We start from the raw sequence: 57,671 nt of genomic DNA on the forward strand, positions 1-57,671 counted from the left end.
GTGGACGGCTCGGTGATGTGCAGGGTGCGCGGCAGCACGCCGTTGCGCATCGCCATGACCATCTTGACGAGTCCGGCGACACCGGCGGCGGCCTGGGTGTGGCCGATGTTGGACTTCACCGAGCCGAGCAGCAGCGGCTGCTGCGGGTCACGGTCGGAGCCATAGGTGGCCAGCAGGGCCTGGGCCTCGATCGGGTCACCGAGCGGAGTTCCGGTGCCATGCGCCTCGACGGCGTCGACATCACTCGTGTTCAGGCCCGCGTTGACCAGCGCCTGCCGGATGACCCGCTGCTGGGAGGGGCCGTTGGGGGCGGTCAGACCGTTGGAGGCACCGTCCTGGTTGACAGCGGAACCCCGCACCACGGCGAGCACCCGGTGGCCGGCCCGACGGGCGTCCGAGAGGCGCTCCACCACGAGCACGGCCGCGCCCTCGGACCAGCCGGTGCCGTCCGCGGAGTCGGAGAACGCCTTGCAGCGGCCGTCCTGGGCGAGACCACCCATCCGGGAGAACCCGGCGAAGTTGGCGGGGGTGGTCATCACGGTGACACCACCCACCAGAGCCATGGTGCACTCCCCCGACCGCAGCGCCTGCGCGGCGAGATGTAGCGAGACCAGCGAGGAGGAACAGGCCGTGTCGACGGACAGGGCGGGGCCCTCCAGCCCGAGTGCGTAGGAGAGGCGGCCGGAGACCACGCTGACGGCCAGACCGGCGGTGGCGTGGCCCGCGACGTCGTCACGGGACCCCATGACCAGGCTGGAGTAGTCCTGGCCGTTGACACCCATGAAGACACCGGTGCGGCTGCCGCGCAGGGCGGTCGGGTCGACCCCGGCGCGCTCGATGGCCTCCCAGGTGACTTCGAGCAGGATGCGCTGCTGCGGGTCCATGGCAAGGGCCTCGCGCGGCGAGATCCCGAAGAAGTCCGCGTCGAAGCCGGCGATGTCGCTCAGGAACCCGCCCTGCGCGGACACGCCGCCGGCCTCACCGGCGACGAGCCTCGACGACTCCCACTCGCGGTCGGCGGGGAAGCCGGTGATGGCGTCGGAACCGGACGCCAGGAGGTCCCACAGGTCCTCGGGCGATCCGACGCCGCCCGGGAAGCGGCAGCCCATCCCTACGATGACCACGGGATCGTCGTGCAGATCGGCAGCGCTCTGCGGGGCAGCGAAGACCTCGATGGCATCGGCGCCAAGGAGTTCGTCCAGGAGATGGTCGGCGAGCTGCTCGGGCGTCGGGTAGTCGAAGACGAGCGTGGCGGGCAGGGTGAGACCGGTCGCCTTGCCGAGCCGGTTGCGCAGCTCGATCGCGGTGAGCGAGTCGAAGCCGAGACCGCGGAACTCGCGGCGGGAGTCGACGGCGTCTGCGGAACCGTGCCCGAGGACCGCGGCGGCCTCCGCACGCACCAGGTCCACGACGAACGGCCGACGCTGCTCCTCGGGCAGGACGGCCAGCCGCTCGGCCAGTCCGGCGCGGGCGACCGCGGCGGTGGCCGCCCGGGCGCGGCGTCCACCGGTGCGGACCAGTCCGCGCAGGATCGCGGGGACGCCGTCAGCGGCGGGCAACGGGCCACCGCCGCCCAGACCGAGCGGCACCACCAGCGGCTCGTCGGCGAGCATGGCGGCGTCGTACAGGGCCAGGCCCCGCTCGACGGACAGCAGCGGCATCCCACCGGCGTCACTGATGCGGCGTGCGTCCTGACCGCTCAACTTGCCGGTCATACCGACGCCTTGTTCCCAGGCTCCCCAGGCGAGCGAGGTGGCGGCCAGGCCGAGGGACTGACGATGCGCGGCCAGGCCGTCCAGGAAGGTGTTGCCCGCCGCGTAGTTGGCCTGACCGGGGCTGCCCATGACACCGGCCGTCGAGGAGTACAGGACGAAGGCGGCCAGGTCGAGATCGCGGGTGAGGTCGTGCAGATGCCAGGCGGCATCGACCTTCGGCCGCATGACCGTGTCGAGGCGCTCCGGGGTGAGCGAGGCGAGGATGCCGTCGTCCAGAACACCCGCCGTGTGCACCACCGCGGTCAGCGGGTGCTCCGCCGGAACGGAGGCGAGCAGCCCGGCCAGAGCCTCACGGTCGGCGACATCACACGCGGCGACCCTGGCCTCGGCACCCAGTTCGGCCAGCGCCTGGACGAGGTCGGCGGCACCCGGGGCGTCGGGCCCACGACGGCTGGTCAGCAGCAGGTGCTTGATGCCGTGCTCGGCGACCAAGTGGCGGGCCAGCGCGGAGGCGAGGCCGCCGGTACCACCGGTGACCAGGACGGTCCCCTCGGGGTCCAGGGCGCGGGCGGAAGAGTCACCGGACTCCAGCCGGGCGAGCCGGCCGACCCGGACCGTGCCCTCACGGACGACAGCCTGCGGCTCCTCCGCGTCGAACAGCCCCGCAAGCAGCGGCAGTCGGGCGAGCGAGTCGGCGGTGTCATCGACATCCGCGAGCAGCAGCCGGCCCGGGTTCTCGGACTGGGCGGAACGCACCAGACCCCACACAGGAGCGGCGGTCAGATCGACCGGACCACGCTCACCGTCGGCAACCGCGTTCCGGGTGACCATCACAAGCCGAGAGGAGGCGAAGGCCGGCTCGGCCAGCCACCCCTGCACCAGGGCCAGCGCCTCACGCGTCAGCTCGCGAGCGGCTTCGGGTCCCCCGTCTGCGTCACCGCGCACCGTCACGGCGACCATGTCGGGCACGGCCCCGGACCGGGCGGCCAGCTCCGCGAGCGTCGCGGCCGGAGCATGCACTTCCGCCACCGCCTCGGAGTCACCGGCCAGTGCGGCGGTCAGGCCGAACGGGTCCTCGCCCAGTACGGCCCAGGTGGCGGGCGCAGCCGGCGCCCCCACCGTACGAGGCGTCCAGTCGACGCGGAACAGCGAGTTGGTCTCCTCACGGCGTGACGCCGTGCCGGCTCCCGAGTCCGCGGCACGCAGTGTCAGCGACTCCACGGAGAGGACCGGCTGACCTGCGGGGTCGACCGCCGCGATCTCCACCGTGTCCTCGCCGTGGGAGGCGATCCGCACCCGCAGGATGCTCGCCCCGTCCGCGTGCAGGGACACGCCCTCCCAGGCGAACGGCAGCAGTCCGCTGTCGTCGGAGAGGAAGGCGGTGCCGTGCAGTGCGGCGTGCAGCAGCGCCGGGTGCAGACCGAAGGCACCGGCGTCCTCGACGGAGTCGGGCAGTTCGACCTCGGCGTAGACCGTGTCGTCCTGACGCCAGGCGGCACTCAGTCCTCGGAAGACCGGGCCGTACTCAAGACCGTCCGCGGCAAAGCGGTCGAACAGCTCCTCGATGTCGACGGCCTCGGCGTCGCGCGGCGGCCACACCGTGGTGTCGAAGCCGAGGACGTGCTCGCCGGAGGCGATGCGGCCGGTGGCGTGCTGGGTCCACTCGGCGTCGAAGTCCTCACCGGGCCGGGTGAAGAAACGCAGCTCACGGGAGCCGTCCTGGTCGGCGGCGCCGACGGAGATCTGCATCTGCACGGCGCCCGTGGCGGGCAGCACGAGCGGGGTGGCGATGGTCAGTTCCTGGACCCGGTCGCAGCCCGCCTGGTCGGCGGCGCGCACCGCCAGCTCCAGGAAACCGGTGCCGGGGAACACGACCATGCCGCCGACACTGTGGTCGGCGAGCCAGGGGTGGGTGGCGAGCGACAGGGTGCCGGTGAGCAGGAGTTCGTCCGAGCCGGCCACCGACATCGCGGCGCCCAGCAGCGGGTGGTCGGCGGAGGCGAGGCCGAGACCGGTGGCGTCGACGGCGGTCGCGGTCGCTTTGGGCCAGTAACGCTCGTGCTGGAAGGCGTAGGTGGGCAGTTCGGCGGTGCGGGCGCCGGTGCCGTCGTGGAACGCGGCCCAGTCGACCGTGACACCCGCCGTGTGCAGCCGGGCCAGCGCGGTGACGGCGCTGTGCTCCTCGGGGCGGTCCTTGCGCAGGAACGGGACGGTGAGAGCGGTGGCGGACTGCTGGGCCAGGGCGGCGAGCACACCGTCGGGGCCGAGTTCGAGCAGGACGTCGGCGCCGGCCTCGGCGAGCGCGCGGACGCCGTCGGCGAACCGGACGGCCTCGCGGACGTGACGCACCCAGTACTCCGGGCTGGTCAACTGCCCGTCGGCGGCAAGGGTGCCGGTCAGATTGGAGACGACCGGAATCTGTGGCTCGTCGTAGGAGAGCGTCTCGGCGACCGCCCGGAAGTCCTCCAGCATCGGGTCCATCAAGGGCGAGTGGAAGGCATGACTCACCCGCAGACGACTGGTACGACGCCCCTTCGCCGCCAACTGCTCGGCGACCGCGAGGGTGGCCTGCTCCTCACCCGAAACGACCACAGAGGTCGGGCCGTTGACCGCGGCCACGGCCACGCCCTCGGTCAGCAGCGGCAGCACCTCGTCCTCGGCCGCCTCCACCGCGACCATCGCACCACCACTCGGCAACGCCTGCATCAGCCCCGCACGCGCGGCCACCAGACGACAGGCGTCCTCCAGCGAGAACACCCCCGCCACATGCGCCGCCGCGATCTCACCGACCGAGTGACCGGCGACGAAGTCCGGCGTCACGCCCCAGGACTCCACCAGACGGTAGAGGGCCACCTCTATGGCGAAGAGGGCGGGCTGGGTGAAGCCCGTCTCGTTCAGCGGGGCTTCCTCGTCACCCCAGATGATGTCGCCGAGGCTCGCGTCGAGTTCCTCGTCGAGCAGATCCAGGACCTGATCCAGGGCTTCGGCGAACACCGGGAAACGGGCGTGCAGTTCACGACCCATGCCGATGCGCTGAGCGCCCTGACCGGAGAACAGGAAGGCACTGCGGGTGCGGCCGACGGGCCGGCCCTCATGGGCGTCCGGGGCGGGGTCCCCCGCCAGCCAGGAGGTGAGCGCCTCACGGCCGGTGGTGCCGTCCGCGCCGGTGACGACGGCGAGCCTGTGCTCCAGGGACGCGCGGGTGGTGGCCAGCGAGTACGCGGTGTCCAGTGCGCCGGGGGCGCCGGGGGCGTCCAGATGGGCGAGGAGGGCGGCGGCCTGCTCGCGCAGGGCGGCGGCGGAGCGCGCCGAGAGCACCCAGGGCAGCACACCGGCGGTGCGGGGCGCGGCCGGCGCCTCGTCCGACGGGTCGGCCGGCGCCTCTTCCGACTGATGGGCGGGGGCCTCGGGCGCCTGCTCGACGATGACATGGGCGTTGGTGCCGCTGACGCCGAAGGAGGAGACGCCGGAGCGGCGGGGGCGGTCGGGCGCGGTGGGCCAGGGGCGGTTCTCGGTGAGCAGCTCGACCTTGCCCGCCGTCCAGTCGACATGGGTGGAGGGCCGGTCGACGTGCAGGGTCTTCGGCAGCACCTCGTTGCGCATCGCCATGATCATCTTCATGATCCCGGCGACACCGGAGGCGGCCTGGGTGTGGCCCATGTTCGACTTGATCGAGCCGAGCAGCAGGGGCTGTTCGCGGTCCTGGCCGTAGGTGGCGAGGATGCTCTGGGCCTCGATGGGGTCGCCGAGCGGGGTGCCGGTGCCGTGCGCCTCGACCACGTCGACATCGGCGGGGTTCAGGCCCGCGTTGGTGAGGGCCTGCCGGATGACGCGCTGCTGGGAGGGGCCGTTGGGGGCGGTGAAGCCGTTGGAGGCGCCGTCCTGGTTGACGGCGGAGCCGCGGATGACGGCGAGCACGGGGTGGCCGTTGCGCTGGGCGTCGGAGAGGCGCTCCAGGGCGAGCACGGCCGCGCCCTCGGACCAGCCGGTGCCGTCCGCGGAGTCGGAGAACGCCTTGCAGCGGCCGTCGCCGGCGAGACCGCCCTGCCGGCTGAACTCGACCAGGGAGCCCGGCGTCGACATCACATTGACGCCGCCGGCCAGCGCCAGGGTGCACTCGCCGTTGCGCAGCGACTGCACGGCGAGGTGCAGTGCCACCAGCGAGGAGGAGCAGGCGGTGTCGACGGTGATCGCCGGCCCCTCCAGGCCGAAGGTGTACGACAGCCGGCCGGAGACGGCACTGGCGGCGATGCCGGTGCCGACGTCTCCGGTGGCGTCGTCCAGGGACCGCACCAGCAGATAGGCGTAGTCCTGCCCGTTGGTGCCGATGAACGTGCCGGTGCGGGTGCCGCGCAGCCGGGTGGCGTCGATGCGGGCGCGCTCGATCGCCTCCCAGGCCGTCTCCAGGAGCAGCCGCTGCTGCGGGTCCATGGTGACGGCCTCGCGCGGCGAGATCCCGAAGAAGCCGGGGTCGAAGTCGGCGATGGAGTCCAGGAATCCGCCCCGCTGGCTGACGGAGGTGTCCCGGTCGTCGATGCCGCTGGTGCGCAGCGCCTCCAGGTCCCAGCCTCGGTCGTCCGGGAACTCGGAGATCACATCGGTGCCACCGGCGACCATCTCCCACAGGGCCTGCGGGGAGTCGACGCCGCCGGGGAAGCGGCAGCCCATGCCGACCACGGCGATCGGCTCCCGGGCCGCGGCCACGATCGTCCGGTTGCGGCGTCGCAGCCGCTCGGTCTCCTTGACCGCGGCGCGCAGTGCCGCAACTACGTTCTCAGCGGGGGCGTTCATCGTCTGCTCCATCACTTCGCGCTACAGGTCGGACTGGCCGTTGAGCGCGGCCCGCACCAGGTCTGCCACTGTCATCGAGTCGACGGACTCGCCGTCTTCGTCGTCGCCGGCCCCACCACCGCGTCCGGCGAGCTGGAGCAGCGGCTCCAGGACACCGATCTCACGCAGTCGGTCGAGCGGGACGGAGGCCAGTACGGCCCTGATCTCGGTCTCCTCGTCGGACACGGCCGGCCCGGCCTCGTCGGGGGTGAGCTGGGCGAGGACGAACTCGCCCAGCGCCAGCGGCGTCGGGTGGTCGAAGACCAGCGTCGCGGGCAGGCTCAGACCGGTCTCGGCGCCGAGCTGGTTGCGCAGTTCGACCGCGCCCAGCGAGTCCACCCCGAGGTCCCGGAAGGACCGTTCGGCTCCGACGGCGTCGATGTCCGGGTAGCCGAGGACCTGCGCGGCACGGGTGCGCACCAGGTCCACGACGGTGTCCAGGCGGCGGGCCGGCGCCATGCCCGCCAGCCGGTCGGCGAGGGTGCCCTCCGGGGACGCCGGCGCCGCGGCGGCGACGGTCTCCCGGTAGCCGGGGAACTCCCGCAGCAGGGCGCTCGGCCGGGCGCCGCCGAAGGCGGAGGCGAACCGGTCGAGGTCGACCTCGGCGACCACCGCGGTCGGCTCCTTGCCGGTGACCAGCCGCAGCAGCGACTCCACGGCGAGGTCCGGGTCCATGGCGGCGACGCCGGCCCGGCGGGCCGCGTCGTCCGCGCCGTGGCCCTCGGCCATGCCGCCGCCGCCCCAGGCGCCCCAGGACACGGAGGTCGCGGGCAGGTTCTGCACCCGGCGGGCCTCGGCGAGGGCGTCCAGGACCGCGTTGGCCGCCGCGTAGTTGGCCTGGCCGGGGTTGCCGACCGCGGAGGAGGCGGACGAGAACAGGACGAACGCGGCCAGGTCGAGGTCGCGGGTCAGCTCGTCGAGGAGCAGCGCCGAGGTCACCTTCGCGCGGAACACCTTCTGGTACCGCTCCGGGGTGAGCCGGTCGATGACGCCGTCGTCGAGCACGCCCGCCGCGTGCAGCACCGCGGTCAGCGGCCGGTCGGCCGGGATCGCGTCCAGCACCGCGGCCAGCTGGCCCCGGTCGGAGGCGTCGCAGGCGGCGAGGGTGACGCCGGTGCCGAGCGCCTGGAGTTCGTCGCGCAGGGCGGTGGCGCCGGGCGCCTCGGCTCCGCGGCGGCTCAGCAGCACCAGGTGCTGGACGCCGTCCTTGGCCAGTCGGCGGGCCACATGGGCGCCGATGGCTCCGGTGCCGCCGGTGATCAGCACGGTGCCGGTCGGGTCCCAGGCGCCGCTCTGTCCGCGGTCCGGGGCCGGCACCAGGCGGCGGGCGAGGACGGCGGAGCCGCGCACGGCGACCTGGTCCTCCCCGTCGAGTCCGGCGAGGACGGCGGCCAGTCCGGCGGCGGCCCGTTCGTCGGCGCGCTCCGGCAGGTCCACCAGGCCGCCCCAGCGGTTCGGGTACTCCAGCGCGGCCACCCGGCCCAGGCCCCACACGGCGGCCTGGAGCGGCCGGCGCGGACGGTCGGAGCGGTTGGCGGACACGGCGCTGCGGGTGACGCACCACAGCGGGGCCTCGATCCCGGCGTCGCCGAGCGCCTGGAGCAGCGTGCCGGTGAGGGCGACGCCCTCCGGCACATCGCCGTGCACGGTCTCGCGCAGGGCCAGCAGGGAGACGACGCCGCCGAAGCGGGTGCCCTCCCCTGCGGCCTCCCGCAGGGTGGCGGCCATGGCCTCCCGGCCGTCGGCGCCGACCTCGGCGCGCACCACCCGGGTGCCCAGGGCGTCCAGCGCGGTCGTCACCCACGGGTCCTCGCCGAGGCCCTCGGGGACGACGGCCAGCCAGGTGCCGGTGAGCGGCTTGCGGTGGGCCATCGCCGCGCCGGTCAGCCGCTTCCAGACGATGCGGTGGCGCCAGCTGTCGAGCTGGGTCTCCTCGGAGGTGCGGCGGCGCCAGTCGAGCAGCGCCGGCAGCACCTTGGACAGGGCGTCGCCCTCGACGTCGAGTACGGACTCGAGCGAGCCGAAGTCCTCCTGTGCGACGGCGTCCCAGAAGGCGCTGTCGGTGCCGTCGGCCTCCCCGGCGGTCGCGCCGCCCTGCGGGGCGGTGGGCAGGGTGTCCGGCCAGAACCGGCCGCGCTGGAAGGCGTAGGTCGGCAGGTCCAGCCAGGAGCCGGGGGCGGCGTCGAAGAAGGCGTCCCAGCGGGGTCCGGCGGCGTGCACGTGCAGTCGGCCGAGGGCGGCGACCAGGGTCTCCACCTCGTCGCGGTTGCGGCGCTGCGCGGGGATGCTCACGGTGTCCGGGGCGCTCTGCTCGGCGAGCGCGGACAGCACCGCGTCGGGGCCGAGTTCGAGGAAGACCCGGACGCCACGGGCGGCCAGTGCGGTGACGCCGTCGGCGAACCGGACGGTGCCGCGCACATGGCGCACCCAGTAGTCGGCGTCGCACAGTTCGTCGGCGCCCGCCACGTCGCCGGTCACGTTGGACACGACGGTGATGCGGGGTGCCTCGTAGCGCAGGCTCTCGGCGACCTTGCGGAACTCGGCGAGCATCGGGTCCATCAGCACCGAGTGGAAGGCGTGGCTGACCTTGAGGCGGGAGGTGCGGCGGCCCCGCTCGGCGAGGACGGCGGCCACGGCGAGCACCGCGTCCTCCGCACCGGCGAGCACCACGGAGGTGGGGCCGTTGACCGCGGCGATCGACACCGACTCGGTGAGTTCGGCGGCGACCTCCTGCTCGGTGGCCTCGACCGCGACCATGGCGCCGCCGCGCGGCAGTTCCTGCATCAGGCGGGCCCGTGCGGCGACCAGCCGGCAGGCGTCGTCCAGGGAGAGGACGCCCGCGACATGGGCGGCGGCGATCTCGCCGACGGAGTGTCCTGCGACGAAGTCCGGCGTCACTCCCCAGGACTCCACCAGGCGGTACAGGGCGACCTCGAAGGCGAACAGCGCGGGCTGGGTGTGCCCGGTCTCGTTCAGGGTCTCCTGGTCGCCGTGCCAGACGACGTCCCGCAGCGAGGCGCCGAGGTGGCCGTCGAGCCGGGCGAGGACCGCGTCGAACGCCTCGGCGAACGCCGGGAACCGCTCGTACAGGTCCCGGCCCATGCCGAGCTGCTGGGAGCCCTGTCCGGAGAAGAGCACGGCGTGCTTGCCGGTGCGCTCCACCTGGTGCTCGACGATGTGCGCGGCGGTGGTGCCCTCCGCGACGGCGGTGAGTCCGGCGATCAGCGCGTCCCGGTCGGCGGCGGTCACCGCGGCCCGGTGTTCGAAGACGGCGCGGGTGGTGGCCAAGGTGCGGGCCAGGTCGGTGACCGTCTCCTCGGGGTGTCCCGCCACATGGGCCAGGAGCTTGCGGGCCTGGGCGCGCAGCGCGTTCTGCGAGCGGCCGGACAGCAGGACCGGGACGGGCGAACCGTCCTCGGCGGGCCGGGCGCTCGCCACGAGCTGCTTGACGGGCTCCGGCTGCTCCAGGATCAGGTGGGCGTTGGTGCCGCTGGCCCCGAAGGAGGAGACGGCGGCCCGGCGCACCCGCTCCGACTCGGGCCAGGGGGTCAGCTCGGTGAGCAGGCGGGCGTTGCCCGCGGTCCAGTCGACGTGCGAGGAGGGGTTCTCGGTGTACAGCGAGCGCGGCAGCAGACCGTGCTGCATGGCGAGCACCATCTTGATGACGCCGCCGACACCGGACGCGGCCTGCGTGTGGCCGATGTTGGCCTTCAGCGAGCCGACGAGCACGGGCCGCTCGCGATCCTGGCCGTAGGTGGCGAGCAGGGCCTGTGCCTCGATCGGGTCGCCGAGCTTGGTGCCGGTGCCGTGCGCCTCGACGGCGTCGACGTCGGCGGCCTCCAGGCGGGCGTTGGCGAGGGCCTGGCGGATGACGCGCTGCTGGGCGGGGCCGCTGGGCGCGGTCAGGCCGTTGGAGGCGCCGTCCTGGTTGATGGCGGAGCCGCGCAGCACGGCGAGCACCCGGTGGCCGTTGCGGCGGGCGTCGGACAGGCGCTCGACGACGAGCATGCCGACACCCTCCGACCAGCCGGTGCCGCCCGCGTCCTCGGAGAAGGCGCGGCAGCGGCCGTCGGGCGACAGCGCGCCCTGGGCGCTGAACTCCACGAAGCCGACCGGGGTGGCCATCACGGTGACACCGCCGGCCAGGGCGATCGAGCACTCCCCGGAGCGCAGGGCCTGGGCGGCCAGGTGCAGGGCGACCAGGGAGGAGGAGCAGGCGGTGTCGACGGACACCGTGGGGCCCTGGATGCCGAAGGTGTAGGCGAGGCGGCCGGACAGCAGGCTGGCGGACTGGGCGGTCTGCCACTGGCCGTACTCGGCCGGCGGCCGGTAGTCGCCGGAGCCGCCGCCGACGAAGACGCCGGTGGTGCCGCTGCCGCGCAGGGTGCCGGGGTCGATGCCGGCCCGCTCCAGGGCCTCCCAGGACGCCTCGAGCAGGATCCGCTGCTGCGGGTCCATCACCATGGCCTCGCGCGGCGAGACACCGAACAGACCGGGGTCGAAGTCGGTGGCGTCGTAGAGGAATCCGCCCTGGTCGGTGGCGCTGCGGCCCGGACCGTCGCCGGCCAGGGCGTCGAGGTCCCAGCCGCGGTCGGCCGGGAAGTCGCCGACGGCGTCCACCTCGTCGAGGACGAGCTGCCACAGGTCCTCGGGCGAGTTGACGCCTCCGGGGAAGCGGCAGGCCATGCCGACGATGACGATCGGGTCGTCGCCGGTGGCGGCGGGCGCGGCCACCGGGGCGGCGGTGTCCGTGGCGCCGCCGAGCAGTTCGGTGCGCAGGTGTGCGGCGAGCGCCGCGGGGTTGGGGTGGTCGAAGACCAGGGTCGCGGGCAGCGTGATGCCGGTGGCGGCGGTGAGCTGGTTGCGCAGGTCCACGGCGGTCAGCGAGTCGAAGCCGAGGTCCCGGAAGGGCAGGTCGGGTTCGACGAGCGTGGTGTCCGCGTGGCCGAGGACCAGGGCGGCCTTCTCGCTGACCAGGGCGAGCAGGATGTCGTCCCGGTCGGCGGCGGGCTGCTCCAGGAGCCACCGGCCGTAGCCGTCGGAGGCGGTGGCCCCCTCGGCACGGTCGCGGGCCGCGCCGGCGAGGGCGGTCCTGGCCTCGGGCAGGCCGTCGAACAGCGCGGTGGTCCTGGCCTCGTGGTGCGCCGGGGCGAAGGTGTCCCAGCGGACGTCGGCGACGGTGACCGCGGCGGAGCCGTCGGCGACGGCACCGGCGAGGGCGGTCAGGGCGGCGTCGGCGTCCATCACCGGCAGGCCGTTCATCCGCAGATGGGCGGTGGTCGACGGGTCGGTGAGCTCGGCCCAGGCGTTCCAGGAGACGGCCAGCGCGGGCGTCCCCTCGGCGCGCAGGGCGCGGGCGAGGGCGTCCACATAGGCGCCGCTCGCGGCCTCGTCGGTCCGGCCGCGCACGCCCCAGACCCCGGCGACGGAGCCGAAGAGGACGAACGCGTCCAGGGAGCGGCCGGTGACGGCCTCGGCGAGGGTGTCCACCGGGGCGAGGGCGGCGGCCGGGCCGTCCGCCGGGGTGTCGTCGGCGTACACGACCGCGGTGAGGCCGGTCAGTCCGTCCAGGAGGGCGCGGGTCGCGTCCCGGTCTCCGCCGTCGTACGGGGCGACGGTGACCTCGGCGCCGAGCCGGCCGAGTTCGGCCCTCAGCTCCTCGGTGTCGGTGGCGTCGTCGGCCGGGGAGGTGGTCAGCACCAGGCGGGCGGCGCCCTCGCGGGCGAGCCAGCGGGCGGCGCGGGCGCCCATGGTGCGGGTGCCGCCGACGACGAGGACGGTGCCGTGCGGGCGCCATCCGGAGTCGCCGGGGGCGACGGCGGTGCGCACCAGGCGGCGGCCGAAGAGACCGGCGGCGCGGACGGCGATCTGGTCCTCGGTGCCGGGCTCGGTCAGGTGGGCGGCGAGCAGGGCCGCGGTGGCGGCGTCGGCGTCGGGCGCGAGGTCGGCGAGGCCGCCGAAGCGCTCAGGGTGCTCGAGTGCGGCGACCCGGCCCATGCCCCAGAGGGCGGCCTGGCCGACGGCGGCGGGTGCCTCCCCGGCGACGGAGACGGCGCCGCGGGTGACGCACCACAGCGGGGCGTCGACGCCGACGGCCTCGAGGGCCTCCAGGACGGCGGCCGGTGCGGCGTCGGGGACCGGCAGGGTGCCGGTGCCCGCGGCGAGCAGCGAGACCACGACGGTCCAGCCGGCCGGGTCGAGGTCCGCGAGTTCCCTGGCGAGGGAACCGGAGGTCTCGTCCACGACGAGCGGGTCGGCGCCCAGGGCGGCGACCAGGGTCTCCGCCCAGTCCGTGCCGGCGTGTTCGGCGGGCACCAGGGCCAGGACGCGGCCGACCCCCGCGGGGTGCGCCGGGGTGCCGAGCGCGGTCCAGCTCTCGTGGTAGCGCCAGTCGCGGGCGGTGGAGCGGGCGTCGGTGCGGCGGCGCCAGGCGGACAGCGCGGGCACCATCGTGGTGACGGTGTCGCCGTCCAGGCCCAGGGAGGCCGTGAGGCTCTCCAGGTCCTCCCGCTCGACGGCGGCCCAGAAGGCGGCGTCGACGGGGTCCTGGACGCCGGTGGTGCCGGGCGCGGCGGGCTCGGGCCAGTAGCGCTCGCGCTGGAAGGCGTACGTCGGCAGTTCGACGCGGTGCCCGCCGGTGCCGGCGAACCAGGCGGTCCAGTCGGGTCCGGCGCCCTGGGTGTGCAGGGTGGCCAGGCCCTCCAGGAGGGTGGTCTCCTCGGAGCGGTCGCGGCGCTGGAGCGCGACGACGGTGGCGGGTGCCTCGTCGGCGGACGCGTCCAGAGTCTGCTGGGCGGCGGCGGTGAGCTGTCCGTCCGGACCGATCTCGACGAAGGTGGTGACACCGTCCTCGCGCAGCGCCCGGACCCCGTCGGCGAACCGTACGGTCTCCCGGACGTGCCGCACCCAGTAGCCGGGGGTGAGGAGTTCGGCTCCGGCGGGGGCGCCGGTCACCGTGGAGACCAGCGGGATGCCGGGCTCGTGGTAGGTGAGGGACTCGGCGACCCGGGCGAAGTCGGCGAGCATCGGGTCCATGAGCGGCGAGTGGAAGGCATGGCTCACCCGCAGCCGGGTGGTCTTGCGGTCCTGCGCCTCGAAGTGCGCGGCGATCGCGGCGACTTCGTCCTCGTCACCGGCGACGACCACCGCCGAAGGCCCGTTGACCGCCGCGATCGACACCCGTTCCGTCAGATGCGGGGCGACCTCTTCCTCGGTGGCGCGCACCGCGAGCATCGCACCGCCCCGCGGCAGCTCCTGCATCAGGGAGGCGCGGGCGGCGACCAGCGCACACGCGTCCTCCAGCGAGAACACCCCGGCGACATGCGCGGCCGCGATCTCACCGATGGAGTGACCGGCGACCTGGTCGGGGGTCAGGCCCCACGACTCGAGGAGGCGGTGGAGGGCGACCTCGACGGCGAACAGCGCGGGCTGGGTCCAGCCGGTCTCGTTCAGACGCTCGGCGTCGGGCGTGCCCGGGTCGGCGAACAGGACGTCCCGCAGCGAGAAGTCCAGCGCGGTGTCGAACTGTGCGAGGACCGTGTCCAGGGCGTCGGCGAACGCCGGGTACCGCTCGTAGAGTTCGCGGCCCATCAGGGCGCGCTGGGCGCCCTGGCCGGAGAACAGGAAGGCGGTACGGCCCCGGGTGCGGGACGCGACGGCGCGGGCCGCCTCCCGCACCCCGTCCGGGCCGGCGAGGAGCACGGCGCGGTGCGGGAAGAGGGTGCGGTCGGTGGCCAGGGAGCGGCCGACGTCCAGCGGGGAGAGCTCCGGGTGGGCGGCGGCGTACGCGGTGAGCCGGTCGACCTGGTCCTGAAGGGCCTCACGGCTGCGGCCGGAGACGATCCACGGGACGGTGGTGACCTCGGCGGCGGGGGCGGGCTCGTCGGTGGGCGCGACCACGGGCTCGTCGCTGGGAGCCTGCTCCACGATGACATGCGCATTGGTGCCGCTGACGCCGAAGGCGGAGACACCGGCGCGCCTCGGCCGTCCGGTCTCGGGCCAGTCGCGCTCCTCGGTGAGCAGCGACACCGCGCCGCTGCTCCAGTCGACATGGCTGGTGGGGCTGGTGACGTGCAGGGTGCGCGGCAGGGTGCCGTGCTGCATCGCCAGCAGCATCTTGATGACGCCCGCGACGCCCGCGGCGGCCTGGGTGTGGCCGATGTTGGACTTGACGGTGCCGAGCAGCAGCGGCTGGTCGGTGTCCCGGCCCGGGCCGTAGGTGTTCAGCAGGGCCTGCGCCTCGATCGGGTCGCCGAGGGTGGTGCCGGTGCCGTGCGCCTCGACCGCGTCGATCTCGGACGGCGCGAGACGGGCGTCCGCGAGGGCCTGGCGGATGACGCGCTGCTGGGACGGGCCGTTGGGGGCGGTCAGACCGTTGGAGGCGCCGTCCTGGTTGACGGCGGTGCCGCGGATGATGCCGCGCACCTCGTGGCCGTTGCGGATCGCGTCGGAGAGCCGCTCCAGGACCAGGATGCCGACGCCCTCGGACCAGGCGGTGCCGTCGGCGTCGTCGGAGAACGGCTTGCAGTGGCCGTCGGGGGCCAGGCCGCCCTGGGTGCTGAACTCGACGAAGGAGTCGGGGGTCGACATCACCGAGACGCCGCCCGCGACGACGAGGTCGCACTCGCCGGCGCTCAGCGCGCGGCCCGCCCAGTGCAGGGCGACCAGCGAGGAGGAGCAGGCGGTGTCGATGGTGACCGCGGGGCCCTCCAGGCCGAGGGCGTAGGAGAGGCGGCCGGACATCACGCTGGCGGTGTTGCCGGTGGCGACATAGCCGGAGACGTCCGAGGTCGAGCGGCGCAGCAGGTTGGGGTAGTCCTGGCCGTTGGTGCCGACGAACACACCGGTGGTGGAGCCGCGCAGCGCGGCCGGGTCGATGCCGGCCCGCTCCAGGGCCTCCCAGGTGGTCTCGAGCAGCAGTCGCTGCTGCGGGTCCATGGCGAGCGCCTCGCGGGGCGAGATGCCGAAGAAGCGGGCGTCGAAGTCGGCGACCTGGGCGAGGAATCCGCCGTGCAGGGTGTCGGAGGCGCCGGCGCCGAGGGCCGCGATGTCCCAGTTGCGGTCGTCGGGGAAGCCGGTGATGCCGTCGCGGCCCTCGGTCAGCAGCCCCCACAGCTCCTCGGGCGTGGTGACACCGCCGGGGAAGCGGCAGGCGAGGCCGACGACCGCGATCGGGTCCTCGTCGACGGCCCGGGTGGCGACCGCCTGGGCGGTGGACTCCGGGAGCGAGCCGAGGAGTTCGGCGAGCAGGAAGTCCGCCATCTCGCGCGGGGTGGGGTGGTCGTAGACGAGGGAGGCGGGCAGGCTCAGGCCGGTGAGGGCGTTGAGCGCATTGCGCAGCTCCAGGACGGTGAGCGAGTCGAAGCCGAGGTCGCGGAAGGCCAGGTCGTCGTCGACGGTGCGGGCGTCGGAGTGGCCGAGGACGGCCGCCACCTGGGTGCGCAGCAGATCGAGGACATGTGCGGGGCGCTCCTCGGCGGGCAGGCCGGCGAGCTGCTCGCGCAGACCTGAGCCGGTACCGGCGGCCGCCGCCGGGGCGTTGGCGCCCGCCGTCTCCGGGAGGTCGGCGACGAGCGGCAGCGGGCGGGCCGACGCGAAGGCGCGCAGGAAGCGTTCCCAGTCGATGTCGGCGACGGCGACGGAGGTGTCGCCGTTGTCGACGGCGCGCAGCAGCGCGGCGACACCGGAGGCGGGGTCGAGCGGTTCGAATCCGCCGCGGCGGACCCGGGCGGCGATCTCGGCGGCGTCGGCGACCATGCCGGAGCCGGCCCAGGGGCCCCAGGCCACGGACAGGGCGGGCAGGCCCTGGGCGCGGCGCTGCTCGGCAAGGGCGTCGAGCTGGGAGTTGGCGGCGGCGTAGTTGCCCTGTCCGGCGGCGCCGATGAGGCCGGCGGTCGAGGAGAACAGGACGAACGCGGCGAGGTCGTGGCCGGCGGTGAGGTCGTGCAGATGGCGGGCGGCGACCGTCTTGGCGTGCAGGACAGTGGCGAAGCTCTCCGGGGTCAGCTCGTCCACCACATGGTCGTCGACGACGCCCGCGGTGTGGAAGACGGCGGTGAGCGGCGCGTCCTCGGGCACCGTGGCGAGGAGTGCGGCGAGCGCGTCGCGGTCGGCGGCGTCGCAGGCGGCGACGGTGACGCGGGCGCCCGACTCCTCCAGTTCGGCGCGGAGTTCGTCGGCGCCGGGGGCGTCGGGGCCGCGGCGGCTGGTGAGCAGCAGATGGGCGGCGCCGTCGCGGGCGAGGCGGCGGGCGAGGTGTCCGCCGATGCCACCGGTGCCACCGGTGATCAGCACGGTGCCGGCCGCCGGGTCGAAGGCGGAGCCGACGGTGTCGGCGGCGGGGCTGTGGGCGAGCCGGCGCAGGAAGACGCCGCTGGCGCGGACGGCGACGGCGTCCTCGCCGTCTCCGGCGGCCAGGATCCCGCGCAGTCGTCGGGCGGCCTGGGTGTCGAGGTCCTCCGGGAGGTCGACGCTGCCGCCGACGCGGGCGGGCAGTTCGAGGGCGGCGGCCCGGAACAGGCCCCATACGGCGGCCTGTTCGGGTGCCGTGACCTGCTCGGAGCGGCCGACCGCGACGGCTCCGCGGGTGATGTTCCACAGCGGGGCGTCGATGCGGGCGTCGCCGAGCGCCTGGAGGGCGGTGGCGGTGAGGGTGAGCGCGGCCGGGGCGCCGGGGTGTCCGGCGTCGCCGGGCGCGAGCGCCAGCAGCGACAGCACGCCCTGGAAGGTGTCGCCGTCGGCGGCCTCGGTGAGCCGGGCGGCGAGGGCGGCGCGATCGGTGCCGGTGACCTCCACGCGGACGGTGGCGGTGGCGAGGGCGGCCTCGACATCGGCGGCCCAGGCGGCGGTGGCCTCGTCGCGGTGCTCGGCCGGGACCAGGACGAGCCAGCGTCCGGTGGGTGCGGCACCGGGGGCGCCGCCGCGCGGCTTCCAGGTGACGCGGTAGCGCCAGGAGTCGAGCGCGGACTGTTCGCCGCGGCGCTGCCGCCAGGCGGTGAGCGCCGGGACCATCGCGGTGACGGTCGCGTCGTCCAGGCCCAGGGAAGCGGTGAGGGAGGCGACGTCGGCGTGTTCCACCGCGGCCCAGAACTCGGCGTCCAGTGCGGAGCCGGGGGCGGGGGCGGTGATGCCGGCCGCGGTGGTGTCGGGCCAGTAGCGCTCGCGCTGGAAGGCGTAGGTGGGCAGGGCCACCCGGCGGGCGCCGCTGCCCTGGAACCAGGCGGTCCAGTCGACGTCGAAGCCATGGGCGTGGGCCGCGGCGACGGCGGTGACCAGGGCCTGCTCCTCCGGGCGGTCGCCGCGCAGGGTGGGCAGCAGCGCGGTGCGGGAGGCGTCGGTGAGGCTCTCGCGGGCCATGCCGCTGAGCACACCGTCGGGGCCGAGCTCCAGGAAGGTCTGGACGCCGCCCTGGGTGGACAGCCAGCCGATGCCGTCGGCGAAGCGCACGGCGGAGCGGACGTGGGAGACCCAGTAGTCGGCGGTGCACACCTGCTCGGGGGCGGCCAGGGTGCCGGTCACATGGGAGACGAACGGGATCGACGGCGCGTGGTACGTGAGGGTACGGGCCACGGCGGCGAAGTCGTCCAGCATCGGGTCCATGAGCGGCGAGTGGAAGGCATGGCTCACCCGCAGACGCTTGGTGCGGCGCCCCTGTTCGGCGAAGTGCGCGGCGAGGGCGAGCACGGGCTCCTCCTCGCCGGCGACGACGACGGACCGGGGCCCGTTGACGGCGGCCACGGAGACCTGGTCGGTGAGGCCCTCCAGGTGCGGCAGCACCTCGTCCTCGGCGGCCTCCAGGGCGACCATCGCGCCGCCCTCGGGCAGGGCCTGCATCAGCCGGCCGCGGGCGGCCACCAGGGTGCACGCGTCGTCGAGGTCGAGGACGCCGGCGACATGCGCGGCGGCGATCTCACCGACGGAGTGCCCGGCCAGGTAGTCGGGGGTGACGCCCCACGACTCCAGCAGCCGGAACAGCGCCACTTCGAGGGCGAACAGCGCGGGCTGTGCGTAGCCGGTGCGGTCGAGCAGGGCGGCGTCCTCGGAGCCCTCGGCGGCGAACAGCACGTCACGCAGGGGGCGTTCGGTGGTGCCGTCGATCCGGGCGAGGACCGCGTCCAGGGCGTCGGCGAACACCGGGTGGCGCTCGTAGAGTTCGCGGCCCATGCCGAGGCGCTGGCTGCCCTGTCCGGTGAACAGGAAGGCGGTGCGTCCGCGGCCGGTGCGGCCCTGGACGAGTCCGGCGCCGGGCAGTGCGTCGCGCAGTGCGGTCAGACCGCGCACCAGTGTCTCGTGGTCGTCGGCGACGACCGCGGCGCGGTGCTCGAGGGCGGCGCGCGAGGTGGCGAGGGAGAACGCCAGATCGGTCGGGTGGATGCCGGGGCGCTCGGCCAGCAGCTCCAGCAGGGCTCCGGCCTGGGCGCGCAGGGCCGCCTCACCGCGTCCGGAGACGAGCACGGGCACCAGGGCGTCCCGCGGTGCGGGGGTGTCCTCGGCGGCCGGGGCGTCGGCGGCGGGGGCCTGCTCCAGGACGGTGTGGACATTGGTGCCGCTGAGGCCGAAGGACGACACCGCGGCGCGGCGCGGACGGCCGGTCTCGGGCCATTCGGTGCGCTCGGTGAGCAGCTGGATGGTGCCGGAGGACCAGTCGACATGGGTGGACGGCTGGTCGATGTGGAGCGACTTGGGGGCGACGCCCTCCCGGAGGGCGTGGACCAGCTTGATGATGCTGGCGACGCCGGAGGCCATCTGGGTGTGGCCGATGTTGGACTTCACCGAGCCGAGCAGCACGGGCCGCTCGGGGTCGCGGTCCTTGCCGTAGGTGGCGAACAGGGCCTGCGCCTCGATCGGGTCGCCGAGGGCGGTGCCGGTGCCGTGGCCCTCCAGGACGTCGATGTCGTTCGCCTCGACGCCCGCGTTGGCGAGGGCCTGGCGGATGACGCGCTGCTGGGAGGGGCCGTTGGGGGCGGTCAGTCCGTTGGAGGCGCCGTCCTGGTTCACGGCGGAGCCGCGGATGACGGCGAGGACCTCGTGGCCGTTGCGGCGGGCGTCGGAGAGTCGCTCCAGCAGGATCAGGCCGACGCCCTCGGCGAGGGTCATGCCGTCGGCGCCCTCGGCGTACGCCTTGCAGCGGCCGTCCTCGGCGAGGGCCCGCTGCCGGCTGAAGCCGATGAACGACATGGGGGTGGACATGATGCTGGCACCGCCGGCGAGGGCGAGGGTGCTCTCTCCGTTGCGCAGCGACTGGCAGGCCAGGTGGATCGCCACCAGCGAGGACGAGCACGCGGTGTCGAGAGTGACGGCCGGGCCCTCGAGGCCGAAGAGGTAGGAGACTCGGCCGGACAGCACGCTGGGCAGCGAGCCGGTGATCATATGGCCCTCGGAGCCCTCGCTGCCGGGCACGGCGGCGCCGTAGTCCTGGTAGCTGGCGCCGATGAAGGTGCCGGTGAGGCTGCCGCGCTGGGCGACCGGGTCGAGGCCGGCGTTCTCGAAGACCTCCCAGGCCGTCTCGAGGAGCAGGCGCTGCTGCGGGTCCATCGAGAGGGCCTCGCGGGGCGAGATGCCGAAGAAGCCGGGGTCGAAGTCGGCGACGTCGCGCAGGAAGCCGCCCTGGACCGAGTAGGTGCGGCCGGAGGCGTCCGGGTCGGGGTCGTAGAGGACCTCGGCGTCCCAGCCGCGGTCGGCCGGGAAGACGGAGACCGCGTCGACCTCCTCCAGCGAGACCCGCCACAGCTGCTCGGCGGAGGTGATGCCGCCGGGGTAGCGGCAGCTCATGCCGACGATGGCGATCGGGTCGTCGTCGACGGGCGCTCCGGCGGTGACGGCGACGGCGCCCGCGGAGTGGACGTCGGCCAGTTCGGAGTGGAGGAAGCCGGCCAGGGCGGCCGGGTTCGGGTAGTCGAAGACCATCGTGGACGGCAGCGTCAGCCCGGTGACGGACGCGAGCCGGTTGCGCAGCCCGACGGCGGTCAGCGAGTCGAAGCCGACGTCGCGGAAGGCCCGCTGGTCGGTGAGGTCGTCGGCGGAGGACAGGCCGAGCACGGAGGCGGCCTCGGTGCGGACGGTCTCCAGCAGCTTGCGGTGCTGTTCGGCGGCGGGCAGGGCCAGCAGCGCGGCGGCGAACTCGCCCCGGGCGGGGTCCCCGGCGCTCTGCGCGGCAGCGGCGGTGAGCTGCTGCACCTCGGGGACCTCGTCGAACAGCGGGGTGGGCCGGGCCGAGGTGTAGACGGGGTGGTACGTCTCCCAGTCGACGTCGGCGACCGCGATGACCTGCTCGTCGTCGTCGAGGGCCCGCTTGAGGCCGCTCAGCGCGAGCTGCGGGTCCATGAACTCCAGGCCGCTGCGGCGGATCATCTGCGGGTCGACGCGGCCGAGCTGGAGGTCGTCGGCCCAGATGCCCCAGGACAGCGACAGGGCGGTCAGGCCGCGGGCGCGCCGGTGCTCGGCGAGGGCGGCCAGATAGGCGTTGCCCGCGACATACGCGGCGTGCGCGCCGCTGCCCCACATGCCGGCGGTGGAGGAGTACAGGACGAAGTCGTCCAGTTCCTCGTCGTCGAGGAGTTCGTCGAGGATCTGCGCGCCGGTGACCTTGGCGGCGAGAACGCGGTCGAAGTCGTCGAGGGTGGTGGCGTCGAGGGTGTGCAGTTCGATGGTGGCCGCGGTGTGCACGACCGTGCGGACGGTGCGGCCCTCGGCCTTCAGGCTTTCGAGGAGGGCGGCGACGGCGTCGCGGTCGGTGATGTCGCAGGCGGCGAGGGTCGTCTCGGTGCCGCGTTCCTCCAGCTCGGCGCGGAGTTCGGCGGCGCCGGGCGCCTCGGGGCCGCGCCGGCTGACCAGGACCAGGTGCTCGGCGCCCTGCTCGGCGAGCCAGCGCGCCAGGTGCGGGGCGAGGGTGCCGGAGCCGCCGGTGACCAGGGTGGTGCCGCGCGGCTTCCAGTCGCGGGCGGAGCCGTCGGGGGCGGCGTCGGCGCGGACGATACGGCGGGTGAAGACGCCGGAGGAGCGCAGGGCGATCTGGTCGTCGTCGCCGAGCGCGCCGGCGAGGACGGCGGCGAGCCGCTGGCCGGCGCGGGCGTCCAGCGTCTCGGGCAGGTCGACGACACCGCCCCAGCGTCCCGGGCACTCCAGCGCGGCGGTCCAGCCGATGCCGGCCACCTGGGCCTGGACGGGCGCGGTGACCTTGTCGGAGCGGCCGGTGGAGACGGCGCCGCGGGTCAGCGCCCACAGCGGGGTCTCGATGCCGGCGTCGCCGAGCGCCTGGACGAGGGCGACGGTGAGGGCGACCCCGAGGACGAGTCCGGTGCCGGGGACGGCACCGGTCCGCTCGGCGCCCGCGAGGACGGAGACGATGCCGGTGAGGCCGTCGGTGTCGGTGAGGCGCTCGCGCAGCACGGCGCGGTCGGTGCAGCTCTCGTCGAGGACGAGCCGGCGCACCTGGGCGCCGCCCGTCTCCAGCGCCTCGGCGACGTCGGTGTCGTCGACGCCGTCGGCGGACACCAGCAGCCAGGTGCCGTCCAGGGTGCGCTGCGGGAGCTTGGTGACGGGCTTCCAGGTGGGGCGGTAGCGCCAGGAGTCGACGGTGGAGCGCTCCTTGCGGGCCCGGCGCCAGGAGGACAGCGCGGGCAGCACGGCGGCGACGGAGTCCTCGTCGGTGCCGAGGGCCGCGGTGAGGGCGGAGACGTCCCCGTCCTCGACGGCGGTCCAGAACGCGGCGTCCTCGGGGTCGGCCGCGGTGACGGCCTCCGGGGCGGCGGCCATGGCCCACAGGTTCTCGTGCTGGAAGGCGTAGGTGGGCAGGTCGACCCGGGACGCACCGGTCCCCTCGAACACGGCGGCCCAGTCGACCTGGACACCGCGCACGAACACCTCGGCGGCGGACAGCAGGAAGCGGTCCAAGCCACCGTTGTCGCGGCGCAGGGTGCCGGAGGCGACACCCACCACTCCGGCGTCGTCGATCATGTCCTGGACGGACATGGCGAGCACCGGGTGGGAGCTGACCTCGATGAAGGCACGGTGGTCGGCGGCGATCAGGTCGCGGATGGCGTCCGCGAACAGCACCCGTCCGCGCAGGCTGCGGTACCAGTACGCGGCGTCCATGACGGTGGTGTCGAGCCAGTCGCCGGTGACGGTCGAGAAGAACGGGATCTCGGACGTCCGCGGCGCGACCTCGGCCAGCAGCGCGAGGATCTCGTCGTGCAGGTCCTCGACATGGGGGGAGTGCGAGGCGTAGTCCACGGCGATCCGGCGGGCCCGGATCTCCTCGGCGGTGAGCTGCGCGTGCAGTTCGTCCAGGGCCTCCGGCTCGCCCGCGACGACGGAGGAGCGGGGGCCGTTCTCGGCGGCGACGGACACCCGTCCCTCGAACGCCTCCAGACGGGCCTCCACATCGGCGACCGGCAGCGCCACCGACATCATCCCGCCACGCCCGGCCAGCGTCCGGCCGATGGCCTGGCTGCGCAGCGTCACGACCCGGGCACCGTCACGCAGCGACAGGGCGCCGGAGACCACGGCGGCGGCGATCTCGCCCTGCGAGTGGCCGACCACCGCGTCGGGTTCGACACCCTGGGCCCGCCACACGGCGGCCAGGGAGACCATCACGGCGAACGAGGCGGGCTGGACGACGTCGACGCGCTCCAGCGTCGGGGCGCCCTCGGCGCCCCGCAGGACGTCGATGAGGTTCCAGTCGGTGAACTCGGCGAGGGCGGCGGCGCATTCGGCGATGCGCTCGGCGAACACCGGTGATTCGTCGAGGAGTCGGGCACCCATGCCCATCCACTGGGAGCCCTGGCCGGGGAAGACGAAGACGGTGCGGCCCGCGACGTCCGCGACACCGCGGGCGACGACGCCCGAGGGTCCGTCGGCGGCGACGGCGCGCAGCGCCTCCAGCGGGTCGGTGCCGGCGGGCGGCACGACCACGGCGCGGTGCTCGAAGAGCGCGCGGGAGGTGGCGAGGGACAGACCGATGTCGATCGGGCGGGCCGCCGGGGCGGCGGTCACGAGGTGGGTGAGGAGGCGGTCGGCCTGCTCGCGCAGCGCGGCGGCGCCACGGGCGGACAGCAGCCACGGCACCACACCGGCGGCGACCGGCACGGGCGCCGGGGCGGGCTGCTCGTCCTCGGCGGCGGGCGCCTCGGTCTCCTGCTCCAGGATGATGTGGGCGTTGGTACCGCTGATGCCGAACGAGGACACCGCGGCCCGGCGCGGACGGCCCGTCTGCGGCCAGTCGGTGTTCTCGCCGAGCAGCCGTACGGTGCCCGGGCTCCAGTCGACGTGGCTGGAGGGCTCGTCGGCGTGCAGGGTCTGGGGCATCACCCCGTGGCGCAGCGCCATGACCATCTTGATGATGCTCGCGACACCGGCGGCGGACTGGGAGTGCCCGATGTTCGACTTCACCGAGCCGAGCAGCAGCGCGGTCTCGGGGGTACGGGTGCGGCCGTAGGTGGCGAAGAGGGCCTGTGCCTCGATGGGGTCGCCGAGCGGGGTGCCGGTGCCGTGGGCCTCCAGGAGGTCGATCTCGCCGGGGGCGACCCGGGCGTTGGCCAGGGCCTGGCGGATGACTCGCTGCTGGGAGGGGCCGTTGGGGGCGCTGAGGCCGTTGGAGGCGCCGTCCTGGTTGATGGCGGAGCCGCGGATCACGGCGAGCACCGGGTGGCCGTTGCGGCGGGCGTCGGAGAGCCGCTCGACGAGGACGATGCCGACACCTTCGGCGAGGGTCATGCCGTCGGCGCTCTCGGAGAACGCCTTGCACCGGCCGTCCTGGGCGAGGGCGCGCTGCCGGCTGAACGCCACGAACGCGTTGGGGGTGGTCATGACGGTGGCGCCGCCCGCGACCGCGAGGTTGCTCTCGCCGTTGCGCAGCGCCTGGCAGGCCAGGTGCAGCGCGACCAGCGAGGAGGAGCAGGCGGTGTCGACGGTGACCGCCGGGCCCTCCAGGCCGAAGACATAGGCGAGGCGGCCGGAGAGCACGCTGGGGCTGGTGCCGGTGACCAGGTGGCCCTCGGCGCCGTCGCCGGCGCCCATGCCGTACTCCTGGTAGCTGGAGCCGATGAAGGTGCCGGTCAGGCTGCCCCGGAGGGTGTCGGGGGTGAGTCCGGCGCGTTCGAATGCCTCCCAGGTGGTCTCCAGGAGGAGCCGCTGCTGCGGGTCCATGACCAGCGCCTCGCGGGGCGAGATGCCGAAGAACATGGGGTCGAACTCGTCGGCCTCGTGCAGGAAGCCGCCCTGCGTGGAGTAGGTGGTGCCGGGGTGGTCGGGGTCCGGGTCGTAGAGCCCGGCGGTGTTCCAGCCGCGGTTGACCGGGAAGTCGGTGATCGCGTCGGTGCCGGAGAGCACCAGGTCCCACAGCTGCTCGGGGGAGCTGACCCCGCCGGGGTAGCGGCAGCTCATGCCGATGATGGCGATGGGTTCGTCGTCGGTGCCGCCGGTGGCGACGGGGCCCGCGACCTCCAGGACGGAGCCGACCATCTCGGCCCGCAGGTACTGGGCCAGCTCCAGCGGGGTCGGGTAGTCGAACACCATGGTGCTCGGCAGCGAGAGGCCGGTGGCGGCGCCGAGGTGCTTGCGCAGTTCGACGGCGGTCAGCGAGTCGAAGCCGATCTCGCGGAAGGCACGGTCCTCCGGCACGGCGCCGGCGGAGGAGTGACCGAGCACGGTCGCGGCCTCGGTGCGCACCAGGTCGGTGAGCAGGCGCAGTTGCTCCGGCTCCGACAGCGAGCGGACCCGCTGGACGACCTCGGAGGCGTCGCCGGTGTCGGCGGGGGCGTTCTCGGCGGCCAGGGCGCGGACCTCGGGCAGGTCGCTGATGAGGGCGCTGGGCCGGGCGGAGGTGAACAGCGGGGCGTAGCGGGTCCAGTCGACGTCCGCGACGGTGACATTGACGTCCTGGCGGACCACGGCGCGGCGCATCTCGGCGAGGGCGGGCGCGGGGTCGAGCAGGCCGAGGCCCTGGCGTCGCAGGGTGCCGGAGACGGCGTCGTCGGCGGCCATGCCGGTGCCGCCCCAGGGGCCCCAGGCGATGGAGGTCGCGGCGAGGCCGCGGGCGCGGCGGGCCAGGGCGAGGGCGTCGAGGTAGGCGTTGGCGGCGCCGTAGGCGCTCTGGTCGCCGCTGCCCCAGACGCCGGCGATGGAGCCGAACAGGATGAAGAAGTCCAGTTCGCGGTCGCCGAGGAGGTCGTCGAGGTGGGCGGCGCCGGCCAGCTTGGCGGCGGTGAGGCCGGCGAACTCGGCGGGCGTCAGCGCGTCCAGCGGGCCGTAGTGGCCGACGCCCGCGGTGTGCACCACACCGGTGAGGGGCTGGTCGGCGGGCAGTCCGTCGAGGACGGCGGCGAGGGCGTCCCGGTCGGCGACGTCGCAGGCCACCAGGGAGACGCTCGCACCCAACTGCTCGAGTTCGGCACGGAGTTCGTCGGCGCCGGGGGCGTCGGGGCCGCGGCGGCTGGTGAGGACCAGGTGGGCGGCGCCGGAGCGGGCCAGCCAGCGGGCGGTCTCGGCGCCGAGGCCGCCGGTGCCGCCGGTGATCAGGACGCTTCCGGAGGCGGTGAACTGGTCGGCGGAGGGCAGCTCGTCGACGATGTGGCGGACCAGGCGGCGGCCGTGCACACCGGTGGCGCGCAGGGCGACCTGGTCCTCGCCGTCGGGGGCGTCCTTGACCGCGAGGACCTCGGCGAGGCGCTGTCCGGCGCCACGGTCGAAGTCGGCCGGGAGGTCGACGAGGCCGCCCCACAGGCGGGGGTGTTCCAGGGCGACACCGCGGCCCATGCCCCAGGCGGTGGCCTGGGCGGGGTGGGTGACCGGGTCGGCGGGGCCGGTGGAGACGGCGCCACGGGTGGCGGTCCACAGCCGGCCGCGGGCGCCGGTGTCGGCGAGGGCCTGGACGAGGGAGATGGTCAGGGCGAGGCCCTGGGTGAAGCCGGCGGGGCCGTCGGCGGGGCGCTCGTCGAGCGGCAGCACGGACAGCACCTGGGCGGTGGTGTCGGCGTTCTCGGTGTCGGCGAGGCGGGCGCCGAGCACGGCCCGGTCGGCGCAGTCGGCGTCCAGGACGAGGCGGCGGACCCGGGCGCCGTGCGCGCCGAGCGCCTCGGCGAGGCCGTCGAGCAGTTCGGTCTCGTCGTCGGCGGTGGCGTCGGAGGAGACCAGCAGCCAGGTGCCGTCGAGGACGGGTGCGGCGGGCTTGCTCAGCCGGGTCCACTCGACGCGGTAGCGCAGCGTGTCGAGGAGCGCCTTCTCCTGGTTGCCGCGGCGCCAGGAGCTGAGCGCGGGCAGCAGGGAGTCCAGCGGGGTGAGGCTGTCCTCGTCGAGGCCGAGGACGGCGGCGAGTTCGGCGGCGTCGCCGCGCTCGACGGCGGCCCACAGCTGCTGGTCGGCCGGGTCGCCGGCCGAGGAGGGCGCGGCGGAGGGCAGCTGCGGCCAGTAGTGGGCGTGCTGGAAGGCGTAGGTCGGCAGGTCGACACGGCGGGCGCCGGTGCCGGCCAGATACGCGGTCCAGTCGAGGTCGACGCCGTGGATCTGGAGGCGGGCCGCGGCGGTGGCGGCGGCGCTCTCCTCGGGGCGGTCGGCGCGCAGCAGCGGGACGAGTGCGGTGTTGTGATCGTAACGCTCGTCGCCGAGGGTGTCCTCGGCCATGGCGGTCAGCAGTCCGTCGGGGCCGAGTTCGAGGAAGAGGGTGGCGCCGGCGTCGCGCAGGGTGCGGACGCAGTCGGCGAACCGTACGGCCTCACGGACATGGCGCACCCAGTAGTCCGCGGTGCGCACCTCGGCGTCGTCGGCCCTGCGGCCCGTCAGGTCGGAGACCAGCGGGATGCGGGGGGCGGCGTAGGACAGCGTCTCGGCGACCGTGCGGAACGCGTCGAGCATGGCGTCCATGTGCGGCGAGTGGAAGGCATGGCTCACCCGTAGACGCTTGGTGCGGCGCCCTCGCCCGGAGAACTCGGCGGCGAGCTCCACGGCGGCGTCCTCGTCGCCGGAGACGACCACGGAGGTGGGGCCGTTGACGGCGGCGACGGACAGGCCCTCGCCGAGCAGCGGGGCGACCTCGTCCTCGGTGGCCTGGACGGCGATCATGGCGCCGCCGGACGGCAGCGCCTCCATGAGGGTGGCGCGGGCGGCGACCAGGCGGGCGGCGTCCTGGAGGGTGAACACCCCGGCGATGTGCGCGGCTGCGATCTCACCGATGGAGTGACCGGTGACGAAGTCGGCGCGGACGCCCCAGCTCTCGACGAGGCGGTAGAGGGCGACCTCGACGGCGAACAGCGCGGGCTGGGTCCAGCCGGTGCGGTCGAGCAGCGCGGCCTCTTCGCTGCCCTCGGCGGCGAACACGACCTCGCGCAGCGGCCGGTCGAGCAGCGGGTCGAGGGCGGCGCACACCTCGTCGAACGCGGCGGCGAACCGGGGCTGGGTCTCGTACAGTTCGCGGCCCATGGCGGCGCGCTGGCTGCCCTGGCCGGAGAACATCACGGCGACCCGGGCACGCCCGGCGGCCTCACCCTCGACGACGGCCGGGGCGGGGCGGCCGGCGGCGAGGGCGCCGAGGGAGGCGAGCAGTCCTGCGCGGTCCTGCGCGATCACCGCGGCGCGGCGCTCGAAGCGGGAGCGGGTGGTGGCCAGGGAGTGGCCGAGGTCGGCGAGGGACGGCTCGGGGTGGTTCTGGAGGTGGGTGAGCAGACGGGCGGCCTGGGCGCGCAGGGCGTCGCGGGTGCGGCCGGACAGCAGCAGCGGGACGGCGCCGGCGGTGCGCTCGGGGGCGGCCGGGGCGGGCGCGGTGGTGCCGGGCGCCTGCTCCAGGACGGTGTGGACATTGGTGCCGCTGATGCCGAAGGAGGACACGGCGGCGCGACGCGGACGGCCGGTCTCGGGCCAGGCGGTCTGCTCGGTGAGCAGTTCGACCGCGCCCTCGGTCCAGTCGACGTGCGAGGACGGGGCATCCACGTGCAGGGTGCGCGGGAGCACGCCGTGGCGCATCGCCATGACCATCTTGATGACACCGGCGACACCGGCCGCGGCCTGGGTGTGACCGATGTTCGACTTCACCGAACCCAGCAGCAGCGGCTGCTCCGGATCACGGTCCCGGCCGTAGGTCGCCAGGAGCGCCTGCGCCTCGATCGGGTCACCCAGCGTCGTACCCGTACCGTGCGCCTCGACGACATCGACATCGCCCGCCGAGAGCCCACCACTGGCGAGGGCCTGGCGGATGACCCGCTGCTGGGACGGACCGTTCGGAGCCGTCAGGCCGTTGGAGGCACCGTCCTGGTTGACGGCCGAACCACGGACGACCGCGAGGATCTGGTGACCGTTGCGGATCGCGTCGGACTGCCGCTCGAGCACCAGCATGCCGACACCCTCGGACCAGCCCACACCATCGGCCGAGTCCGAGAACGCCTTGCAGCGGCCGTCGGGCGACAGACCCCGCTGACGCGCGAAGTCCACGAACACGGCGGGCGTGGACATCACGGTCACACCGCCGGCCAGGGCGAGCGAGATCTCGCCCGAGCGCAGCGCCTGCATCGCCCAGTGCATCGCCACCAGCGACGACGAGCACGCGGTGTCCACCGTGACCGCCGGACCCTCCAGGCCCAGCGTGTAGGAGACGCGGCCCGAGGCGAGACTCGGGGAGCTGCCGCTGCCCTGGAAACCCTCGAACTCGGGGCTCGCCAGCATCGCGCTGTAGTCGCTGTACATCACACCGGCGAACACACCGGTCGCACTGCCCCGCAGACCGACCGGATCGATGCCGGCCCGCTCGATCGCCTCCCACGACGCCTCGAGCAGCAGACGCTGCTGCGAGTCCGTCGCCAGCGCCTCACGCGGGCTCATCCCGAAGAAGCCGGGGTCGAACTCCCCCGCCTCGTGCAGGAAACCACCGGAACGGGTGTAGGCGGTGCCGGGGTGGTCAGGGTCCGGGTGGTAGAGGTTCTCCACGTCCCAGCCACGGTTGACCGGGAAGCCGGAGACGGCGTCCGTGCCCTCGGTGACCAGGCGCCACAGGTCCTCGGGCGAAGCGACCCCGCCCGGATAGCGGCAGGCCATGCCCACGATCACGATCGGATCGTCCGCCACGGCCGCCGTGCCGCGCTGCACGACCTCCGCCTCAACCTCGGTGCCGAGGAGCTCGTCCAGGACATAGGAGGCGAGATGGCTGACCGTCGGGTAGTCGAACACCAGGGTGGCGGGCAGACGCAGTCCGGTGACCGTGTTCAGGCGGTTGCGCAGTTCGACGGCGGTGAGGGAGTCGAAGCCCAGCTCACGGAAGGCGCGGCCGGCATCGATCTCGGCTCCGGTGGCGTGACCGAGGACGAGGGCGACCTGGCCGCGGACCAGGTCCAGGACCAGTTCGTCGCGGCTTTCGGCGTCCAGTCGGGCCAGCCGCTGGGCGAGACCGCCGGCGGTGGCGGACCCGGCGACGGCGGCACGGCGGGAGCGGCCGCGGATCAGGGAGCGCAGCAGCGGCGGCACCTCGCCCTGGGCCCGCAGGACGGAGAGGTCCAGGCGGACGGGGGCGAGCGCGGCGTCGTCGCCGTCGAGGGCGGCGTCGAGGAGGGCGAGGCCCTGCTCGACGGTGAGGGCCGGGGTTCCGGCGCGGGCCATGCGGCGCAGGTCGTCCTCGGAGATACCGCCGGTCATGCCGCCGGTCTGCTCCCAGGGGCCCCAGGCAAGCGACAGACCCGGCAGGCCGGCCGCCCGGCGGTGGGCCGCGAGGGCGTCCAGGAAGGCGTTGCCCGCGGCGTAGTTGGCCTGCCCGGGGCTGCCCAGGACGCCGGCGACCGACGAGAACAGCACAAAGGCCTTCAGGTCCAGGTCGCGGGTGGCCTCATGGAGGTTCCAGGCCGCGTCCACCTTGGGACGGAGCACCGTGCTGAGTCGTTCGGGGGTCAGCGTGCCGACCATGCCGTCGTCCAGGACACCGGCGGAGTGCACCACCGCCGACACCGGATGCGCGGCCACCAACTCGGCCACCGCCGCACGGTCCGTCACATCACACGCCACCACCGTCGCCCGCGCACCCGACTCCGCCAGCTCCGCGACCAGCTCGGCCGCACCCGCCGCCGCACCACCACGACGACTGACCAGAACCAGCTCACGCACCCCGTACTCGGCCACCAGATGACGCGCCAGCACCGCACCCAGACCACCGGTACCACCCGTCACCAACACCGCACCCTCCCCACCGAACGCGGACACCGCGTCGATGGCGGGGGCAGGGCGACGGACCAGACGGGCGGCGCGGAACTCCTCGCCGCGCACGGCGAGCTGCGGCTCCTCGGAGGTGAGCGCGGCGGCCGGGAGGGCCGGGGTGTCCTGGTCGGCGTCGAGGTCGACGAGGAGGAAGCGGCCGGGGTTCTCGGACTGCGCGGAGCGCACCAGACCCCAGACGGCGGCGGCGGCCGGGTCGTGGCCGGTGGTCGCGCCCCGGGTGACCAGGGCGAGCCGGGAGGCGGCGAACCGCTCGTCCTGCTCCAGCCAGGTCTGAACGGCGGTGAGGGCCTCGGTGGCGGCGCGGTGTGCGGCGGTGACCGGGTCGGCGGCCGGTCCGGTGCCGGTGAGCGGCAGCAGCACGGTGTCCGGGACGGCGCCGTCGGCGGCGGCGAGGGCCGCGAGGTCCGGGTGGACGGCGAGGTCGCCGAACTGCGGCAGGGCACGCAGCCCGAAGGGGTCCTCGCCGACCAGTGCCGCGGCGGTGCCGGAGGAGGCGACGGCCGTGACGGGCACCCAGTCGAGGCGGAACAGGGCGTCGCGGACCAGCGCGGCGGCGGCGTCGATCTCGCGGGCCGCGACCGCGCGCAGGATCAGCGAGTCGGCGGACAGGACGAGCTGTCCGGAGTCGTCGGCGACGGCGATCGCGACGGCGTCACCGGCGGCCGGGGCCAGCCGCACCCGCAGGGTGGTGGCACCGCTCGCATGCAGGCTGACGCCCTCCCAGGAGAAGGGCAGTCCGCCGGCGGCACGCTCGTCGAGGTCGACGAACGACGCCGCGTGCAGGGCGGAGTCGAGGAGCGCGGGGTGCAGACCGAAGGACTCCGCGTCGGTGTGGCCGGACTCGGGCAGCACGACCTCGGCGAACACCTCGTCGCCGCGGCGCCAGGCGGCCTTGAGGCCCTTAAAGAGCGGGCCGTAGCCGAAGCCGCCGTCGGCGAGCCGGCCGTAGAGCCCGTCCACGGGGAGGGTCTCGGCATCGGCCGGGGGCCAGACGGTGGCGTCGAAGTCGCTGGTGGTGCGGGAGGCGGAGAGCACACCGGTGGCGTGGGACGTCCAGGGGGCGTCCTCGTCGGCGTCGGGGCGGCCGTAGACGGTGACGCTGCGGCGGCCGGACGCGTCCGGGTTGCCGATCCACAGCTGCACCTGGACGCCGCCCTGCTCGGGCAGGACGAGCGGTGCGGCCAGGGTCAGTTCGTCGACGCGGTCGCAGCCGACCTCGTCGCCGGCGCGGACGGCCAGCTCCAGGAAGGCGGTGCCGGGCAGCAGGGTGGCGCCGCGGACGGTGTGGTCGGCGAGCCACGGGTGGCTGAGCAGGGAGATCCGGCCGGTCAGCAGGGCGCCCTCGGAGTCGGCGAGGGAGACCGCGGCGGACAGCAGCGGGTGGTGGGCGGCGCCGAGTCCGACGGAGCGCAGGTCGGCGGCGCCGCCCTGGACGGTGCGCGGCCAGTAGCGGCGGCGCTGGAAGGTGTACGTCGGCAGGTCGGTGCGGCGGGCTCCGGTGCCGGTGAAGCAGGCGTCCCAGTGCAGCGCGGTGCCCTGGGTGTGCAGCGCGGCGAGGGCGGCGGTGAAGGTGTGGTCCTCGGGGCGGCCCTCGCGCAGCGCGGGCACGGTGAGGGCGTCGCATCCTGCGGCGTCCAGGCAGTTCTGTGCCATGGCGGACAGCACGCTGTCGGGGCCGAGTTCGAGGAAGGCGGTGACGCCGTGCCGGGCGAGCCAGTCGACGCCGTCGGCGAAGCGGACGGCCTGGCGGACATGGTCGACCCAGTAGTCGGGCGAGGTGAGCTGGGCGACGGTGGCCGGCTCTCCGGTGACATCGGAGACGACGGGCAGCAGCGGGCTGTGCAGGGTGAGGCCCTCGACGACGCTCCGGAACTCGTCGAGCATCGGGGCCATCAGCGGCGAGTGGAAGGCGTGCGAGACACGCAGCCTGCTGGTCTTGCGTCCGTCGGCGGCCACGCGGGCCGCCAGCTCGGTGACGGTGGTCTCGTCCCCGGAGAGGACGACGGCGGAGGGGCCGTTGACGGCGGCGAGGGACACCAGGTCCTCGTGGCCGGCGAGCAGCGGGGCGACCTCGTCCTCGCTCGCCTGCACGGCGACCATGGCGCCGCCCTCGGGCAGCGCCTGCATGAGACGGCCGCGGGCGGCGACCAGGGTGGCCGCGTCGTCGAGGGAGAACACACCGGCGACATGCGCGGCGGCGATCTCGCCCACCGAGTGGCCGGCCAGGTGGTCCGGCTTGACCTCGAAGGACTCCAGCAGACGGTAGAGGGCGACCTCGACGGCGAACAGCGCGGGCTGTGCGTACTCGGTGCGGTCCAGGCGGGCGGCGTCCTCGCCCCACAGCACCTCGCGCAGCGGCACCTCCAGGTGGGGGGTGAAGGCGTCGAGGGCGGCGTCCAGGGCGGCGGCGAACACCGGGAAGCGGGCGGCGAGTTCACGGCCGGCGCCGAGACGCTGGGCGCCCTGCCCGGTGAACAGCACGGCGAGGCGGGTCTCGGTTCTCGCGGTACCGGTGACGGTGTCGGCCAGGACGGCCGGATCGGTGCCCTCGGCGATCGCGGTGAGCCGCTCGGTCAGCTCGGGCAGGTCCGAGGCGAGCAGCACGGCCCGGTGCTCGAAAGCGGTGCGGGTGGAGGCCAGCGAGTAGGCGAGGTCCGCCGGCGCGGGTGGGGTGCCGGTGCCGAGGGTGGTGAGCAGGGCGGCGGCCTGGGCGCGCAGCACCTCGGGGCTGCGGCCGGAGAGCAGCACGGGCAGCACGCCGGTGACGGCGGCCGGGGTGCTCGGGGCATCGTCCTCAGGGTCGGCGGGCTCCGGCTCGGGGGCCTGCTCGACGATGGTGTGGGCGTTGGTGCCGCTGATGCCGAAGGAGGAGACGGCCGCGCGGCGGGGGGCGCCGGTGGCGGGCCAGTCGGTGTTCTCGGTGAGGACGCGGACGGCGCCCTGGGACCAGTCGACGTGGCGGGTCGGCTCGTCGGCGAGAAGAGTGCGGGGCAGCACACCGTGCCGCATCGCCATGACCATCTTGATGACACCGGCGACACCGGCGGCGGCCTGGGTGTGGCTGATGTTGGACTTCACCGAGCCGAGCAGCAGCGGCCTGTCCTCGTCGCGGTGCCGGCCGTAGGTGGCGAGCAGCGCCTGCGCCTCGACGGGGTCGCCGAGGGTGGTGCCGGTGCCGTGCGCCTCGACGACGTCGATGTCCCCCGCGGAGAGCCGGGCGTTGACGAGGGCCTGCTCGATGACGGCCTGCTGCGAGGGGCCGTTGGGGGCGGTGAGCCCGTTGGAGGCGCCGTCCTGGTTGACGGCGGTGCCGCGGACCACGGCGAGGATCTCGCGGCCGCCCCGGATCGCGTCGGACAGCCGCTCCAGGACGAGGATGCCGACGCCCTCGGCCCAGCCGGTGCCGTCGGCCGTGTCGCCGAAGGAGCGGCAGCGGCCGTCGACGGACAGTCCGCCCTGGCGGCCCATCTCGATGAAGGTGCCGGGGCCGGACATGACGGTGACGCCGCCCGCGAGCGCGAGGGTGCACTCACCCGCGCGCAGCGCCTGGGTGGCGAGGTGGACGGCCACCAGGGAGGAGGAGCAGGCGGTGTCGACGGTGACGGCGGGACCGACCGTGCCGAAGGTGTACGAGATACGGCCGGACAGCACGCTGCCGGTGTTGCCGGTGAGCTGGAAGCCCTCGGCGCCGTCGGCGGGGCCGACCCGGTAGTCCTGGGCCATGGCGCCGACGAAGACGCCGGTACGGCTGCCCTTGACGGAGGTCGGGTCGATGCCGGCGCGCTCGAACGCCTCCCAGGCGGACTCCAGGACAACCCGCTGCTGCGGGTCCATGGCGACCGCCTCGCGCGGCGAGATGCCGAAGAAGTCCGCGTCGAACTCGGGCGCGTCGTGCAGGAATCCGCCCCGGGAGGTCGGCGAGGAGGCGAGCGCCTCCAGGTCCCAGCCGCGGTCGGTGGGGAACGGAGTGACGCCGTTCTCGCCGGCCTCCACCATCCGCCACAGGTCCTCGGGACTGCTGACGCCACCGGGGTAGCGGCAGGTCATGCCGACGATGGCGATCGGTTCCTGGGATGCCGACTCCAGCTCGCTCACGCGCCGCCGCGTACGTCGGAGATCGGCCGTCGCAAGCTTGAGGTAATCCCGGAGCTTCTGTTCGTTGTCCATCTCAACCCATCCCGACGGCCGACGGCCGTACACGCATCGCCGAAATCTCTGCGTCGTGCCGCAGAACACCGACTCGCCACATGGCTCTCCCCGACGGGAGAAGCCACGAGGCGAGTGTGGCCGGAAGTCCGGCAGGAAATCCCTAGAACCTGAAGGGGCTTTCGCCCGTTACCAGCTGTGCGTCAGCAGAAGGTCGTCGAGTTCGTTCTGCCGGGAAACCAGCGAGAGGTCGGCGTCGACCATCATCCGCATGAGTTCCTGGAAATCGACGCTCGGCTTCCAGCCCAACCGGGACTGTGCCTTGGAGCTGTCGGCACACAGCACCTCGACCTCGGCGGGCCGCACGAGGTCGGGGTCGACGACGACGTGGTCCTCCCAGTCGAGGCCCACGTGCTCGAAGGCGAAGCGGACCGCGTCGCGCACGGTGTGCATCTCCCCGGTGCCGATCACGTAGTCGTCGGCGGTGTCCTGCTGGAGCATCAGGTGCATGGCGCGGACGTAGTCACCGGCGTAGCCCCAGTCGCGGACCGCGTCCATGTTGCCGAGGGCCAGGGTGTCCTGGAGTCCCAGCTTGATGCGGGCGACCGCGAGGGAGATCTTGCGGGTCACGAACTCCTGGCCGCGGCGGGGCGATTCGTGGTTGAACAGCATGCCGGAGACCGCGTACATGCCGAACGACTCGCGGTAGTTGCGGGTGATGAAGTGGCCGTAGGCCTTGGCCGCGCCGTAGGGGCTGCGCGGGTGGAAGAGCGTGGTCTCCCGCTGCGGCGTCTCGGCGACCTTGCCGAACATCTCCGAGGAGGACGCCTGGTAGAAGCGGATCTGGCCCTCGGGACGCGCGGTGCGGGACATGCTCAGTCCGCTCACCATGCGGATGGCCTCGAGGACCCGCAGCACGCCCATGCCGTTCACCTCGGTGACCAGCTCGGCCTGCTGCCAGGACATGGGCACGAACGAGATCGCGCCGAGGTTGTACACCTCGTCCGGCTGTACCTTGTCGACCGCCGAGACCAGGCTGCCCTGGTCCATGAGGTCGCCGTCCACGAAGGACAGTTCGGAGGCGAGCCGGCTCACCCGGGACTTGCGCGGGTTGGCCTGGCCCCGGATGAGACCCCACACCTGGTACCCCTGCGCCAGCAGGTGCTCCGCCAGATAGGACCCGTCCTGGCCGGTAATTCCGGTGATCAGTGCGCGCTTGGGCATTCCATCCCCATCTCAGACCGCGAAGAGACCGTCCAAACGCTGCGCTCGGTCGACGACCTGGCCTCGAGAAAGCTGTCCGGACGATAGACACCGGCACGTTCCCAAGCGGCGGAAGTCAATGTCAACGATTCTCGAACTTACTAGGGAATTCCCGGGCGGCCGGCACTGCGAGGGCGAACACTAGGGAAATCCGGGTGCGTTGTGGGCTCCAATGGCCGGGTCGGCGTGCCGGCCGACTCCGTTCCAACGGGCGGTTCCTGTCCGCCGTCAACCGGGGTGTCATTTCGTGCTGTTGAGACTCATGCGCACACAACTACGCCCCTATACCGGGTCCGTTGTCACTCTCGTCGTTCTGCATCTGGTGCAGATCCTGGGCACGTTGCTGCTGCCGACGCTGGGTGCCGCGCTCATCGACGAGGGCGTCGTCCGCGAGGACAGTGGACGTGTCGGCACCATCGGCGCGACGATGGCGGTGGTGGCGCTGGTGCAGATCGCCGCGGCGCTGGGTGCCGCGGCCCTGGGCGCGCGCGCCTCCACCGCTCTCGGCCGGGATCTGCGGTCCGCGGTCTTCCGCCGGGTGCTGGACTTCTCCGCCCGCGAGATCGGCCGGTTCGGCACCCCGTCCCTGCTGACCCGTTCGGTGAACGACGTGCAGCAGGTGCAGAACCTCGCCCAGTCCGGGCTCGGCATCTTCGTGGCGGCCCCTCTGATGTGCCTGGGCAGTGTGGTGCTCGCGCTGCGCCAGGACGTGACGCTGGCCCTGATCCTGGTCCCGATGGTGCTGGTGGTGGCCGTCTGCTTCGGTCTGCTGCTGTCCCGCATGGCCGCGCTGTACGCCCGGCTCCAGCAGACGCTGGACCGGATCGGGCGGTTGCTGCGGGAGCGGATCACCGGGGTGCGCGTGGTGCGCTCCTTCGCCCGCGACGCCTACGAGGGCGAGCGCTTCACCCGCACCAACGAGGAACTCCTCGGCCTGTCCCTGGGGGTGGGCCGGCTGATCGCGGTGATGCTGCCGTCGGTGCTGCTGCTGATGAACCTGTTCACCCTGGCGCTGCTGTGGGTGGGGGCCCGGCGGATCGACTCGGGCAGCATGCGGATCGGCGCGCTCAGCGCCTTCCTCAGCTATCTGTCGCTCATCCTGATGTCGGTGGTGATGCTGGCCTTCGTGTTCCTGAACGTGCCGCGGGCCCGGGTGTGCGCGGAGCGGATCACGGAGGTCCTCGACGCGGAGACCGACGTCGTCCCGCCCGCCGCGCCGCGGCCCATGACGGGTCCCGCCGGGCAGGTCGAGCTGGTGGGCGCCGAGTTCCGCTACCCGGGCGCCGAGAACGCCGTGCTGCGGGACCTGTCGCTGACGCTGCGGCCCGGTGAGCGGGTCGCCGTCCTCGGCAGCACCGGCGCCGGCAAGACCACGCTGCTCCACCTGATGCTGCGGCTGGTCGACGCGACCGCGGGCGAGGTGCGGATCGGCGGCACGGACGTGCGCGAGCTGGACCCGTCGGTGCTGGCCGCCGCCGTGGGCTACGTGCCGCAGCGGCCGTACCTGTTCGCCGGGACCGTCGCGACGAATCTGCGCTTCGGCCGGCCGGACGCCACGGACGAGGAGCTGTGGGAGGCGCTGCGGGTCGCCCAGGCGGACGGCTTCGTGACCCGGCTCGGCGGCCTCGACGCGGAGATCGCCCAGGGCGGCACCACCGTCTCCGGCGGTCAGCGCCAGCGGCTGGCGATCGCCCGGGCGCTGCTGCGCCGCCCCGCCGTCTATCTCTTCGACGACTCCTTCTCGGCGCTCGACCAGAGCACGGAGGCGGCGCTGCGGAAGGCCCTCGTGCCCTGCACCGAGGGCGCCACCGTGGTCACCGTTGCGCAGCGCGTGGCCTCCGTGCGCGACGCCGACCGGATCGTCGTCCTGGACCAGGGCGGCATCGCCGCCACCGGCACCCATGACGCGCTGCTGCGCGACAGTCCCACGTACCGCGAGATCGCGCTCTCGCAGCGCACCCGAGAGGAAGCCGCTCATGGCGCCGGACGTCCCTGACGAGCCCGAAGAGGAGCGCGAAAAGGCGCACGAAGCGAAGCGCGAGGAGGAGCACGGGGAGAAGGTCCACGAATCGGAGCAGCCGGTTCGTCGGCTGGCCGCCCTGCTGCGCCCGCACCGCCGGTCCGTGGTTCTCGCCCTGTCGGCGGGTGTCGTCGGCATCCTCCTCAACGCCTTCGGCCCGCTGCTGCTGGGCCGCGTCACCGACCTGATCGCCGACGGCGTCCTCGGGCACGGCGGGCCGGCCCCGGGCGTCGACTTCGGGGCGCTCGGCGGGCTGCTGCTGATCCTGCTGGTGCTGTATGTGCTGGCGTCGGTGTTCATGCTGGTGCAGAACTGGCTGGTGGCCTCGGTGGTCCGGCTGCTCATCCACGACCTGCGGCACCGGGCCCAGGAGAAGCTGGCGCGGCTGCCGCTGCGCTACTTCGACCGGAAGCCGGCGGGTGAGACGCTCAGCCGCGGCACGGACGACGTCGACAACCTCCAGCAGACGCTCCAGCAGACCCTGACCGACCTGATCAGTTCGGTGTTCTCGCTGGTCATCATGTTGTCCCTGATGCTGTTGATCTCGCCCTCGCTGGCCGGGGTGATGCTGCTGAGCGTCCCGGTGTCGGGGCTGCTCGCCGCCTGGATCAGCAAGCGGGCCCAGCCGCGGTACGCCGCCCAGTGGGCCGCGAGCGGCAAACTGACCGCGCACGTCGAGGAGATGTGCGCCGGGCACGCGCTGGTGAGGGTCTTCGACCGGCGGGCGGAGGCCGAGCGGCGCTTCGACGAGCGCAACGAGGCGGTGTACCGGGCCGCTGCCGGCGCGCAGTTCGCGTCCGGCGCGATCGAGCCGGTGATGATGTTCGTCGCCAACCTCGGCTATGTCGCGGTCGCCGTCGTCGGTGCCTGGAAGGTCGTGAACGGCTCGCTGACCCTGGGCGACGTGCAGGCGTTCATCCTGTACGCACGGCAGTTCAGCCAGCCGATCGTGGAGATCGCCTCGGTCGCGGGCCGCCTGCAGTCCGGAGTGGCCTCCGCGCAGCGGGTGTTCACGCTGCTGGACGCGCCGGAGCAGGATCCCGAACCGCGCCGCCCGCTCGCCGTGGAACGCGCCGAGGGCCGGGTGGAGTTCCAGGACGTGTCGTTCCGCTACTCCCCCGACGTGCCGCTCATCGAGGGTCTCTCGCTGTCGGTGGAACCCGGCAGCACGGTGGCGATCGTCGGCCGGAGCGGCGCCGGCAAGACCACGCTCGCCAACCTGCTGATGCGCTTCTACGAGATCGACTCGGGCCGCATCCTCCTGGACGGCACCGACACCGCCTCGATGAACCGCGACGACCTGCGCTCCCGCTTCGGCCTCGTCCTCCAGGACACCTGGCTGTTCAAGGGCACGATCGCCGAGAACATCGCCTACGGAGTCCCGGGCGCGTCCCGCGCGGACATCGTGGAGGCGGCCCGCGCGACCTGCGCCGACCGGTTCATCCGCACCCTGTCGCAGGGCTACGACACCGTCCTGGACGACGAGTCCGGGGGTGTGAGCGCCGGGGAAAAGCAGCTGATCACCGTCGCGAGGGCGTTCCTCGCGCAGCCCGCCGTGCTCGTCCTGGACGAGGCGACCAGCTCCGTGGACACCCGTACCGAGCTGCTGATCCAGCGGGCCATGAGCACCCTGCGGGCGGGCCGGACGAGCTTTGTGATCGCGCACCGCCTGTCCACCGTCCGGGACGCCGACGTCATCGTCGTGATGGAGTCCGGCCGGATCGTCGAGCAGGGCACCCACGACCAGCTCCTCGCCGCGCGGGGAGCCTACGCCCGCCTGCACGCCGCCCGCGCCGAGGCCCCCACCGCCGACGCGACGGCCGGCTGACCGGCGAAGCGCCGCCGGGGCCGGCTGATCCCGGTTCCCCCGGTTCCCCGCCTGCCCAAATCCACTTCTCACGTGCTCGCTTCACCCGGTACCGTCTCGATCGCGTTTCCGCTGCGGGGAGGCCGAGAGTTCCGCGCGCGGTCGCCCCAGCCGTTCCCCTATGGAGAGCAGGTTTCGTCCATGGCATGTCGCATCGGTGAGCTCGTGCTCGGTTGCCACGATCCCGAGGTGCTGGCCCGGTTCTGGTGCGAGGTCCTGGACTTCGTCGTGCTCGACCGCGAAGGGAACGAGTGCATCGAGATCGGGCCGCGCGAGGGGTTCGGCGGCCCACAGCCGACGATCATCCTCAGCCGCAGGGACGAGCCGGAGCCCGGGAAGTCCCGGCTGCACATCGACGTCAACCCCACCGACCGCGACCAGGACGCCGAACTCGAACGCCTCCTGAGCCTCGGGGCGCGTCCGGCCGACATCGGCCAGACCGGCGACGAGCAGTGGCACGTACTCGCCGACCCCGAGGGCAACGAGTTCTGCCTGCTCAAAGCCCGCATCAAGCAGCTCTGACAGCTCTGTGTACTGGGAGGAGGACACGTCGGTATGAGCAGAATCGCACAGGTCATCGTGTTGGCGCCGAACGCGGACGCGGCGATGGAACCGTTGACCCGACCGGATGACTCGCGCAGCTGGCGTGGCCGCTTCGAGCCGCTCGGCCTGTTCGTCGGTGGCTGGGTGATCGAGTTCGACCGGATGCGCCCGCGGTCGGGGCTGCTTCGGCACCTGGAGTCCTTGGCGTGGCCGCAACCGGAGAGCGTGCAGGTGCTGATGCACGACGAGGACGACGACTGCTTCGGGCTGTGGATGATGCGGGACGGCACGCTCACCGAGGTTCCGCTCCCGGGCCACAGGCGCCTGCACCCTCCTGCGCCGGCCACGGACGAGTACCCACCCGACCCGGGCGTGTTGTGGCTGACGGAGACAGCCGTGCCGGCCGGTTTCTCGACGGAGCGCCAGGACCGGCGCCCCGCCTGGTAGGGCTCACGGGACCGGCTGTGGCGAGGTTGCCGGTGTCACGGTTGACCAGCGACCGGATTCCCTCCTGCCGAACAGCCACCGAGGACAGGGTGGGGGCACCCTGGAGGAAGAGCACTGGAGGAAGAGCAAGAGAAGGGGGAAGGCAGGAGAGGAGGCCTGATGCGGACCAGTGACGAGATCTATCACCGGGTCCGCTGGGACCCGCGGTTCGACCCGGCCCGGTTCGTGCTGGGGGTCCGCCGGCGCGGGGACGGCATCGCCCGTGTCCCGCTGTCCTCCTTCGTGCCCGGGGGCGACATCCCGTGGCACCGGGTGGTGTTCATCGAGGCGGACGGCGAGGTGCTCTGGGACCGGACCACGGGCGTGGACCGCGTCGACCAGTCGCGCGCCGGCCGGGTACGGGACCCGCAAGCGGACCCGGGCCGCGGCAGGAGCCCCGGCGGGGACGAGCCCTTCGACGTCCTCGACGTGTTCCCGACGGCCCGCACGGCCGTGGCCTGGATCCCGCCCGCGGAGCTGTGGCCGCCGATCCAGGACATCCGCCGGGATCACGATCCACAGCTCCACCGGTGGCCGCCGCACGTCAACATCCTCTACGGCTTCGTGCCGGAGTCCGACTTCGAGCGGGCTGCCCCGCTGCTCGCCGCGGCGACGGCCCGGACACCGGTCTTCACCGCCCGGCTGGACGGCGTACGTACCTTCCGGCACCGGGCGTACTACACCGTGTGGCTCGACCCGACGGCAGCCGGCGACGCACCGTGGGCGGACCTGCACCGAGCGCTGCTGCAGCGGTTCCCCCGCTGTCGTGGGCCCGCCAAGGGCTTCACCCCGCACCTGTCCCTCGGCCGGACCGGGGATCCGCAGCGCGTCACCGCCGACTGCGCCACCCGGCTCGAGGCCATGACGGCCACGGTCTGGGAACTCGTCCTGCTCTCCCGCAGGGGCGACGAGCCGATGCGGCCACGGGCCACGGTCGCCCTGCGCACGGGCGAGGTCCGCCGACTGCCCGCACCCGGCCTCGAAGCGCCGGGCCCGGAGGACACCGACTGGCTCTCCGAGATCACCCGGCGTTGAGTTCCCCGATGCCCGGCGGAACCCTCCCCGCCGGGACCATCGACGAGTCCGGCGTTGCACAGCCGGGCACGACCACGAGGTGTAGTCGGCCGGTGTCCACGCCGCCACCGGCCCAGGACGTGATCGGCGACGGCCACCGACACGTGGCGGACAGCTGCGGACTCAGGGCCTGTTCCCGGCCTCGGACTGTCCCGACTCGTCGGTGCCAGGCATGGAGCGCAACTGCTCCAGGGCTTCCGCCGCGCGGTCGGCGGCTGTCTGCCAGGCACCGTTCGCCGCGTGCTGGAACGCTTCCTCCGCCGCGGCGTGATCTCCGGATCTCGCCAGACAGCAGCCGAGGTTGTATGCGGCCATGCCCCCCTGAACCGGGTGGCCGCTCGCCATGACCTGACGGTAGATGCGCTTGGCCTCCTCCTCGTCGCCGAGCCCGTCCAGCATGACGGCCAGGCAGAAGGAGGCGAGGGGCGAGAACTGCGGATGACCGGTGGTTACGGCACGTTCGTAGGCTGTACGCGCGGCATCCGTGTCACCGCTCCGCTGGTACAGATGCGCCGGGACCACAGCGGCGAGCGCGGCAAGTTCGGCATCGCCTCGGGCGACGGCCGCCTGGTACGCCTCGTCGAAGAGGAGGCAACTGCCGCCGGCGTCACCGCGCCGCATCCGCAGTATGGCCCGGCACAGCAGAACCAGCGCCGTCTCGTCCTCGGTCGCGAGAGCGATGGCCCGGTGGAGCGCGAGCTGCACCTTGGTGCGACCGTGTTCGCCCCTGGCCAGGACCTCGGAGAGATAGAAGTGCGTACGCGCACGCTGATCGCCCGCCTTGACGGCTCGGCTGAGGACGTCGAGGGCATACTCACGAGGTTGGTGGTGGGCCAGCCAGCGGCCGTAGTCGAAGTCCGGGATCCGATCCGACGCGGAGGACGGTGCGAGAGGTTCGATCGCTGCGAGACGCTTACGAACGGCACGCTTCTTCTGTCGTGGGGCGTTCCGGTAAGCGTCCCTGGCCTCGGCGACGGTGAACTCGGCCACCAGAAGGTCTCCGAGCTGGAGAGCTGCCACAGCGGCCAGCTTGGGATGCTTGGTCTTCAGGGCGAGTTCCCAGGCCACGCGAGCGCCCGGGTAGTCCGCGTGCCGCTGTCGAAGCGGCGCCAACAGGTAGGCCACGTTCGGTCTTTCCTCCGATGCGACTGCCAAGAGGCATCGTTCGAGGAGGACTTGAGCCTCAGCGAATTGCCCTTTCAGAACGCAGGCCGCTGACACTTCGAGCATGGTCGAGGGGTCGCCTTCAGCCAGCAGGCGAGCCATCTCCGGGGGAAGGCAGGCGGCATCGGCATCGAGGGACTTCACGGTCCGCAGCCGCAGTTCGGCTTCCTCGACCACCTCGGGGATGCCAGACGCCTTCGCTTGTTCGAAGGCCGTTCGCGCGGCCGCGAAGTCGCCGTCTTCGGCGAGCAGCCGTCCGAGCAGGATGGCGGCAGCCGGCGCGACATCGGACGACTCCGCTTGGGAGGCCCGGGCGAGGGCCACTCGGGCAGCTTCCCTCTCTCCTCGTTTCCTCAGTGCGACGCCCCGGACGAACTCCGCCCTCGCGACCACCCGTGGGTCATCCGCATCGGTCAGCGGCCCGAGGACTTCGACGAGGGACTCGTAGTCGTCCCTGTCGCACAGCTCCGCTGCCTGCTGGAGTGCCGCATGCCAGTCCGGGTCGATCGGCTGAGGATCAGGCTGCGTGAGGCGATCGGGCGTCCAGACGGCCGCAAGCCCGCCGTCCTCCGTATCCGGGGGCGTGGAATCGAGCACACCGCGAACCTCCGCCAAGCGTCCGGCCAGTCGCGGATCGACCGCTTCGATCCTGGCCAGGTCGGTGCGTAGGTCGAGCTGCTGGGACCAAAGGACCCCACGGCCCAGTTCCAGGAACTCGAGTGCGTCGATGGGACGACCCGCCTCAAGAGCTGCCTCGGCGGCATGGGACGCGATGCCCGCCCTTTCGGCCAGGGCCGACTCGCGTACCTCCCGAGGAGCGCCCACCCAAGCGACGAGCGGCATCAGTTCCATCAGCTGCCGCACGGCCGCGAGTGCCTCCTCACTGGCACGCTCGCTCACTGTCACCCATTCGCGGGCAGCCCGGAAACGGTCCTTGATTGGCGCGGTGTCGAGTGACGCAACACCGCGGAGCACCGCGCAGGCCTCCTCACGCGACCTGGAATCACCGTAGTGGTGGGCGTGATCCGCGAGTGCCTCGCCCAGCAGGAGCGCCGACTTCACCGCAGCGTCGGTGCCCACCTCGGCCACCAGTCTCCGGGAGATCTCGATCGCCTTCTCCAGGTCGTTCCGCGCCCCGGTGTCCTTCCAGCGACGAGCGAGCGCGGCAGCCGTGTTCACAGCGACGAGATGTCGGTGGGCTTGTGGAACATCGGTGCGCTCCGGCGCCTGCACGCTGATGTCGATGGCCTGGTTCAGCACCTCCTCGTCGGTGCGACGTCCGCGCGAGACGCTCATGTAGGCCGCGACCGCGTGCTCGTGCCGGAACGACCCCGGCCCGGCGAGGCGAAGCGCCTCCTCGGCGTACGACGTCGCGGTCTCGAGGTCCTCGGTCGACTCGCTCCAGGTCCACCGCTGCCGGAAGATGTGGGCAGCCGCGGTCAGCCTGTCCAGGCGGCCGCGATGGTGCTCCGGAGTCAGACGCAGCGCCGTGACGATCGCTTCCGCCGATTCCTGGATGTCTGAGGGGATGTGATGCAGGGTGTATCGCTGGGCGAGCGCAGTCGACAGGTTGTAGAGAATCCCGGTGTCCGCGTCGGTGTATGCCTCCGGCTCCGCCGCCTCTCTGTGTCCGGCGGATTCGGCGACACGGTCGTGGATGGACTTCCAGGCCGAACGGTAGATCTCCAATGCCCGGTCGAGGTCCTGGGGCCTGCCACGGTGCTGATGTCGCTGGCTGAGGCACACGGCGAACTGCACGCGCGGTGCCGAGTCCGCGGCGCAGTGCGCGACGGAACAGGCCTTCTCCGCATACAACAGGGCATGGTCGAGGTCGGCGGGCCGAAGGGATTGCTGGAATCGGTCGAGGTAGTTGGCAGACTGCTGATTGAGCAGGTGCTGCCTTCGTTCAGGGCTTTCGGCGGCTGAGGCACCCAGCACCTCGTCGACGAGCTCGATCGCCCGGTCGAGGTCTGCGACATCGCCAGCCGCCGCTCGCACGCGCAGGCCCGCGGCTACCACTTGAACGACGTTCCGACGCTGCGGATCGTCCGCGGAGAGGATGTTCATCAGGCGAGTGCCGTGGGCGATCAGCTTGTCCAGGTCGCCCACCGCGAGTCGGGACCAGTAGCGCTGATACTAGGCGTTCGTCAGACCGTTCAGGCAGATGACGGTCGGCCCGATGAAGGACAGCGAGTACGCACGCACCAGGGTGCGCTCCCAGGCATCGACGACGGTGTCCAGCGTTGCCGTGGACCGGTCATGGAAGACAAGCTCCAGTGTAACGACCGCGTACAGCGTGAGGACGTCTTCCAACTCGGGAAAGAGGTCCGGACACATCACGACGGCTTCGGCTAGAGCTCGCTCCGCGTTCCGCAGATCGTCGGCCGGCCGATCCGTTCCCTTGGCATGTTCTCGCAGCGCGGAGGCGTAGTTGGTCAGCATGACGGCCCGACGCGCCGCAGGGTACGAGAACCCCAGAGCCTGGCGGTGGGCTGCCAATGCCTCGCCCATCAGGCCGTGACTGCCGGTGAGCTGGGCCAGGAGCAGCTTCTGCCCGGCCAGGTTCGGAAGGTAGATACTCAGAGTGCCCGTGTCCGATTCCTGTGAGGCATGGTCGATCAGGGACTGTGTGTGTTCGACGGCCTCCCGCAGGAGCTTCTCGTCGCGTCGCAGCGCACCCAAGCTGTTGAGCGCCGCACCGAGGTCTCCGCGCAGCGAGAGGTGGTCATGCGTTCCAGGCGGTGTCCGGGCGAGGGCGGCACGCAGGTGGCGAAGGGCATCCTCGAGTAGCTCCGGGTCACGCGCGACGTTCCCGGCGTCCCGGAGGGAAGCGGAGAGATTGGCGGCCATGCCGTAGTGGTCCGGGAGGAGCGCGACCGCCTTCCGTCCGGCTTCGACCGCCTGTGACAGCGGGCCGACGTCGAAGGTGGCGTTCCACTCCGCGCGGAGCAGGCGTCCGAGGCGGTCGAAGCGCGCCGCGCGCATCTCCTTCTTGGCCGGGGCGTCCGTCAGGGCCCGGGCTTCCTGGACCAACGTGGAGAGTGTTTCGGGTGGCAGCAAACGGTGGGTAACTGCGGCGAGCAACGTCTCCCAGATTCCGTTCTCGGAACGGCTGTCGGAGGAAGCGTCTGCCAAAGCCTCAAGCGCGAACCGGACCGCCTCGTCGGCGACTTCGGGGTCGTCCTCCAGGGCACTCAGCTTCAGCAGTACCTGCACCATGTTGGTCACGCACCCCAGACGGTGGCCTCCCGTCAGGAGAGGGAAGGCTTCTCTGTAGGCGTCCGCCGATTCCCGTTGGGAACGGTAGTCAGCGGATGTGGAGAGAAAGACGCCGAGGTTGTACAGCGCCGTGCCTCGGAGGTCCGGCGCGTCGATCTCGGCCACCGCCTCACGCTGCAGAGCGATCGCCCGCTCCATTTTCTCACGGCTGCCCGTCTTCTCGCTCCGACCGGCCAGAAGCCGTGCCAGTTGCACCTTATGGAGAGCGCGCGTCGGCGAGTCGGGACGTGCTTCGAGTTGTTCCTCGTGGGAGGCGATGGCCAGGTCGAGTGTTTCGACGCTCGCGGTGTCCGGGTCGACCATGTGGAAGACCTCGATGTACGCATCGCCGTCGGAAGGCGATGTCGTTCCCGCCGCTTTCATCTCGCCCAGTAGCTTCTTGAGTTCCTCGTGGGGCTCTTGCGACATGAGCACCTCGCCCTGCTGGTCCGGATTGTGATGGGTGGTTCACTCGGTGCACCGACGGAGCAACGGTTCAGGGGCATGCGTCGACCGTCTCGACGGTGAGGACGGTAGAGAGGACGAGGCTGATCTGCCCCGCCTTGGATTTGAGTCTGAGGCGCCCGCCGTCGACGGTCGCGCTCTCCCCGCACAGGGTCGTCCCCGTAGTGCGTACCCGCAGCTTCGGTGTGGACTTCTCCGGCCCGTACCATGTCGTGCCCACAGCTGCCACCAGCAGTGCCGTGCACAGCAGTGTCGCGACGATGCCCTGGCGCAGGTCGCGGAGGGCTGTCAGGGCCAGCAGATGATCCTGGGTGACGGCCGAGACATCAAGGTTCACGGGAGTGGCTCTCGGCCTGCCGTTGTGCGCGCCAAGCAGCCGGTACGCGCCGAAGGCGCCGGCCAGGAGCGAGGCGAGCAGCAGGCAGCCGATGACGATGTGCCAGGGTGCCTCCACCTTGTCGACCTCGCTGGGCCCGCGAATCAGGCCGAACCCGACCAGGGAGAGGAGGAGGCCCGCCAGGCCGTTGCGCCAGGAACGGGCCGCCTCGCGCACACGGGGGAGTTCGTTCCGCAGCGCCTGGTGGTGTTCCTGCGCGGCGGCCGCGTCGGACCTGTCGGCGGACCGTCCGGGACTGAGGGAGCCGCTCACGAGGGCGTGATCTCCAGTCGCCAGAAGGCACCGCAGCCGACCTTGCCCTCGGGGCGGCCCGGATGGTCCTCCGCGCACGTACAGATCACCAGTTCCTCGTGCACGCTCGGGGGTGACGCCTGCTGCCCCGGCCGTCGCCACAGCCGGAAGTTCTTGTAGACGCTGTTGACGACCGGGAGGCGGATCGTCGTGCGGCAACGAGGACAGGGGCCCCGGAGTTCGGCGGCCCCGGGACCGACCTGGATGAGCGAGAACTCGACCGCGGCCCTTGCCCCGAAGGAGGGCTCGGTGATCTCTTCGTAAGGGAGATGAGTCATACGCATTCCTGTCCGCAGGCTTCAGGGACCGATGTGGGTGAACGCCGCCCACCGGCTGGGATGTGCGGGATGCTGGTCCCTCAGTCGCGTCACGGCGCCGGTCACGGCGCTCGCAGATCGCTCCGGCCGGAACAGGCCGTCCCGCATGAGCGAACGGAAGACGTCCTTGGCGAGGGTGGTCGCCGTTTCCGCGTCGATCGACCACAGCGCGGCCAGTACCCGGCGAAAGCCCGCGTAGTGCAGCGCCGCGCCGACGGTGATGGCCTCGTCACTCAGCGAAAGGCCGCCGGAGGCTGTCATACAGGCGGAAAGGAAGCCGAAGTCTCCCTGGTAGGAGCCGCGACTCAGGGCGCCGATACTCAACGTCCCGTCGCTCAGCAGGAGTCCGCCCCGGGAGGGATGGAACGGGTCCTGTTGGCCGTGGCAGCTGAAGTGGACCCATCGGTGGGCGGCCAGTTGGTCCAGGACAGCTTTGCGGGTGGCTTGGGGGCCATCCGCCAGCCCCAGGGTGGTCAGCCTGTCCTCGCCGAACACCTCACGAAGCAGGTCCAGTTCCTCCGCGACCTGCAAAAGGGGTGGCATGTCCCCGACGTTCTGCACGGCGACCACCAACAGCTTGTCCGAGGCGGCCGGCGCCGGCTCCGCCGAGCGAGCGGCTTGGGCCAGGGCGCGCAGGGTCGGAGTGTACGAGGAGACGGTCCGGTCCAGTACGCTGCGTCCGCTTCCGTCATGATGCCCGGCCGCGTGCAGAGGAAGGAACGACAACAACCCTGTCGGACACCACCAGATCCGTCGCCTCGTGTCGTCGGCGGTGGGCGCAGCGTCGTCCAGCGCCCGCAGCACCGGTTCGGCGATGACGTCCCAGAGCCAGGCGAGATCCGGGAGCAGAGTCTCGTCAAGCTCGGACTGCGCCTGTAGCAGCTCCGTCTTCGCCGCATGATGGGTCTGGAAATTGTCGGAAACCTCGCGGACGTCCGCGCGGTGCTTGGTGTGTTGCACCCACTGTGCGGCGGTGTCCGTCCGGCGGAGCCGGGCGATGTGGGCCGTGGTGCGGGCGTGGACCTCCTCCCCGGTGAGGTCTGGCAACGGAACGGATGTCACCCCGTCGGCGGTGACGAGCAGCGCGTGACAACGCTGCGCCACGTTGACCACCACACCCGTGCCGTCACCGACAGCGGACGACAGGTCCTGCCATCGCGGCGGAGCAAGGAAGTTGGCGAACTCAGACCCCAATCCCCTGACTTGCTCGATCAACCCGGCCCATTCATGCGCCAGCGCGATCCGTTGATCCGTCGTGCTGCCTGCCCGCAGATCCGGCTCCCGTGCCATGTCGGCGAATGTAGCGCGGGGCCGACGGCACCTCAACTGGGCCGCCCGGCCTTTCGGTGCGGTCGTCACCGGAACACCCGGATGCGGCGGGGGGTGTCGACACGTTGCGGCCGGGAGCCGCTGCTCGACGCACGGCGGTCAGGTAGCGCTGAACGATGTCCATTTCGGCCGGGGGGGAAGTCCTCCGCCGCCTCGACCAGGTTGGCGATGAGCGGGCCGAAGGAGGACCGGCCCAGCTCCACGGCTTTCTGCTCCACCGTCAGCATGACGCGCCGTCGGTCGTCTTCGTCACGCTTGCGGCTCACGAGCCCAGGCGCTCCAGCCGGTCCAGCAGGGCCGTGGTACCGGCCGAGTTGAGCCGCAGCGCCGCGCCCAGTCGTCCCGGGGTGACGTCGGTGCCCGCCCGGTCGGCGTCCAGCAGGTGGATGAGAGCCCGCAGGTCGGTCGGGTGCAGACCGTTTCGCGCGGCGAACTCGGCGCCGTGCAGGTCGAGTTCCACGGTCACCGCGCGCAGCAGATGGACCAGTCGCATCGCGGGGTCGATGTCATCACTCACCCAGCTGTCATCTCGCTGAGCGAGATACTTGGTCAACGAGACGACTCCCGGGGGTTCGCCGTGTCCTCATCCCAAGACTTCTTCGCCGCCTACGACGCGCTGCTCGCCCGCTGGCCCACCGGTACCGCCGAGCTCGACGTTCCCACCCCGTACGGGACCACCCGTGTCCACGCCTACGGCCCCGCTGACGCCACCCCGGTCCTCCTGCTGCACGGCGGCGGCTCCACCGGCGCGGTCTGGTTCGCCAATGCCCCGGTACTCGGCACGCACCACCGACTGCTCGCCGTCGACATCCTCGGTGACGCCGGGCGCAGCGTCCCCGGTGGGCGCCCGCTGCGCACCACCGCCGACCTGATGGGCTGGTTGGACGCGCTGCTCGACGGACTCAGCGTGTCCCGCACGCACCTGCTGGGCCACTCCTACGGCGGCTGGCTGGCCCTGACCTACACCCTGCACGCCGCACGGCGGGTCGACCGGCTGGTGCTGCTCGACCCGACCCAGTGCTTCGCCGGCTTCCGACCGGGTTTCCTGCTGCGTTCGCTGCCGATACTGCTGCACCCGACGAAAGCCCGCGCACGCGCCTACCTGGACCGTGAGACGGCGGGCACGGACACCGACGTGGGCTGGAAGCGGCTCTACGCCTTGGCGGTCTCGGATTTCGCGCACCGGAGACTCGTCGTCGGTCGCCGCCCGGACCCCGCGGCGCTGAGCGTTCCGCTGCTGGTCCTTCTCGCCGGCCGCAGCAACGCCCACGACGCCGAGAAAGTCGCGGCCCGCGCCCGCAAGGCCGTACCGGACGCCCGGATCGAGATCCACGCCGGGCTCACCCACTTCGCCATGCCCACCGCCGTGCCCCCGCGGACGAACCACCGGATCGCCGACTTCCTGGCAGACGAACCGGAGGAGTAAGCCGCCCCGGGCGCCGCCCTGTGGCTGGGCGACGAGCGAGCGGGGCGATGAGGACCCAGTCGCCCGTGGTCGGACGGGAAGACATGATCGCGGACCTCCTGAGGCGGAACACGACGTGTTTTTCCTGAGGACGCGGCGCCCTCACATACAGCCATACATTTGCTGATGGTGCGACAGGAGGAAGTCCGTTTGTGACGCAGGCCACCCGCGCCCCTTGACGCGGATCCGGCCCCACTGCATTCTTCCAGCATTCGGTTGGTGTCTACCGAGTAGTGGAAGCACACGCTCGACGGCCCCCGCCCCGGCCCCGGCGCCGTCGTCCCGTACGCCCTCGCGCAGATCACCCCGGCGCCGACCCCTGGCGCGGCCCCCTCCTCTCCGGTGTCGTAGAAAAGGGTGCTCCATGATCCTCGCCAGCTATCAGCAGGACTACAGTCCGGTGGGCAACTCGCTCGGGCTGTCGTCCATCATCGCGATCCTTCCGCTGCTGGTCCTGTTCGTGCTGCTCGGCGCGGTGCGGATGAAGGCGTGGATCGCCTCGCTGATCTCCCTTGTCATCGCCGTGGTGCTCGCGGTCGCCGTGTACTCGATGCCGCTCGCCGACGCGCTCAACAGCGGCCTGCTGGGCGCCGCGTTCGGCTTCTTCCCGATCATGTGGATCGTCATCAACGCGATCTGGGTCTACAACCTCACCGTCGAGACGGGTCACTTCGACGTGCTGCGCAGGTCGTTCGCGTCCATCAGCGACGACCAGCGGGTGCAGGCGATCATCATCGCCTTCTCCTTCGGCGCCCTCATGGAGGCGCTGGCCGGTTTCGGCACGCCCGTCGCGATCAGTGCGGTCATGCTGATCGCCCTGGGCTTCAAGCCGCTCAAGGCGGCCACCGTCGCCCTGGTCGCCAACACCGCCCCCGTGGCGTTCGGCGCGATAGCCGTGCCGATCACCACACTGGCGGGCGTCACCGGCCTGCCCGTGGACGACCTCGGGGCGATGGTCGGCCGACAGACGCCGGTCCTGGCGCTGTTCGTGCCGCTGGCCCTGGTGTTCATCGTGGACGGCCGACGAGGGCTGCGGCAGACCTGGCCGCCGGCGGTGGTGTGCGGCGTGTCCTTCGCGGTCTTCCAGTACCTGTCCTCGAACTTCTGGTCCGTGCCGCTCGCCGACATCATCGCCGCGCTCGCCTCCGCGCTGGCGGTCCTGGCGTTCACCCGGGTGTGGCACGCCGAGGAGACGTACCAGGAGGGCGACACGGACGACGGCCTGGACGGCGACCCCAACGGCTCCGACGGCGACCCCGACGGTGCCGGCGGCGCCTCCCGTCGGCCGCGGACCCCCGGCGGCGAAGCGGGCCCGGGCGACGGCGAGTTGGCGGACACCCCGGTGCTGACCCGGGCCCGCGCGGACGCCGACCGCGAGCCGCACGACCGGCCGCTGGACGTCTTCAGGGCATACGCCCCCTACTTGGCCGTCATCGTGGTGTTCGTGCTGGCCACCCGGGTCCCGGCGATCACCGGGAAGCCGCCGACCGAGGTCGGCGCGACCGGTACCGGCCTGGAGTCGGTGACGCACATCGTCAACTGGCCGGGTCTGCACATCGTCAAGCCGAACGGCGACCCGGTCGCCACCACCTTCAAACTCAACTACCTGTCGGCGGCCGGGAGTCTGCTGCTGATCGCCGGCGTGATCAGCATGGTGCTGCTCCAGGTCGGCCCGCGCCGCGCCCTGCGCGCCTACGGACACACCCTGGACCAGCTGAAGTTCGCGGTGCTCACCGTGATGCTGGTACTGGGACTCGGCTACCTCATGAACGAGTCCGGTGAGACCACCACACTGGGTCTGTGGATGGCCGGTGCCGGCGGTTCCTTCGCCTTCCTCTCACCGATCCTCGGCTGGCTGGGCGTCGCGGTCACCGGCTCCGACACCTCCTCCAACTCCCTGTTCGGCGCCCTCCAGGTCACCGCCGCCCACCAGGCCGGCCTGTCCCCCACCCTCATGGCCGCGGCCAACTCCTCCGGTGGCGTGCTCGGCAAGATGATCTCCCCGCAGAACCTCGCCATCGCCGCGGCCGCGGTCGGCTTCGAGGGCCGGGAGGGGATCCTCTTCCGCCGGGTCATCGTGTGGAGCGTGGTCTTCATGCTCGTCATGTGCGTGCTCATCTACCTGCAGAGCACCCCGGTGCTCGACTGGATGGTGGTGGACTCGCCGGCGGCCACCCCCTGACACGGAGGTGTGCACGCAGCCGACGCCCTTGCAGAAGGTGACCGTCATGGCGACGTCACCAGCCAGGGCCCGACAGATCGCGCGAACCACCACATGATCTGTCCGGGACCGGACATGTCCGGTCCCCGCCACTCCGAAGGCCTTCCACTGACCTGCTCCGCGTCGTTTGAATGCCGATCAGGCCCAGGCACACCGAGCCTGGCGACACTGAGGAGTCAGTACGGATGAAGCGCTCCATCCTGGCGACCCTGGCCGTCGCGTCGCTTGCGACCATGTCACTCACCGGCGCGACAGCAGCCAACGCGACCTCCCCCGCCGCGGCCACCGTCGCCATGACCGCGCCCCATGCGGCAGCCCAGTCCGCGGACATCTCGCAACTGCGCCAGCAGTTCAACGACTACATCGCCGGCCTCGACCTCGATGCCGACACTCGAGCGGCCGCCGAGGCGGCAGGCTCGTCGGACGACGCACTCGTCGCGGCCGCTGCGAAGTCCCTGGCCCAGGTCAAGGCAGCGCTCACCGATGCCGGCGTCGACAACGAGTGGACCTCCGGGGCCATCGACCCCGACGGCTACGACTGCTCGACCACGGAGTTCCGCGAGTGGGCCCGCGCTCAGACCGCGCAGATCGACCCCGCGTCGTGGGACTGGTACCAGAACGGCTTCCTGGGTCTGTCGCCCGACCTTCTGCTCCAGTACTGGACCCTGATGAAGACGCCCACCAACCCCCATGACACCCCTCTCGGACCCAACGGAGCGAACACCAACGAGCTCGCTCGCACGTTCACGAACCTCCAGCGGTTCTGGGACGTCGACACCAGCGACGTCGGACTCGTCTCGCTCGATGCCAAGGTCCTCGGCCCCGACGGCGCGGCCGACCGTCAGCACGTGTACGACGGCCTCAGCGAGATCAGCCCGCTCGGCGCGCTCTTCCTCCAGATCGGCGTCGAGGGCGGTCTCGGTTCGGGCCGGCTCAACGGGTTCCCGGGCGGCGTCGACAACCCGATGTTCTCGCTCAACGCGTTCGCGATCGACCCCGCCCACTCCGGTGACTCGCAGGAGACCCTCGAGGCACTCGGCATCACCCGGCGTGTGGCGGTGGGACAGGGCATCCTCCAGATGTGGAACGAGCTCGGCCTCGGCCGGGTCGCCGGACGTGCGGTGATGGCCCACGAGTTCGGACACCAGGTCCAGTACTCGGACAACCTCTTCGAGACCGACATCACCGACGAAGCGGAGGCCACCCGCCGTACGGAGCTGATGGCCGACGCCTTCGGCACGTACTTCATGGTCCACAAGCGCGGCGAGTCGCTCAACAAGGCGTACACCCTGCAGGACCTCCAGACGTTCTACAACGTCGGCGACTGCAGCTTCTCCAGCCCCGGGCACCACGGCACGCCCAACCAGCGCTACCACAGCTCCGCCTGGGCTGCCGGCCTCGCCAAGAGTGCCGACGACCAAGGACACGTCCTCCCGAGCCTGACGGTCGCCGACTCCTTCGAGACGATGCTGCCCGAGATCGTCGCTCCCGACGCGCACTGACGGAACCCCTGACACGGTACGTCGGCCGTCGGGTCACACCCAGCCATGTCTGGCGATCTGCAGTCCCAGCTGGAAGCGGGTATCCGCCCCGAGCAGCTCCTGCAGTCGAGTGATCCGGCGGCCCACGGTGCGTTCGGACACTCCGAGCTCCCGCGCGATCGACCGGTCGGTCAACCCGATGCTCAGCAAGCGCACGAGAGGCCGGAAGTCCTTCGAGCCATCCAGCACCAGGCTCTCGTCGGCGAGCGGCATCGACAGCTGCCAGTAGGACTCGAACACGCTGCGCAGCCCCGCGACAAGCCGACGATTCCGAATGTTGGCGACGTGCACCTCCTCATCGCCATCAGAGGTGACGTTGGCGGAGACCACGTCGTCGACGATGACGAGATTGATCGGAACGCCGGGAAATACCCTCGCCTGTTCGCCGGCCGCCATGCATGACTCCACCACCTCGATCGCTGCGGGAGACTCGAGCAGTCGGCTGTCGTACACGACCCTGACCTCGATCCCGCGTGCCAGCACCCCGAAGACACCGTTCGCCGTGGCGATCGGTCGATCGCCTCGCGGAGCCATGGTCAGCGCGTCGATCCGGGTCGTCGCGGAGCTGACAAGGTCCGCGTATTCCTGCAGCGCGATCGCACCGGTCGATATGTCGACGCCCACGTCTGCTCGCTGAGACGCGTTCCACACATCCGTCAGCTCCTCGCCGACCTCTCGGATGTGTGCTGCCAGTTGGGTGTACGACTGCGCGACTGCCTCGAGCGGGCCACGCGGCGCCCGCGCTTCGACCATCCCCTCGACTCGTGCGACGAGGCCCGCGCGCAGCAACGGCCCGAGGACGCGATCGTCCACCTCGGCCAGCGGCAGCCGACCGGCGGTGGCCAGCCGCACATAGAGTGCTCGCGCATCGTCATCCAGGTCCAAGAGCACCTGGTCCGCGGGCAGGCCGGGCCGAGGGACATGCGCCGACGTCACCGGTTCCCGCAACATGCCAACTCCCGTCGTCCCGACCCGACCTCGGCCGGTCCAGCACCGGCTGGCCTGACAGCCTATAACTGGCCCTGTTCACGGGTTTGCTGTCGACGCGGCGGGAACCCGGTCAGGGGCGGGTCGGGGCCGGTGTGGGTGAGGGGGCGGCCGAGGACCGCAGTTGCTCGATCACGTCGTCCAGGTGGGCGGCGGCGGCCCGGGCCGCCGCCGGGGCGTCGCCGCCGACCACCGCGTCGATGATGGCCAGGTGCTGCGGCAGGGACTGGCTGGGGCGTCCGGGGCGCAGGGCCAGCCGGAACTGGAAACGCACCATCGGCCCGTTGAGGCGCTCGAGTTGGCGCCGGGCGACCTCCTGGCCGCTGGCCTCGACGACCAGCTCGTGCAGCCGCTGGTTGAGGGAGGAGTAGGTGTCCCACGCGCCGTCCGCGACGGCCCGGCGCATGTCCGTGCCGATGCGGTCCAGCTCCGCGCGCTGTTTCTCGCTCGCCCGCGTGGCCGCCTTCCGGGCGCACAACTGCTCCAGTGCCGAACGGCACTCGGTGATCTGGATGGCCTCCTCGACGGACACCACGCGGACCCGGGCCCCTCGGTGGGGGACGATCTCGAGGATCTCCTCGGCGGCGAGGTCCTGAAGTGCCTCACGGACGGCGCCGCGGGTCGTCCCGTAGGACTCGGCGAGGTCGTTCTCGACGAGCCTCTGCCCGGGTGCCAGGTCCCCGGAGCGCAGGGCGTGCCTGATGGCGTCCGCCACGTACTGGCGGCCGGCGGCACCCGTGAGCTTGTCCGTCACTCGGTCGACCTCTTCCGTCGTTTCCGTCGTCTTCCATCAGCGGCTCTCGCAGGGAGAACCCTAGTGCGCGGGCCGGTGCGACCACACCTGGAAGCCTTCAGGTTGGCAATTTCTTCCGAACATCTTGTCAACAATCTCGTTGATGACTTAGCTTACTCCGCAATCCCCCGTTCACGAAGGAGTGGTCATGCCCGCCGTAGCGGCCGCCCGGGCCCCAGAGGTCACCAGCCGCGGCTCCCAGACCGCCGTTCCGTGCCTGTTCATGCGGGGCGGTACGTCGCGGGGGCCGTTCTTCGACGCGCGGCTGCTGCCGGACGACCCCGGCGTCCGGGACGCCGTGCTGCTGGCGGCGATGGGCTCACCCGATCCGCGGCAGATCGACGGCATCGGCGGCGCGCACCCGTTGACCAGCAAGATCGGCATCGTACGCCCGGCCACGGAGGCCGCCGTCGACCTGGAATGGACCTTCGCCCAGGTGCAGCCCGGCGGGGACGTCGTCGACACGTCGTCCAACTGCGGGAACATGCTCGCCGCCGTGCTGCCGTTCGCCGTCGAGACCGGCATGATCGTGCCCACCGGGGACCGCACCACCGCCCGCGTGCTGACCCGCAACACCGGCATGGTCGCCGAGATCACCGTCGCCACCCCGGCCGACCACTCGGGGGCCCGGCACGTCGCCTACGAGGGTGCGGCCCGCATCGACGGCGTCCCCGGCACCGCCGCCCCGGTCGAGATCGGTTTCCTGGACACCGCCGGCTCCGTCGCCGGTTCCCTCCTGCCCACCGGGCGCGTGCGGGACACCGTCGAGGTGCCCGGAGTGGGTCCCGTCGACGTCACCCTCATCGACAACGGCCAGCCCCTGGTGGTCGTCTCGGCCGAACGCCTGGGCGCCACCGGCTACGAGACGCCGGCCCAGATCGACGCCGACGACGACCTCAGGGCCCGGGTGGAGGCACTGCGCCTGGTGTGCGGCGCGGCCATGGGTCTTGGCGACGTCACGACGCGGAACTACCCGAAGATGACGCTGGTGGCGCCGCCGCGGCACGGCGGCACCCTCTCCACCCGCAGCCTCATCCCACGGGTGTGCCACCAGTCCATCGGCGTGCTGGCCGCCGTCACGGCCGCCACCGCCTGTGTGCTCGAAGGCAGCGTCGCCCACGACGTGGCCGCCGCCGTGTCCGGCACGGAGCCCACCGTCTCCGTCGAGCACCCGTCCGGCGAGTTCAGCGTCACCCTGGGACGCGACCCGGACGACCCCCAACAGGTCACGCGCTCCGCGCTGTTGCGCACCGCCCGCCTCATCATGGCCGGCGACCTGCTCGTCCCCCGGTCCGTCTGGGACCCCACTCCCACCG

19 protein-coding genes and 1 pseudogene (2 of these 20 cut by a window edge) are annotated in these 57,671 nt (G+C 72.6%); 9 read left to right on the forward strand and 11 right to left on the reverse strand.

Going from position 1 to position 57,671, the window contains the following annotated elements; translation table 11 throughout:
- The 3 genes from ACTYVM_RS29330 to ACTYVM_RS29340 form a co-directional block, all read right to left on the reverse strand.
- Positions 1–6,506: the 5' end (the start) of an SDR family NAD(P)-dependent oxidoreductase gene (locus ACTYVM_RS29330; RefSeq protein WP_445528855.1), read on the reverse strand. It extends 10,417 nt beyond the left edge of the window; only the first 6,506 of its 16,923 coding nucleotides appear in the window; it begins with the start codon at positions 6,504–6,506; its stop codon lies off the left edge, out of view.
- Positions 6,507–6,527: 21 nt separating this feature from the next.
- Positions 6,528–34,928 (reverse strand): type I polyketide synthase, encoded by a 28,401-nt coding sequence (locus ACTYVM_RS29335; RefSeq protein ID WP_445528856.1) that lies wholly within the window; start codon positions 34,926–34,928, stop codon positions 6,528–6,530.
- A gap of 135 nt (positions 34,929–35,063) precedes the next feature.
- Positions 35,064–36,098 (reverse strand): GDP-mannose 4,6-dehydratase, encoded by a 1,035-nt coding sequence (locus ACTYVM_RS29340; RefSeq protein WP_445528857.1) that lies wholly within the window; start codon positions 36,096–36,098, stop codon positions 35,064–35,066.
- A gap of 286 nt (positions 36,099–36,384) precedes the next feature.
- Between ACTYVM_RS29340 and ACTYVM_RS29345 the strand changes: the two genes are divergently transcribed.
- From ACTYVM_RS29345 to ACTYVM_RS29365, 5 genes are all read left to right on the forward strand, one after another.
- On the forward strand, positions 36,385–38,133 hold the full coding sequence (locus ACTYVM_RS29345) for an ABC transporter ATP-binding protein (RefSeq protein WP_445528858.1): 1,749 nt from the start codon (positions 36,385–36,387) through the stop codon (positions 38,131–38,133).
- Positions 38,114–39,985, forward strand: coding sequence for an ABC transporter ATP-binding protein (locus ACTYVM_RS29350; RefSeq protein WP_445528859.1), 1,872 nt, complete (start codon positions 38,114–38,116; stop codon positions 39,983–39,985). Before ACTYVM_RS29345 ends, ACTYVM_RS29350 begins: the two co-directional genes overlap by 20 nt.
- Before the next feature lie 180 nt (positions 39,986–40,165).
- Complete coding sequence (locus tag ACTYVM_RS29355; protein WP_445528860.1) at positions 40,166–40,546, forward strand: VOC family protein; 381 nt, start codon at positions 40,166–40,168, stop codon at positions 40,544–40,546.
- Between the two features lie 33 nt (positions 40,547–40,579).
- Complete coding sequence (locus ACTYVM_RS29360; protein WP_445528861.1) at positions 40,580–41,014, forward strand: hypothetical protein; 435 nt, start codon at positions 40,580–40,582, stop codon at positions 41,012–41,014.
- Between the two features lie 159 nt (positions 41,015–41,173).
- A complete protein-coding gene (locus tag ACTYVM_RS29365) occupies positions 41,174–42,088 on the forward strand; it encodes an RNA repair domain-containing protein (protein ID WP_445528862.1) in 915 nt (304 codons plus the stop codon).
- A gap of 162 nt (positions 42,089–42,250) precedes the next feature.
- Here the strand turns inward: ACTYVM_RS29365 and ACTYVM_RS29370 are convergent, their stop codons facing one another.
- From ACTYVM_RS29370 to ACTYVM_RS29395, 6 genes and pseudogenes are all read right to left on the reverse strand, one after another.
- Positions 42,251–45,400 carry a hypothetical protein gene (locus ACTYVM_RS29370; protein WP_445528863.1) on the reverse strand — a complete coding sequence of 1,050 codons (3,150 nt, stop codon included), beginning with the start codon at positions 45,398–45,400 and terminating at the stop codon, positions 42,251–42,253.
- A gap of 27 nt (positions 45,401–45,427) precedes the next feature.
- Entirely contained in the window at positions 45,428–46,978 is a 1,551-nt protein-coding gene (locus tag ACTYVM_RS29375; RefSeq protein WP_445528864.1) for a tetratricopeptide repeat protein, read from the reverse strand.
- Positions 46,979–47,045: 67 nt separating this feature from the next.
- A complete protein-coding gene (locus tag ACTYVM_RS29380) occupies positions 47,046–47,663 on the reverse strand; it encodes a hypothetical protein (RefSeq protein ID WP_445528865.1) in 618 nt (205 codons plus the stop codon).
- The gene (locus tag ACTYVM_RS29385; RefSeq protein ID WP_445528866.1) at positions 47,660–47,980 is read right to left on the reverse strand and encodes a hypothetical protein; all 321 of its coding nucleotides are present in this window, start codon (positions 47,978–47,980) and stop codon (positions 47,660–47,662) included. The genes ACTYVM_RS29380 and ACTYVM_RS29385 overlap by 4 nt, the downstream gene beginning before the upstream one ends.
- A gap of 21 nt (positions 47,981–48,001) precedes the next feature.
- On the reverse strand, positions 48,002–49,309 hold the full coding sequence (locus ACTYVM_RS29390; RefSeq protein ID WP_445528867.1) for a CHAT domain-containing protein: 1,308 nt from the start codon (positions 49,307–49,309) through the stop codon (positions 48,002–48,004).
- 109 nt (positions 49,310–49,418) lie between these two features.
- Positions 49,419–49,841: pseudogene (locus ACTYVM_RS29395) on the reverse strand (MarR family winged helix-turn-helix transcriptional regulator); the annotation flags it as partial.
- Between the two features lie 84 nt (positions 49,842–49,925).
- Here ACTYVM_RS29395 and ACTYVM_RS29400 point away from each other — a divergent pair.
- The 3 genes from ACTYVM_RS29400 (at position 49,926) to ACTYVM_RS29410 (ending at position 54,536) form a co-directional block, all read left to right on the forward strand.
- Positions 49,926–50,774 (forward strand): alpha/beta fold hydrolase, encoded by an 849-nt coding sequence (locus ACTYVM_RS29400; RefSeq protein ID WP_445528868.1) that lies wholly within the window; start codon positions 49,926–49,928, stop codon positions 50,772–50,774.
- Between the two features lie 403 nt (positions 50,775–51,177).
- On the forward strand, positions 51,178–52,995 hold the full coding sequence (locus tag ACTYVM_RS29405; RefSeq protein WP_445528869.1) for an L-lactate permease: 1,818 nt from the start codon (positions 51,178–51,180) through the stop codon (positions 52,993–52,995).
- Between the two features lie 224 nt (positions 52,996–53,219).
- Complete coding sequence (locus ACTYVM_RS29410; protein ID WP_445528870.1) at positions 53,220–54,536, forward strand: hypothetical protein; 1,317 nt, start codon at positions 53,220–53,222, stop codon at positions 54,534–54,536.
- 33 nt (positions 54,537–54,569) lie between these two features.
- Here the strand turns inward: ACTYVM_RS29410 and ACTYVM_RS29415 are convergent, their stop codons facing one another.
- A complete protein-coding gene (locus ACTYVM_RS29415) occupies positions 54,570–55,526 on the reverse strand; it encodes a hypothetical protein (protein ID WP_445528871.1) in 957 nt (318 codons plus the stop codon).
- A gap of 109 nt (positions 55,527–55,635) precedes the next feature.
- Positions 55,636–56,316, reverse strand: coding sequence for a GntR family transcriptional regulator (locus tag ACTYVM_RS29420; protein WP_445528872.1), 681 nt, complete (start codon positions 56,314–56,316; stop codon positions 55,636–55,638).
- A gap of 187 nt (positions 56,317–56,503) precedes the next feature.
- On the opposite strand from ACTYVM_RS29420, the gene ACTYVM_RS29425 reads away from it, so the two are divergent.
- Positions 56,504–57,671 carry the 5' portion of a 4-oxalomesaconate tautomerase gene (locus ACTYVM_RS29425; protein WP_445528873.1) on the forward strand. 23 nt of this gene lie beyond the right edge of the window, so 1,168 of the gene's 1,191 nt are visible here — the first part of the coding sequence; its start codon is at positions 56,504–56,506; the stop codon falls past the right edge of the window.

It is taken from the genome of Streptomyces cyslabdanicus, from assembly GCF_052663305.1.

Excerpts from the sequence above, each read along its gene's own strand:
- ACTYVM_RS29355 (WP_445528860.1), top strand. The coding sequence starts at position 40,166 with ATGGCATGTCGCATCGGTGAGCTCGTGCTCGGTTGCCACGATCCCGAG.
- ACTYVM_RS29360 (WP_445528861.1), top strand. The coding sequence starts at position 40,580 with ATGAGCAGAATCGCACAGGTCATCGTGTTGGCGCCGAACGCGGACGCG.
- ACTYVM_RS29365 (WP_445528862.1), top strand. The coding sequence starts at position 41,174 with ATGCGGACCAGTGACGAGATCTATCACCGGGTCCGCTGGGACCCGCGG.
- ACTYVM_RS29410 (WP_445528870.1), top strand. The coding sequence starts at position 53,220 with ATGAAGCGCTCCATCCTGGCGACCCTGGCCGTCGCGTCGCTTGCGACC.
- ACTYVM_RS29390 (WP_445528867.1), bottom strand. The coding sequence starts at position 49,309 with ATGGCACGGGAGCCGGATCTGCGGGCAGGCAGCACGACGGATCAACGG.
- ACTYVM_RS29350 (WP_445528859.1), top strand. The coding sequence starts at position 38,114 with ATGGCGCCGGACGTCCCTGACGAGCCCGAAGAGGAGCGCGAAAAGGCG.
- ACTYVM_RS29405 (WP_445528869.1), top strand. The coding sequence starts at position 51,178 with ATGATCCTCGCCAGCTATCAGCAGGACTACAGTCCGGTGGGCAACTCG.
- ACTYVM_RS29415 (WP_445528871.1), bottom strand. The coding sequence starts at position 55,526 with ATGTTGCGGGAACCGGTGACGTCGGCGCATGTCCCTCGGCCCGGCCTG.
- ACTYVM_RS29340 (WP_445528857.1), bottom strand. The coding sequence starts at position 36,098 with ATGCCCAAGCGCGCACTGATCACCGGAATTACCGGCCAGGACGGGTCC.
- ACTYVM_RS29385 (WP_445528866.1), bottom strand. The coding sequence starts at position 47,980 with ATGACTCATCTCCCTTACGAAGAGATCACCGAGCCCTCCTTCGGGGCA.
- ACTYVM_RS29375 (WP_445528864.1), bottom strand. The coding sequence starts at position 46,978 with ATGTCGCAAGAGCCCCACGAGGAACTCAAGAAGCTACTGGGCGAGATG.